47 protein-coding genes (2 of these 47 running past the window's edge) are annotated in these 57526 nt (G+C 72.6%); 20 read left to right on the top strand and 27 right to left on the bottom strand.

All coding sequences use genetic code 11. The features are described from left to right. Positions 1–355, bottom strand: the 5' portion of a protein-coding gene (locus tag ACIG3E_RS08765; protein WP_399613013.1) for a helix-turn-helix domain-containing protein. Its footprint begins 974 nt before the window's first position; the window shows 355 of its 1329 coding nt (coding positions 1–355); its start codon is at positions 353–355; its stop codon lies beyond the left edge, outside the window. 396 nt (positions 356–751) lie between these two features. Continuing rightward, positions 752–1063 (bottom strand): hypothetical protein, encoded by a 312-nt coding sequence (locus ACIG3E_RS08760; protein WP_399613519.1) that lies wholly within the window; start codon positions 1061–1063, stop codon positions 752–754. A gap of 644 nt (positions 1064–1707) precedes the next feature. On the opposite strand from ACIG3E_RS08760, the gene ACIG3E_RS08755 reads away from it, so the two are divergent. Next, positions 1708–2232, top strand: a complete 525-nt coding sequence (locus ACIG3E_RS08755; protein ID WP_030681921.1) for a universal stress protein — start codon at positions 1708–1710, stop codon at positions 2230–2232. 306 nt (positions 2233–2538) lie between these two features. Here the strand turns inward: ACIG3E_RS08755 and glmS are convergent, their stop codons facing one another. The 3 genes from glmS to ACIG3E_RS08740 all read right to left on the bottom strand — a co-directional run bounded on the left by glmS (position 2539) and on the right by ACIG3E_RS08740 (position 5742). Further along, positions 2539–4356 carry a glutamine--fructose-6-phosphate transaminase (isomerizing) gene (glmS, locus tag ACIG3E_RS08750; RefSeq protein WP_399613008.1) on the bottom strand — a complete coding sequence of 606 codons (1818 nt, stop codon included), beginning with the start codon at positions 4354–4356 and terminating at the stop codon, positions 2539–2541. A gap of 29 nt (positions 4357–4385) precedes the next feature. Then, a complete protein-coding gene (locus ACIG3E_RS08745) occupies positions 4386–4643 on the bottom strand; it encodes a hypothetical protein (protein ID WP_399613006.1) in 258 nt (85 codons plus the stop codon). 190 nt (positions 4644–4833) lie between these two features. Beyond that, the gene (locus ACIG3E_RS08740) at positions 4834–5742 is read right to left on the bottom strand and encodes a DUF4429 domain-containing protein (RefSeq protein WP_399613004.1); all 909 of its coding nucleotides are present in this window, start codon (positions 5740–5742) and stop codon (positions 4834–4836) included. 125 nt (positions 5743–5867) lie between these two features. Here ACIG3E_RS08740 and ACIG3E_RS08735 point away from each other — a divergent pair, with 125 nt between their 5' ends. Then, positions 5868–7499, top strand: coding sequence for a beta-N-acetylhexosaminidase (locus ACIG3E_RS08735; RefSeq protein ID WP_399613002.1), 1632 nt, complete (start codon positions 5868–5870; stop codon positions 7497–7499). Positions 7500–7506: 7 nt separating this feature from the next. Here the strand turns inward: ACIG3E_RS08735 and ACIG3E_RS08730 are convergent, their stop codons facing one another. From ACIG3E_RS08730 to ACIG3E_RS08700, 7 genes are all read right to left on the bottom strand, one after another. Beyond that, on the bottom strand, positions 7507–8100 hold the full coding sequence (locus ACIG3E_RS08730; protein WP_399613000.1) for a GNAT family N-acetyltransferase: 594 nt from the start codon (positions 8098–8100) through the stop codon (positions 7507–7509). A gap of 276 nt (positions 8101–8376) precedes the next feature. Further along, entirely contained in the window at positions 8377–9414 is a 1038-nt protein-coding gene (locus tag ACIG3E_RS08725; protein ID WP_399612998.1) for an ABC transporter substrate-binding protein, read from the bottom strand. A 194-nt stretch (positions 9415–9608) separates the two neighbouring features. Then, positions 9609–10049 carry a Scr1 family TA system antitoxin-like transcriptional regulator gene (locus tag ACIG3E_RS08720; RefSeq protein ID WP_399613517.1) on the bottom strand — a complete coding sequence of 147 codons (441 nt, stop codon included), beginning with the start codon at positions 10047–10049 and terminating at the stop codon, positions 9609–9611. A gap of 144 nt (positions 10050–10193) precedes the next feature. Further along, entirely contained in the window at positions 10194–11354 is a 1161-nt protein-coding gene (locus ACIG3E_RS08715) for an acyl-CoA dehydrogenase family protein (RefSeq protein WP_399612996.1), read from the bottom strand. Between the two features lie 5 nt (positions 11355–11359). Next, positions 11360–12319: a hydroxymethylglutaryl-CoA lyase gene (locus tag ACIG3E_RS08710; RefSeq protein WP_399612994.1), complete on the bottom strand. Its 960-nt coding sequence runs from the start codon at positions 12317–12319 to the stop codon at positions 11360–11362. Next, positions 12316–14268: an acetyl/propionyl/methylcrotonyl-CoA carboxylase subunit alpha gene (locus tag ACIG3E_RS08705; RefSeq protein WP_399612992.1), complete on the bottom strand. Its 1953-nt coding sequence runs from the start codon at positions 14266–14268 to the stop codon at positions 12316–12318. The genes ACIG3E_RS08710 and ACIG3E_RS08705 overlap by 4 nt, the downstream gene beginning before the upstream one ends. A 20-nt stretch (positions 14269–14288) precedes the next feature. Continuing rightward, a complete protein-coding gene (locus tag ACIG3E_RS08700) occupies positions 14289–15905 on the bottom strand; it encodes a carboxyl transferase domain-containing protein (RefSeq protein WP_399612990.1) in 1617 nt (538 codons plus the stop codon). 83 nt (positions 15906–15988) lie between these two features. Here ACIG3E_RS08700 and ACIG3E_RS08695 point away from each other — a divergent pair, with 83 nt between their 5' ends. From ACIG3E_RS08695 to ACIG3E_RS08685, 3 genes are all read left to right on the top strand, one after another. Beyond that, complete coding sequence (locus ACIG3E_RS08695; protein ID WP_399612988.1) at positions 15989–16597, top strand: TetR/AcrR family transcriptional regulator; 609 nt, start codon at positions 15989–15991, stop codon at positions 16595–16597. 153 nt (positions 16598–16750) lie between these two features. Then, positions 16751–17908, top strand: coding sequence for an acyl-CoA dehydrogenase family protein (locus tag ACIG3E_RS08690; RefSeq protein ID WP_399612986.1), 1158 nt, complete (start codon positions 16751–16753; stop codon positions 17906–17908). An 8-nt stretch (positions 17909–17916) separates the two neighbouring features. After that, positions 17917–18846, top strand: coding sequence for an acyl-CoA thioesterase (locus ACIG3E_RS08685; protein WP_399612984.1), 930 nt, complete (start codon positions 17917–17919; stop codon positions 18844–18846). 10 nt (positions 18847–18856) lie between these two features. On the opposite strand, the gene ACIG3E_RS08680 is transcribed toward ACIG3E_RS08685, so the two are convergent. Together ACIG3E_RS08680 and ACIG3E_RS08675 are read right to left on the bottom strand one after the other, a co-directional pair. After that, complete coding sequence (locus ACIG3E_RS08680; protein WP_399612982.1) at positions 18857–19642, bottom strand: phosphatase; 786 nt, start codon at positions 19640–19642, stop codon at positions 18857–18859. A 153-nt stretch (positions 19643–19795) separates the two neighbouring features. Then, on the bottom strand, positions 19796–21280 hold the full coding sequence (locus tag ACIG3E_RS08675) for a PucR family transcriptional regulator (RefSeq protein WP_399612980.1): 1485 nt from the start codon (positions 21278–21280) through the stop codon (positions 19796–19798). A gap of 134 nt (positions 21281–21414) precedes the next feature. Between ACIG3E_RS08675 and ACIG3E_RS08670 the strand changes: the two genes are divergently transcribed. The 5 genes from ACIG3E_RS08670 (at position 21415) to ACIG3E_RS08650 (ending at position 30766) form a co-directional block, all read left to right on the top strand. Then, positions 21415–22857: a sodium:solute symporter gene (locus ACIG3E_RS08670; protein ID WP_399612978.1), complete on the top strand. Its 1443-nt coding sequence runs from the start codon at positions 21415–21417 to the stop codon at positions 22855–22857. Between the two features lie 258 nt (positions 22858–23115). Continuing rightward, positions 23116–24090: an agmatinase gene (speB, locus tag ACIG3E_RS08665; RefSeq protein ID WP_399612975.1), complete on the top strand. Its 975-nt coding sequence runs from the start codon at positions 23116–23118 to the stop codon at positions 24088–24090. Continuing rightward, positions 24087–25772, top strand: coding sequence for a thiamine pyrophosphate-binding protein (locus ACIG3E_RS08660; RefSeq protein ID WP_399612973.1), 1686 nt, complete (start codon positions 24087–24089; stop codon positions 25770–25772). Before speB ends, ACIG3E_RS08660 begins: the two co-directional genes overlap by 4 nt. Positions 25773–25895: 123 nt before the next feature. Further along, on the top strand, positions 25896–26822 hold the full coding sequence (locus ACIG3E_RS08655; RefSeq protein WP_399612971.1) for a serine hydrolase: 927 nt from the start codon (positions 25896–25898) through the stop codon (positions 26820–26822). A gap of 188 nt (positions 26823–27010) precedes the next feature. Next, the gene (locus ACIG3E_RS08650; protein ID WP_399612968.1) at positions 27011–30766 is read left to right on the top strand and encodes an ABC transporter ATP-binding protein; all 3756 of its coding nucleotides are present in this window, start codon (positions 27011–27013) and stop codon (positions 30764–30766) included. Positions 30767–30769: 3 nt separating this feature from the next. Here ACIG3E_RS08650 and ACIG3E_RS08645 read toward each other — a convergent pair whose 3' ends face one another. Next, entirely contained in the window at positions 30770–31300 is a 531-nt protein-coding gene (locus tag ACIG3E_RS08645; protein WP_399612965.1) for a hypothetical protein, read from the bottom strand. Positions 31301–31469: 169 nt separating this feature from the next. On the opposite strand from ACIG3E_RS08645, the gene ACIG3E_RS08640 reads away from it, so the two are divergent. Together ACIG3E_RS08640 and ACIG3E_RS08635 are read left to right on the top strand one after the other, a co-directional pair. Beyond that, positions 31470–31862: a hypothetical protein gene (locus ACIG3E_RS08640; protein WP_399612962.1), complete on the top strand. Its 393-nt coding sequence runs from the start codon at positions 31470–31472 to the stop codon at positions 31860–31862. 182 nt (positions 31863–32044) lie between these two features. Next, positions 32045–33454 (top strand): S28 family serine protease, encoded by a 1410-nt coding sequence (locus ACIG3E_RS08635; protein ID WP_399612959.1) that lies wholly within the window; start codon positions 32045–32047, stop codon positions 33452–33454. A gap of 180 nt (positions 33455–33634) precedes the next feature. Here the strand turns inward: ACIG3E_RS08635 and ACIG3E_RS08630 are convergent, their stop codons facing one another. From ACIG3E_RS08630 to ACIG3E_RS08620, 3 genes are all read right to left on the bottom strand, one after another. Beyond that, complete coding sequence (locus ACIG3E_RS08630) at positions 33635–34255, bottom strand: hypothetical protein (protein ID WP_399612956.1); 621 nt, start codon at positions 34253–34255, stop codon at positions 33635–33637. 131 nt (positions 34256–34386) lie between these two features. Then, complete coding sequence (locus tag ACIG3E_RS08625; RefSeq protein WP_399612954.1) at positions 34387–36135, bottom strand: glycoside hydrolase family 3 protein; 1749 nt, start codon at positions 36133–36135, stop codon at positions 34387–34389. Positions 36136–36403: 268 nt separating this feature from the next. Continuing rightward, entirely contained in the window at positions 36404–37321 is a 918-nt protein-coding gene (locus ACIG3E_RS08620) for a LysR family transcriptional regulator (protein ID WP_399612952.1), read from the bottom strand. Positions 37322–37664: 343 nt separating this feature from the next. On the opposite strand from ACIG3E_RS08620, the gene ACIG3E_RS08615 reads away from it, so the two are divergent. Further along, positions 37665–38585: an EamA family transporter gene (locus ACIG3E_RS08615; protein WP_399612950.1), complete on the top strand. Its 921-nt coding sequence runs from the start codon at positions 37665–37667 to the stop codon at positions 38583–38585. Then, on the top strand, positions 38582–39310 hold the full coding sequence (locus tag ACIG3E_RS08610) for a MerR family transcriptional regulator (protein WP_399612948.1): 729 nt from the start codon (positions 38582–38584) through the stop codon (positions 39308–39310). The genes ACIG3E_RS08615 and ACIG3E_RS08610 overlap by 4 nt, the downstream gene beginning before the upstream one ends. Here ACIG3E_RS08610 and ACIG3E_RS08605 read toward each other — a convergent pair. Next, on the bottom strand, positions 39307–40095 hold the full coding sequence (locus ACIG3E_RS08605; RefSeq protein ID WP_399612945.1) for a sugar phosphate isomerase/epimerase family protein: 789 nt from the start codon (positions 40093–40095) through the stop codon (positions 39307–39309). The genes ACIG3E_RS08610 and ACIG3E_RS08605 overlap by 4 nt on opposite strands. Positions 40096–40237: 142 nt before the next feature. Here ACIG3E_RS08605 and ACIG3E_RS08600 point away from each other — a divergent pair, with 142 nt between their 5' ends. Next, entirely contained in the window at positions 40238–40420 is a 183-nt protein-coding gene (locus ACIG3E_RS08600) for a hypothetical protein (RefSeq protein ID WP_399612943.1), read from the top strand. A gap of 295 nt (positions 40421–40715) precedes the next feature. On the opposite strand, the gene ACIG3E_RS08595 is transcribed toward ACIG3E_RS08600, so the two are convergent. Beyond that, positions 40716–41768 (bottom strand): LacI family DNA-binding transcriptional regulator, encoded by a 1053-nt coding sequence (locus ACIG3E_RS08595; RefSeq protein ID WP_399612941.1) that lies wholly within the window; start codon positions 41766–41768, stop codon positions 40716–40718. A gap of 150 nt (positions 41769–41918) precedes the next feature. Here ACIG3E_RS08595 and ACIG3E_RS08590 point away from each other — a divergent pair, with 150 nt between their 5' ends. The 3 genes from ACIG3E_RS08590 to ACIG3E_RS08580 are packed head-to-tail and all read left to right on the top strand — an operon-like array spanning position 41919 to position 45162. After that, the gene (locus tag ACIG3E_RS08590; protein WP_399612939.1) at positions 41919–43070 is read left to right on the top strand and encodes a Gfo/Idh/MocA family protein; all 1152 of its coding nucleotides are present in this window, start codon (positions 41919–41921) and stop codon (positions 43068–43070) included. Beyond that, positions 43067–44314 (top strand): dihydrodipicolinate synthase family protein, encoded by a 1248-nt coding sequence (locus ACIG3E_RS08585; RefSeq protein ID WP_399612937.1) that lies wholly within the window; start codon positions 43067–43069, stop codon positions 44312–44314. The genes ACIG3E_RS08590 and ACIG3E_RS08585 overlap by 4 nt, the downstream gene beginning before the upstream one ends. Further along, a complete protein-coding gene (locus tag ACIG3E_RS08580; RefSeq protein WP_399612935.1) occupies positions 44311–45162 on the top strand; it encodes a sugar phosphate isomerase/epimerase family protein in 852 nt (283 codons plus the stop codon). The genes ACIG3E_RS08585 and ACIG3E_RS08580 overlap by 4 nt, the downstream gene beginning before the upstream one ends. Here the strand turns inward: ACIG3E_RS08580 and ACIG3E_RS08575 are convergent. The 6 genes from ACIG3E_RS08575 to ACIG3E_RS08550 all read right to left on the bottom strand — a co-directional run bounded on the left by ACIG3E_RS08575 (position 45122) and on the right by ACIG3E_RS08550 (position 51780). Next, a complete protein-coding gene (locus ACIG3E_RS08575; protein ID WP_399612932.1) occupies positions 45122–45535 on the bottom strand; it encodes a DUF937 domain-containing protein in 414 nt (137 codons plus the stop codon). The two genes, ACIG3E_RS08580 and ACIG3E_RS08575, sit on opposite strands and share 41 nt — an antisense overlap. Before the next feature lie 264 nt (positions 45536–45799). Then, positions 45800–46195 carry a D-ribose pyranase gene (gene rbsD, locus ACIG3E_RS08570; RefSeq protein ID WP_138959826.1) on the bottom strand — a complete coding sequence of 132 codons (396 nt, stop codon included), beginning with the start codon at positions 46193–46195 and terminating at the stop codon, positions 45800–45802. Continuing rightward, complete coding sequence (locus ACIG3E_RS08565; protein WP_399612929.1) at positions 46192–47121, bottom strand: ribokinase; 930 nt, start codon at positions 47119–47121, stop codon at positions 46192–46194. Before ACIG3E_RS08565 ends, rbsD begins: the two co-directional genes overlap by 4 nt. Before the next feature lie 60 nt (positions 47122–47181). Beyond that, on the bottom strand, positions 47182–49149 hold the full coding sequence (locus ACIG3E_RS08560; protein ID WP_399612927.1) for a substrate-binding domain-containing protein: 1968 nt from the start codon (positions 49147–49149) through the stop codon (positions 47182–47184). Next, entirely contained in the window at positions 49136–50725 is a 1590-nt protein-coding gene (locus tag ACIG3E_RS08555; RefSeq protein ID WP_399612925.1) for a sugar ABC transporter ATP-binding protein, read from the bottom strand. Before ACIG3E_RS08555 ends, ACIG3E_RS08560 begins: the two co-directional genes overlap by 14 nt. After that, positions 50722–51780 (bottom strand): LacI family DNA-binding transcriptional regulator, encoded by a 1059-nt coding sequence (locus ACIG3E_RS08550; protein WP_399612923.1) that lies wholly within the window; start codon positions 51778–51780, stop codon positions 50722–50724. Before ACIG3E_RS08550 ends, ACIG3E_RS08555 begins: the two co-directional genes overlap by 4 nt. A 181-nt stretch (positions 51781–51961) precedes the next feature. On the opposite strand from ACIG3E_RS08550, the gene ACIG3E_RS08545 reads away from it, so the two are divergent. Continuing rightward, positions 51962–54217, top strand: a complete 2256-nt coding sequence (locus tag ACIG3E_RS08545; protein WP_399612921.1) for an ATP-dependent RecD-like DNA helicase — start codon at positions 51962–51964, stop codon at positions 54215–54217. A 220-nt stretch (positions 54218–54437) separates the two neighbouring features. Continuing rightward, entirely contained in the window at positions 54438–55736 is a 1299-nt protein-coding gene (locus tag ACIG3E_RS08540; RefSeq protein ID WP_399612919.1) for a citrate synthase, read from the top strand. Positions 55737–56342: 606 nt separating this feature from the next. Here the strand turns inward: ACIG3E_RS08540 and ACIG3E_RS08535 are convergent. After that, positions 56343–57526, bottom strand: the 3' portion of a protein-coding gene (locus ACIG3E_RS08535) for a heavy metal translocating P-type ATPase (RefSeq protein WP_399612917.1). It continues 1075 nt past the right edge of the window; only the last 1184 of its 2259 coding nucleotides appear in the window; its start codon lies off the right edge, out of view; it ends in the stop codon at positions 56343–56345.

Genomic DNA, 57526 nt, shown 5'->3' with positions numbered 1-57526 from the left:
CTTCTTCGTGTGCCCGGCGCAGTGCGTCGAGCGCCTCCAGCGGTGGCGGCGACGTGATGGACCGCCAGGCCGGGACGACGACGGTGCCGGCGCGCGCGATGGCCTCCAGGCCATGCGGCGCGGTGAGTTCGAGCCCGCCCGTGGTGCGCAGCGGCCCCTCCTCACCGGCGCATACGAGCAGCCGGTACCGGGGCACTCCCGCGTCCTGCCGGTCAATGCCGAACACGGAGAGTGGTATGGAACTCTCGAAGATGGGACCACCGCTGAAGAGCAGCACCGCGACGATTTCCCGACGGCGCCGCCCGGAGAGTTTGCGCGCCGCAGCTTCCTGCACGGCAGTGGAGTCGTGGCTCATGGCGCTAAGCCCCCCTCGGTCGTCGCGGCTCCCTGTTCTTGACGTGCTTGCTGGACCTGTCGCTCCTGCACGTTTCCCCTCGGTCCTCCACCAGTCCCCCGCCGTACTACAGTCAAGATCGAATCTACTGCGTCGTGTGACGCTGCCGTGACCAGTTCAGCACTCGGCGCATTGTCGACATGGCAACTTGGCGTGAAGCATTCGATCACGAAGCGTCGCACTCACGGGCCGTGCAGGGAAGTGCGCCTCGTCTCAGTGGCCGGTCAACGTAGGGTGCGGATGCCTTCTACGCTCCTTTCACCCCTGGTGGGACGTGGGTTGACCCCCCGTTCGGCCAGGGAATGCCGACCAGCCGGAAGTTGGCTGAAAACGTATGGGGGAGTGCGCCGGAATCGGTCAGTCCACCGGCGCGTTCGGCCCCGCGTGCCGCCCGCCCCGGCGCGCCCCCGGAGCCGCTCCCGCCCGGTGCCCGGCGGTGGCGGGGCGCCGCTCGACGCGGGCCCGCTCGGCTCCCCGCTCGGACTGCCTGAGCAGCACCCGGCACACCCCCGTGACGGCCGCGAGCCCGAGGGCCGATCCGGCGGCCCCGGCCAGCGAGGTCCCGTACCCCACGAGCACGACCGGGACGAGGACACAGGAGAACGCGGCCCAGCGCACCACGTCGCTCGCCGACTCCTGCGGGAGTGTCCCCGGGGTCTCGGCGCCCAGGGGCCCGGCGGCCCTGGGGCCCCGGCGCTCGCGCGCCCCCTCGGGAGCGCGGCGGCGGGTGGTCGGTGCGGCGGCTGGGGCGGCGGTGATCGGTCCTGGCACGGCGTACTCCCTGCGGCGGTGGTTTCGCACGTGGTGTCTGTTCCTGGGGATGTCTCCGAAAGAGTGGTTTCACGGGTTCAACGCGTGGCCATGCGGCCGGTCACTGGCCGGAAGGGGCCAGTGCGCGCGAACCGGGCGCAAACCGCCTGTACGGGGCAGCTGCCATTGCCATCCGGGCCCCGCTCATGCATGCTCCGGTGAACGCCGCGAGGCCGTGCGGAGGCCGCATCGAGGCCTCGCGCGGGCGGTACCAGCCGCCGTCGCGGCCCGGGAGACCCCCGGCCGGGACCTGGGCAGGAGAGGAGTGTCGCCGTACCCTTGGGGGTAAGGGGTTGGGAAGATGATTCCCGGACACGCGTCCGGTGACGGTCCGCGTCCGCCGAAGGCCGCAGGGCCCGACCCGCACGGATCCGTGCTCGACCCGCTCCCCGTACTCCACCCGGGAATCCGCGCACGACCCGATCCACGGCGCCGCACCACGGGCGCCGCAGCACCTGGACAGAGCCGACCCTCCCACAGAGGACTCCTTCGCCGAGACACCGATGGCCGGTCACGAATTCTCCGAACCCGCGGACCGCAAGCGGCAGGTCGCCGACCCGACGACGACCCCCCAAGCGGCGGAAGAACCACGTCACTCCTGCGATCCGGCCTTCCGGCACGGCGTCGTCGTCGGCTTCGACGGCTCGACGTCCAGCGAGCGGGCCCTCGCCTACGCGATCGGCATGGCGCACCGCTCCGGCTCCGGCCTGATCATCGTCCACGTCGCCAACCGGCTGCCCACCACCGTCTGGGCGGGCTGTGAGCCACCGGTCTTCGTCGACGTCCCCGACCACCGCACCGAGGTCCTCGGTCTGGAACTGGCCTGCGCGGACTATCTGTCGGAAGTGCCCTGGATCCTCGTCGAGCGCGGTGGCGACATCTGCCACGAGCTTGAGGAGGTCGGCCGGGAGTACTCGGCGGACGCCATCGTCGTCGGCTCGACGCACGGCATCGTGGGGCGCATCTTCGGCTCCGTCGCGGGCCGTCTCGCGCGCCGTGCGCAACGGCCCGTCGTGGTCATTCCGTAACGTCCCTCCGTCCCAGGTGGGACGAGGGTGTCGCGGCGTCAACTTCCGTGCCGCGGCGCATAAATCTACTCGCGCGTAGAGGTGGTTCGTGCCCTGGTGAAGGGTACATACCGGTCGCCGGGGCGCAGCGGCACAGCGACTTCCCACCGCGGCCTCCCGCGGACCCCCGGCGTCCTGCCGGCCGGGGGGTGACGGCCACCGGCTGAGGCAGGCACGGGCCGGGGTAATGGGCGACCCCGGTTCCTGAAGGAGTGGCCCCCCGTGTGCTTGGTGGCACGCGCGGGGGGCCACTCACTCGTGCGGGGTCTACTCGACGGTGACGGACTTCGCCAGGTTGCGCGGCTTGTCGATGTCCCGGCCGAGCGCCAGGGCCGTGTGGTAGGCGAGGAGCTGGAGCGGGATGCCCATGAGGATCGGGTCCAGCTCGTCCTCGTTCTTCGGGACGACGATGGTGTGGTCGGCCTTCTCCTGCTCCTGGTGGGCGACCGCGAGGATCTTGCCGCTACGGGCCTTGATCTCCTCCAGGGCCGCCCGGTTCTTCTCCAGGAGGTCGTCGTCGGGCACGATCGCGACCGTCGGCAGGGCGGGCTCGATCAGGGCGAGCGGGCCGTGCTTCAGCTCGGAGGCGGGGTAGGCCTCGGCGTGGATGTAGGAGACCTCCTTGAGCTTGAGGGAGGCCTCGCGGGCCACCGGGTAGCCGCGCACCCGGCCGATGAACAGCATCGACTTGGCCTCGGCGAACTCCTGCGCCAGCTTCTGGATCTCGTCCTCGCGCGCCAGCATCTGCTCGATCTGCGCGGGCAGCTGCCGCAGGCCCGCGATGATCCGCTTGCCGTCGGCGACCGACAGGTCCCGGATGCGGCCCAGGTGCAGGGCGAGCAGCGCGAAGGCGACGGTGGTGTTGGTGAAGCACTTGGTGGAGACGACGCAGACCTCGGGGCCCGCGTGCACGTACACGCCCGCGTCCGCCTCGCGGGCGATCGCGGAGCCGACCACGTTGACGATGCCGAAGACGCGGGCGCCCTTGCGCTTGAGCTCCTGCACGGCCGCGAGCACGTCGTACGTCTCACCGGACTGGGAGACGGCCACGTACAGGGTGTCGGGGTCGACGACCGCGTTGCGGTAGCGGAACTCGGAGGCGGGCTCGGCGTCGGCGGGGATGCGGGCCAGCTCCTCGATCATCTGGGCGCCGATCATGCCCGCGTGGTACGAGGTGCCGCAGCCGAGGATCTTCACGCGCCGGACCTTGCGGGCGTCGTGGGCGTCCAGGTTCAGGCCGCCGAGGTGCACGGTGGAGAAGCGGTCGTCGATGCGGCCGCGAAGCACGCGGTCCACGGCGTCGGCCTGCTCGAAGATCTCCTTGTGCATGTACGTGTCGTGGCCGCCCATGTCGTACGACTCGGCCTCCCACTCCACGGTGGTCGGCGCGGCCTGGGTGGTGGAGCCCTCGGTGGTGTACGTGCGGTAGTCGTCGGCCTTGAGGGTGGCCATCTCGCCGTCGTCGAGGGTGACGACCTGGCGGGTGTGGGAGACGAGCGCGGCGACGTCCGAGGCGACGAACATCTCCTTCTCGCCGATGCCGAGGACGACGGGCGAGCCGTTGCGGGCGACGACGATGCGGTCGTTGAAGTCGGCGTGCAGGACGGCGATGCCGTAGGTGCCCTCGATGTGGCGCAGGGCCTCGCGGACCCGCTCCTCCAGGGTCTCGGCCTGCGAGCGGGCGATGAGGTGGGTGATCACCTCGGTGTCGGTCTCGGAGCGGAACTCCACGCCGTCGGCCGTCAGCTTGGCGCGCAGCTCGGTGGCGTTGTCGATGATGCCGTTGTGGACGACGGCGACCTTGCCCTCGGCGTCGAGGTGGGGGTGCGCGTTCTCGTCGGAGGGGGCGCCGTGCGTGGCCCAGCGGGTGTGGGCGATGCCGGTGGTGCCGGTGAAGCGCTTGGGGACACGGGCCTCCAGGTCACGCACGCGGCCCTTGGCCTTGACCATCTTCAGGCCGGTGGCCTTGGGGCCGGTGATGACGACGCCCGCGGAGTCGTAACCGCGGTACTCCAGGCGCTGGAGTCCCTCCAGGAGGAGCGGGGCGACGTCACGCTTGCCGATATATCCGACGATTCCGCACATAAGGGTCCCTTGGGTGTGGTGGGGATGGTCTAGCCGTAGACGATGCGGCGCAGCTGCCTGAGCGAGAGCTCGGGCGGGGCCACGGCGCGGTAGCGCAGGTCCGCCGCGATCCGCTCGAAGATCACCGCGTTCACCAGGCCCTGACCCTGGAGTTCGCGGTGGCGGCGGCGGACGTACGCCTCGGTCGTCTCGTCGAAGTACGCGAGCACGTCCTGGATCACCCGGAGCGCTTCGCCGCGCTGGAGCTGGGTGGAGCGCGTCAGGTGATCGACAAGGTCTTCGTGCACCCGTCGATCCTGGATTACGCAGGGACCTTGCGCAAGAATCCTGCCCGGAATCGGGCAGGATTCGCTCGATTGCTGGCGAAGGGCGGGGTGCGCCGCCGCTTCACCGGGGCGCGCCCGGGGTCACGTGCCGCCGCTTCACCGGGGCGTGCCCGGGGTCACGCGCCGCCGCTTCGCCGGGGCGCCCCTGGGGTCACATGCGCTTCAGGACCGCCTGCTTGGCCGCCGTGAACTCCTCGTCCGTGAGGACGCCGCTCCGGTGCAGCTCGCCCAGCTCGCGCAGCCGCCGCAGCAGCGCGTCGTGGTCGTCCTCGGCCGGGGGCGCCGGGGCGGGCGCGAGGGCGGGCGCGGTGGTCGGCGCGAGCTGCTCCGGGGCCGGAGCGGGGGCCGGGGCCGCGGGGCGTGCCGGGTGCGGGAGCCGGGCCTGGACGGCCGCCGCGACGAGCGCCATCAGCGGGTCCTTCTTGAAGCCCCACAGCTCCACCGAGTTCGGGTCGTACTTCGGCGGGGCCTTCGTGGGCGCGTTCCGCACAGTGAAGCGGAGGTAGCCGTTCTCCAGGCCTATCGCGGGCTGCCACTCGACGGCGGCGACATCGGCGAGCGCGATCGTACGGGTGCCCGCGGCGGCCTTGGCCTCCTCCGTCTTCCAGTTCCACTCCAGGCGGACCTGCTCCCCGTCGAAGCTCACGGTGGCGTCGCCCGCGGAGACCTGGAGCGGCACGGACGGCCCCGACAGCAGATAGGCGTCACAGCCCGCGGCCGGGACCTGTTCAAGCAGCAGGGCGTTGCGCAGCTCGTCGACCACGTACTCGGCGACGCCGTACCGGTCGGGCTCCACCGCGAGCTGGTACGGGTCCGAGGCGTCGGCGAGCTTGCCCGCGGTGGCCTGGAGCAGCGGGTCCGCGCCGGCGCGCAGCCGCAGCCGGAGCCGCCCGCTCTTCTTGCCCTGTTCGAAGGCGACGCCCGCCAAGGCCTGGAGGGGCAGCGTGAGTTCGCCCAGGGTCTTGCGCAGCAGCGAAACGCCCTTGTCGCGCCCCGGCACGAGCCGCAGCGTCACTCCGTCGAAGGTCCAGGTCCCGTCCCGCTGGATGATTTCCGCCATGGGGGGATTCTCGCACCGCGACCCTGGTCAGGTGGTCTACACCTTGACCCGATCTGGGGTGCGCGGTACGGATGGTGACGGTTCGACCGCATCACATCCGCGTTGCCTGTCGAAGGGACCCGCTGGTGAGAAAGGACCACCGACCGACACGTGTCATCGGCTCCCTGCTCCTCATCGCCGCCGCCGGACTGTCCACCGCGGCGGTCGCACCGGGCGGCGAACGCCGCCCCGCTCCCGCGCCCACCCCGCTCGGCCGGATCATCCCCGCGCCCCTGAAGGCCGAGGCGTACGGGCCCGGTTACGAGATCACCGCCGCGACCCGGATCCGGGTCGGCGGCCACCCCGAGGAGCGCCGCGTCGGCGAATACCTCGCCCGGCTGCTCCGCCCCGCCACCGGCTTCAGGCTGCCCGTCACCGACCGCGCGGGGCGCGACGGCATCCGGCTGCGCATCGGCGCCGAGCACGCGGACCTCGGCGACTTCGACGACAAGGCCCTCGGCCGCGAGGGCTACCGGCTGCTCTCCGAGCGCCGCTCCCTCACCCTCACCTCCTGGTCCGGCGCGGGCCTCTTCCACGGCGTCCAGACGCTGCGCCAGCAGTTGCCCGCCGCCGTCGAGAGGACCTCCCCGCAGCGCGGCCCCTGGCGGATCGCGGGCGGCACCATCGAGGACACCCCGCGCTACGCCTACCGCGGGGCCATGCTCGACGTGTCCCGCCACTTCTTCCCCGTGGACCAAGTCAAGCGGTACGTCGACCAGTTGGCCCTCTACAAGATGAACACGCTGCACCTGCACCTGAGCGACGACCAGGGCTGGCGCGTCGCCGTCGACTCCTGGCCGCGCCTGGCGGAGTACGGCGGCTCCACCCAGGTCGGCGGCGGCCCCGGCGGTCACTACACCAAGGAGCAGTACCGGGAGATCGTCTCGTACGCGGCCTCGCGGGGCCTCGAAGTGATCCCCGAGATCGACATGCCGAGCCACACCAACGCCGCGCTCGCCTCCTACGCCGAGCTGAACTGCGACGGCGTGGCACCGCCCCTGTACACGGGCACGGACGTCGGCTTCAGCTCGCTGTGCGTGCACAAGGACGTCACGTACGACTTCGTGGACGACGTGATCCGCGAGCTCGCCGCGCTCACCCCGGGCCGCTACCTCCACATCGGGGGCGACGAGGCGCACTCCACCAGCCACGAGGACTTCGTGACGTTCATGACCAGGGTGCAGCCGATCGTCGCCAAGTACGGCAAGACCGTGCTCGCCTGGCACCAGCTCACCGAGGCGACGCCCGCGCCGGGCGCCGTCGCGCAGTACTGGGGCTACGACCGCACCGGCCAGGCCGAGCGCGACCGGGTCGTGCGCGCGGCGCGCGGCGGCACCGGCCTGGTGCTCTCGCCCGCCGACCGCTCCTACCTCGACCACAAGTACGACAAGGACACCCCGCTCGGTCTGAAGTGGGCCGGATACGTGGACGTGCGGCGGGCCTACGACTGGGACCCGGGCAGCTACCTGCCGGGCGCTCCGGCCGACGCGATCCTCGGCGTCGAGGCGCCGCTGTGGACGGAGACCCTGTCGAGCACCGCGCACCTCGACTACATGGCGTTCCCGCGCCTGCCCGGCATCGCCGAGCTCGGCTGGTCGCCCGCCGCCAGCCACGGCTGGGAGCCGTACCGGGAGCGGCTCGCGGAGCAGGCGCCGCGCTGGGACGCCCTGGGCATCGGCTACTTCCGGTCGCCGCAGGTGCCGTGGCCCGGGCGCTGATCCGCGCTCACGCCCGTGCCCCCGCCGTCAGGGCGGGGCGGGCGGCCACGGCCCGGCGGACGGCGGCCGCCTCGAACCGCTCGCGGGTGCAGAGGCTGAGCAGGCTCCGCTGCTCCGGCCGCTCGGCCTCGTACGCGACCACGAAGCCCACGACCTCGTGGAGCTCCTGCGCCGCGTGGTCGGCGGTGTCGGCCTCGACGACGACCCGTACCGTCCGGGGGTCGGCGAAGAGGTGCTCCAGGACCGTGGTGAGCGCCGCCTGGCCGAAGCCGGGGTCGCGGTCCGCGTCCGGGGCGAGCAGGAAGCGCAGGCCGACGTCGCCGGGTTCGGGCTCGTAGGGGCTGACGGCTTCGGCGTGGCGCGGGTCGTGGCGCGGGTCGTGGCGCTCCACCAGGAACGCGGGCTCGCCGTCGCGCAGCCCGACGAACGCGTCGTGGTGCTTCTCGGCCGCGACGTGCATGTACGCCCGCTCCACCTCGTGGAGCCGCGCGCCCCACATCGGCCAGAAGACGGACCGGGGGTGCGTCACCCAGGGGTGGATGACCTGGGCGTCCGTGAAGGGGTCGAGCGGACGCAGGGTGAAGGTTCCGAAGGGGCTCATGCGGCGGCCATCCTCCAGGCGAGGGGTCTGGGGTCGCGCCCCGGGGCAGGGCACAGCGGGGAGGAATCCGGGACGCGACGTTGAACTTAGGTTAGCCTAACCTAATCTCAAATCAAGAGGTGGGAGGGATCCGAGGGGCCGCCGGTACGCCGGAGCCGCCCTCTCCGCGGGGGCGGAGGGGCGGCTCTGGGTGGGGGGTGCCGGGCCTGGGGCCGGGCGCGGGTGCGGGCCTGGCCCGAGGCCCGGTCCGGGTGCGGGCCCGGTCCGGGTGTCGGGTCAGGAGACCTTCTTGGCCTTCTCGATCGCCTCGGCGAGGTCCTCCAGGATCGGCGCGCACTTGGCGTAGGAGAAGATCGGCTCCGTCACGCGCGGGATGACCTGCCCGGCCTTCACCGCGGGCAGCTTGCCCCAGGTGGGCTTCTGGTCCGCGAGGCCCTCCGGCTGGAGGGCGGAGGTGCGGTTGTCCATCATGATGACGTCGGCCTTGTACGTGTCGACGTTCTCCCAGGACAGGTTCTCGAACCAGCCGCCGCTGGCCTTGAGGGCCTGCGCCGGAGGCTCGACGAAGTTCACGCCGAGGGCCTTGAAGTACTCCAGGTCGGCGGAGAGGTTCGTGCCGGAGACGTAGAAGACGTCCGCGCTCGCGGAGCCCACCAGGACCTTGATCTCCGGCCGGGACTTCGCGGCCTTGCGCAGCCGCTCGGACGCCGCCTCGAACCGCTTCTTCGCCTTGACGACCTTGTCGGCCTTCACGTCCGCGCCGAGCGACTCGGCGAGGGCGAGCAGCCGCTCCAGGGGCTTGGTCATCTGGCGGTCGTACACCGAGACGCCGACGCTCGGGGCGAGCTTGAGGATCTTGTCCTTGGACGCCTCGGGGACGTACCAGAGCGTTCCCTTGTCGTCGAACATGGTCGAGATCAGGACATCCGGCTGGAGTCCCACGTACTTCTCGATGTTGAACTGGTCCCACGCGTTGCCGAGGATCGTCAGCTTGCTGATGTCCATGTCACCGGCCTGGACGTCCGCCTTGCCGTCCTTGGTCTTGGTGGGGCCGAAGACGCCCTTCACCTCGATGCCGTAGTCGAACAGCGCGGCGGCGACGCCGGTGAACGCGACGATGTTCTTCGGCGTGGAGTCCTTCTTGGCCGCCTCGCCACGGTCATCCTTGAACGACCAGGGCCCGCCGTCCTTGCCTCCGCCGCCCTTGCTCTTGTCGGCCTTCTCGTCCCCGCACGCGGCGAGGGCGGCGGTGAGGCCGAGGGCACCGCCCGCGGCGAGGACACCGCGGCGGCTGAGGTGGGGGAGACGGGGCATGGGGGTCTCTGCTTTCGTGGGGAACCCCCTGACGGGGTCCTGGCCGGAAATCGTGCTTAGGTTAACCTAACCTTCCTTGCTGCCCGGCGGTGCCCCCCGGCCCGGCGCCGGGCCGGGGGGGGGCCGCGGCCCTCTCCGGCGAAATCAAGAGCGAGGGCGCGTTTCCCTGGACGCGCAGGCGCTGAGCACTGGCGTCAGGCGACGTTGAGGGACTGGCGCGCGGCCGTGATGATCCGGTGCGCGTCGCTGCCGTACACCGCCGACTCGCGCAGCGTGTGCCAGGTGCGGAGGTACGTGCTCACACTGGCGGCGTCCTCGATCCACAACTCCGAGTGCCAGGTCTCGACGATCACGCGGCTGTCGTCGTACACCCAGAAGGCCGTGGCGGGCGGGAGCTTGAGAGAGGCCGACAACGGAATGATGCCGAGCTCCACCGTGTCGAGACCGACGGCGCCGGACAGCCGGTCGAGCTGGGCGGCCAGCACCGACGGAGGGCAGACCAACGCGCGGAGGGCCGCCTCCCAGAGGATCAGGTGGAAGCGCTTCGCAGGGTCGTACAGCGCTTCCTGGCGCCTGATCCGGGAACGCACCGCCTCCTGGTGCTGCGCCTCATGGAGGCCGGGCACTCCGCACAGGCCGCAGACATCTGGGTGTGCGAGAACGTCCCCTCCTGGGCGGTCGCGCCCCACTCCTCTGTGATGGCCTTCCCGACGCGGGTGCGGCCGGGCCCGCCCCAGGCTGGGGAGGACAGGCCCGGCCTGGGGTGGGGGAGGCGGGGGTCAGGACGTGAGGCCCAGTTCTCGGGCGATCAGCATGCGTTGGACCTCGCTCGTGCCCTCGCCGATTTCGAGGATCTTGGAGTCCCGCCACATGCGGGCCACGGGGTACTCGTTCATGAAGCCGTAGCCGCCGTGGATCTGGGTGGCCTCGCGGGCGTTGTCGACGGCGATCGTCGAGGAGTACAGCTTGGCGAGGGCCGCCTCCTTCTTGAAGGGCTCCCCGGCGACGAGCCGGGACGCCGCGTCGCGCCAGGCGAGGCGGGAGGTGTGGGCCTTCATCTCCATGTCGGCGATCTTGAACTGGATGGCCTGGTTGGAGCCGATCGGCCGCCCGAAGGTGTGCCGCTCCTTGGCGTACTTCACGGACTGGTCCACACAGCCCTGCGCGAGCCCCGTCGCGAGCGCGGCGATGGCGACGCGGCCCTCGTCGAGGATGCGCAGGAACTGGGCGTAGCCGCGGCCCAGCTCGCCGAGGAGGTTGGCGCGCGGCACGCGCACGTCCGCGAAGGACAGCTCCCGGGTGTCCGACGCGTTCCAGCCGACCTTGGAGTACGGCGCCGCCACCGTGAAGCCCGGCGTGCCGGACGGCACGATGATGGAGGAGATCAGCGGCCTGCCGTCGTCGGTGCGGCCGGTGACGGCCGTGACCGTGACCAGGCCGGTGATGTCGGTGCCGGAGTTGGTGATGAAGCACTTCGTGCCGTTGATGACCCATTCCCCGGTGGCCTCGTCCAGGCGTGCCGTCGTCCGGGTGCCGCCCGCGTCCGAGCCCGCGCCGGGCTCGGTGAGCCCGAACGCGCCGAGCAGCTCGCCCGAGCACAGCCGCGGCAGCCAGGTGCGCTTCTGTTCGTCGGTGCCGAAGAGATGCAGCGGCATCGCGCCCAGCGACACGCCCGCCTCCAGGGTGATCGCGACGGAGGAGTCGACCCGCGCCAGCTCCTCCAGGGCGATGCCGAGCGCCAGGTAGTCGCCGCCCATGCCGCCGTACTCCTCCGGGAACGGCAGGCCGAACAGGCCCATGCGGCCCATCTCGCGCACGATCTCGTACGGGAACTCGTGCCGCTCGTAGTAGTCGCCGATCTTCGGGGCGACCACGTCGTTCGCGAACGCCTCGACGGTGCGCCGGAGTTCCTCGTGCTCTGGGGAGAGGTGGTGGTCCATGGAGATCACGGCTCCTTGTGGGAGAGGGCACGCACGGTGCGGGACGGGCTCGGTCGGCCCAACTGGGTGGCCATCCACACGCTGGTGTCGGTGAGGCGGCCGAGGTCGACCCCGGTCTCGATGCCGAGGCCGTGCAGCATCCACACGAGGTCTTCGGTGGCGAGGTTGCCGGTGGCGCTCTTGGCGTAGGGGCAGCCCCCGAGGCCGCCCGCCGAGGCGTCGACGGTGGTCACGCCGTGCTGGAGCGCGGCGAGGGTGTTGGCCAGGGCCTGGCCGTACGTGTCGTGGAAGTGCACGCCGACGCGGTCCGTCGGCACGCCCTGTTCGTTGAGCGCGGCGAGCAGCGCCAGGACGTGGCCCGGTGTGGCCACGCCGATGGTGTCGCCGAGGCTCAGCTCGTCGCAGCCCATGTCGAGCAGCGCCCGGCAGACCCGGACCACCTGGGCGATCGGCACGGCGCCCTCCCAGGGGTCGCCGAAGCACATGGAGAGGTAGCCGCGCACGTGGACGCGGTCGTGCGCGGCCTGTGCCGCCTTGGCGCGGGCCACCACCGGCTCGAACATCGCCAGGGCCTCGTCCACCGTGCGGTTCAGATTGGCCTTGGCGAAGGACTCGGTGGCGCTGGCGAACACGGCGACGCGGCGGGCGCCGAGCGCGAGCGCGCGGTCCAGGCCGCGCTCGTTGGGGACCAGCACGGGCAGGTGCACGCCCTCGATGTCGCCGAGCAGCGGGAAGAGCCGCTCGGCGTCCGCCAGTTGAGGCACCCACTTGGGGTGCACGAAGCTCGTCGCCTCGACGGTGGTCAGGCCCGCGGCGGCCAGGCGGTGCACGAACTCCGCCTTGACCTCGGTGGGGACCGTCGCCTTCTCGTTCTGCAGGCCGTCGCGGGCGCCGACCTCGTGGATGCGGACCCGGGCGGGCAGGCCCTGGGCGGGGACGGCCATGGGCAGGCCGGGGGCGGTCATGAGGCCTCCTCGACGGTCTCGTCGGGCACGACCACGGCCAGGACCTGGTCCATGGCGACCGTGGTGCCGGGGGTGACGTCGAGCTCGGTGACGGTGCCCGCGTGCGGCGCGGAGATGACGTGCTCCATCTTCATCGCCTCCACGACGAGCAGGCTCTGGCCCGCCGCCACGCGGTCGCCGGGGGCGACCTTGACGACGGTGACGGTGCCGGGCATCGGGGCGGTCAGCGCGTCCGCGCCCGCGTGGGACGAGCCGGTCAGCGCGGCCTCCACCGGGTCGTGGTCCCGGACCTCCCAGGCGTCGCCGTCCCGGCCGAGCCACGTTCCGGCGCGGTGGTAGCGGTGGGGCCCTGCCGCGGGCCCGCCGAGGTCCCCGAGGTCCACCTCGGTGCCGCCGTCGGCCGTGCGGCGGGTGCGGACGACCACCGGGTCGTGTCCCGGTACCCGGAGGTGGTGCACGGTCCACGCGGCTTCGCCGCCGAGGCGCCACCCGTTGGGTACGGAGAAGGGGTCCACCCAGGCCGCCTCGCCCCCCGTGGGGGGAGCCGTACGCGCCAGCGCCGCGGCCTCGTACACCTCGGCCGGGACGTCCGCCGCGACCAGCCCCTCGGCCTCCCGCTCGACCAGGCCGGTGTCCAACTCGCCCGCCACCACCGCCGGGTGGGCGAGGAGGCGGCGCAGGAAGCCCGTGTTCGTCGGCACGCCCAGGATCACCGTCTCCGCGAGGGCCGCGCGCAGCTTGCGCAGGGCCGTCGCCCGGTCGGGTCCGTACGCGATCACCTTCGACAGCATCGGGTCGTACAGGCTGCCGACCTCCGTGCCCTCGCTGAGGCCGGAGTCGGTGCGCACGCCGTCGCCGGAGGGCTCGCGCAGGAGCACGACCGTGCCGCCGGACGGCAGGAAGCCGCGGGACGGGTCCTCGGCGCAGATACGGGCCTCCACGGCGTGCCCGGTCAGGCGGACGCCGTCCTGGCCGAAGGGCAGTGGCTCGCCCGCCGCCACCCGCAGCTGCCACTCCACCAGGTCGAGGCCGGTGATCAGCTCGGTGACCGGGTGCTCCACCTGGAGGCGGGTGTTCATCTCCATGAAGTAGTACGAGGACGGGGCGCTGCCGGGGACGATGAACTCGACCGTGCCCGCGCCGACGTAACCGCAGGAGCGCGCGGCGTCGACGGCGGCGGCGCCCATCGCGGCGCGCGTCTCCTCGTCGAGCAGGACGCTGGGCGCCTCCTCGATGATCTTCTGGTGGCGGCGCTGGAGGGAGCACTCGCGCTCGCCGAGGTGGATGACGTTGCCGTGGGCGTCGGCGAGGACCTGGATCTCGATGTGCCGGGGGCGGTCGACCCAGCGCTCCACGAGCAGGGTGTCGTCGCCGAAGGAGGCGCGCGCCTCGCGCCGGGCGGCGGCGATCTCCTCGCCGAGCAGCGCGGCGTCGCGGACCAGGCGCATGCCCTTGCCGCCGCCGCCCGCGGACGGCTTGAGCAGGACCGGGGTGCCGATCTCCCGCGCGGCGGCGGTGAGCTGGGCGTCGGTGAGGCCGCTGCCCGAGGAGCCGGGCACCACGGGGACCCCGGCCGCGCGCACGGTCTCCTTGGCGCGGATCTTGTCGCCCATCAGGTCGATCGCGGCGGCGGGCGGCCCGATGAAGACGAGCCCGGCGTCCGCGCAGGCCCGCGCGAAGGCGGCGTTCTCCGCGAGGAAGCCGTAGCCGGGGTGGACCGCCTGGGCGCCGGACGCGGCGGCGGCCGCGAGGATGCGCTCCACTGAGAGGTAGCTCTCGCTCGCGGGCGCCGGGCCGAGGCGCACGGCCGTGTCGGCCTCGCGCACGTGCCGGGCGTCGGCGTCGGCGTCGGAGAAGACGGCCACCGAGCGGACGCCGAGGGAGCGCAGCGTGCGGATGACGCGGACGGCGATCTCGCCCCGGTTGGCCACGAGGACTGTCTCGAACATGCTCATTCCGTGTCTGCCCCTCACATCCGGAAGACGCCGAAGCCGCGTTCGCCCAGGGGCGCACCGGCACACGCGGTCAGGGCCAGGCCGAGCACCTGGCGGGTCTCCAGCGGGTCGATGACGCCGTCGTCCCACAGGCGTGCCGTGGCGTAGTAGGCGTTGCCCTGCTGGTCGTACTGCGCGCGGACGGGGGCCTTGAAGGCCTCCTCGTCCTCCTGCGACCACTCCTCGCCGTGCGCTTCGAGCTGGTCGCGCTTGACGGTGGCGAGCACGGAGGCGGCCTGCTCGCCGCCCATCACGGAGATCTTGGCGTTCGGCCACATCCACAGGAAGCGGGGCGAGTAGGCCCGGCCGCACATGGAGTAGTTGCCCGCTCCGTACGAACCGCCGACCACGACGGTCAGCTTGGGCACGCGGGCGCAGGCCACGGCGGTGACCATCTTGGCGCCGTGCTTGGCGATGCCGCCCGCCTCATAGTCCTTGCCGACCATGAAGCCGGAGATGTTCTGGAGGAAGACCAGCGGGATGCCGCGCTGGTCGCACAGCTCGATGAAGTGGGCGCCCTTCTGGGCGGACTCGGAGAACAGGATGCCGTTGTTGGCGACGATGCCCACCGGGTGGCCGTGGAGGTGCGCGAAGCCGGTGACCAGCGTCTGGCCGTACTCCGACTTGAACTCGGCGAAGCGGGAGCCGTCGACCACGCGCGCGATGACCTCGCGCACGTCGTACGGGGTGCGGGAGTCCACCGGCACCGCGCCGTACAGACCGAGGGGGTCGACCTTCGGCTCCTCGACGGGCCGCACCTCCCAGGGCAGCTGTCCGCGCGCGGGGAGCGTGGAGACGATCGTGCGCACGATCCGCAGGGCGTGCGGGTCGTCCTCCGCGAGGTGGTCGGTGACGCCGGAGACGCGGGAGTGGACCTCGCCGCCGCCCAGCTCCTCGGCCGTGACGACCTCGCCGGTGGCGGCCTTCACCAGGGGCGGGCCGCCCAGGAAGATCGTGCCCTGGTTGCGGACGATGACGGCCTCGTCGCTCATCGCCGGGACGTACGCCCCGCCCGCCGTGCAGGAGCCGAGGACCGCCGCGATCTGCGGGATGCCCGCGCCCGACATCCGCGCCTGGTTGTAGAAGATCCGCCCGAAGTGCTCGCGGTCGGGGAACACCTCGTCCTGCATGGGCAGGAAGGCGCCGCCGGAGTCCACCAGGTACAGACACGGCAGGCGGTTCTCCAGGGCGATCTCCTGGGCGCGCAGGTGCTTCTTGACCGTCATCGGGTAGTACGTGCCGCCCTTGACGGTGGCGTCGTTGGCGACGATCACGCAGTCGCGGCCGCTGACCCGGCCGATGCCCGCGATGACACCGGCCGCGGGGGCGTCGCCGCCGTACATCCCGTCGGCCGCGAGCGGGGCCAGCTCCAGGAAGGGCGAGCCCGCGTCGAGCAGGGCGTCGACGCGCTCGCGCGGCAGCAGCTTGCCACGCGCCACGTGCCGCTGCCGGGCGCGCTCGCCGCCGCCGAGCCGGGCGGCGGCGAGCTTGCCGCGCAGCTCGGCCACCAGTGCGGCGTGCGCCGACTCGTTCTCCCGCCAGGCGTCCGACGCGGGGTCCGCCGCGCTCGTGAGGACCGGTGCCTGTTGCATCCGCTGTGCTCCCCGGGTTAGTGAGCGTTAACGTCAGGACTTCAGGTTAACGACCGCTAACGGCCCTGTCTAGAATCGTTTCCATGGCCACCAGGACCGACGCCCCCACCCGCCGCGAGCAGATCCTCAAGGAAGCCGCCCGGCTCTTCGCCGAGCGGGGCTTCCACGGGGTCGGCGTGGACGAGATAGGAGCCGCCGTCGGGATCAGCGGCCCCGGTCTGTACCGCCACTTCCCGGGCAAGGACGCGATGCTCGCCGAGCTGCTCGTCGGCATCAGCGAGCGGCTGCTCACCGGGGGCAAGCGCCGCTTGGCGGAGGCCGCGGGCTCGCCCGGCGCCGCCCTGGACTCGCTCATCGAGGGCCACATCGACTTCGCCCTGGACGACCGCCCGCTCATCACTCTCCACGACCGCGAGCTGGACCGCCTCCGGGACAGCGACCGCAAGATGGTGCGCCAGCTCCAGCGCCAGTACGTGGAACTGTGGGTGGCCACCGTCCGCGAGGTGTATCCGGGCCTCGCCGAGGTGGAGGCACGCGCGTCGGTCCACGCGGTCTTCGGCCTCCTCAACTCGACCCCACACCTGGGCAGACCGGGCTCCCTGCCCGACCGCGAGGCGATGGCGGACCTGCTGCACAGGCTGGCCCGCGGGGCGCTGGCGGCGGCGGGGGTATCAAGCCCGTCCGGCGTTTGAGGACGAGGAAGGCCGAAGGCCGCGAGAACCCGCACCCCCTGCCGGTTACGGCTTTCGCTCTGGACGGTCACGGAAACCCACGGGTAACCTCGACCTGAGCAAGCGCTTAGCCAACGGGCGCTTGGCCGGATCCGTGACCCAGGGAGCTCAGCCGTGCGGCGTACCGTCTTCAACGAGGACCACGAGGCATTCCGGGAGACCGTGCGGGCCTTCATCGAGGCCGAGGTCGTGCCCGTGTACGACGAGTGGTACGCGGCGGGCCAGGCGCCCCGCGACTTCTACTACAAGCTCGCCGAGCTCGGGGTCTTCGGCATCCGCGTCGAGGAGGAGTTCGGCGGCGCGGGCATCGACTCGCACAAGTTCGAGGCCGTCATGTACGAGGAGACGGCCCGCGCGGGCGTCTCCTTCGGTGGCTCCGGCGTGCACGTGCTGCTCGGCCTGCCGTACATCCAGATGCTCGCCACCGACGAGCAGAAGAAGCGCTTCCTGCCCAAGTTCGTCTCCGGCGAGGAGATGTGGGCGCTCGCCATGACCGAGCCGGGCACCGGCTCCGACGTCGCGGGCATGAAGACCACGGCCAAGCTCTCCGCCGACGGCACGCACTACGTGCTCAACGGCGCCAAGACCTTCATCACCGGCGGCGTGCACGCCGACCGCGTCATCGTCTGCGCCCGCACCGCGGCGCCGCGCGAGGACGACCGCCGCTTCGGCATCTCGCTGTTCGCCGTCGACACCAAGACCGAGGGCTACTCCGTCGGACGCAAGCTCGACAAGCTCGGCCTGAAGGTCTCCGACACCGCCGAACTGGCCTTCGTCGACGTCAAGGTGCCCGTCGAGGACCTGCTCGGCGAGGAGAACAAGGGCTTCGCCTACCTCGGCCACAACCTGGCGTCCGAGCGCTGGGGCATCGCCTTCGGCGCCTACGCGCAGGCCAAGGCCGCCGTCCGGTTCGCCAAGGAGTACGTCCAGGAGCGCACGGTCTTCGGCAAGTCCGTCGCCTCCTTCCAGAACACCAAGTTCGAACTGGCCGCCTGCCAGGCCGAGGTGGACGCCGCCGAGGCCGTCGCCGACCGTGCCCTCGAAGCCCTGGACGCGGGCGAGCTGACCCCGGCCGAGGCCGCGTCCGCGAAGCTCTTCTGCACCGAGGTCGCGCACCGCGTCATCGACCGCTGCCTCCAGCTGCACGGCGGCTACGGCTTCATGAACGAGTACCCGATCGCCCGTCTGTACGCTGACAACCGCGTCAACCGCATCTACGGCGGCACCAGCGAGGTCATGAAGATGATCATCGCGAAGTCGATGGGCCTGTAAGTCCGCCCATGAGCGAGGAACACGGGGCTCACGGCGCTCTCGACGACCTGCTCGCCCTGCTCGACCTGGAGCGGGTCGAGCAGGACATCTTCCGCGGGGTGAGCCGCTCGTCCCTGGTGCCGCGCGTCTTCGGCGGCCAGGTCGCGGCCCAGGCTCTGGTCGCGGCGGGCCGCACCGTACCGGACGATAGTTCCCCAAGCTCTCGGCTTCGCTCGAGCAGGGGAGGCCCCACTGCCCACTCCCTGCACGCCTACTTCCTGCGCCCCGGCGACCCCGGCGCGCCCATCGTCTACACCGTCGACCGCATCCGCGACGGGCGTTCCTTCACCACCCGCCGCGTCGTCGCCGTGCAGCACGGCCAGCCGATCTTCCATCTGTCGGCGTCGTTCCAGGCGTACGAGGAGGGGCTCGAACACCAGGTGGGGATGCCCGCGGCGCCCGACCCGGAGACGCTGCCCACGGCCGCGGAGGCCCTGCCGCTGCACCTGCCGCCGGACGTCGCCCAGCGGCTGATCGAGGCGCGCGCCGCCGTCGACCTGCGGTACGCGGACCTGCCGCCGTGGGGCACGGTGGGACGGCCCAGGGAGCCGCGCTCCCAGGTCTGGTTCCGTACCAACGGCAAGCTCGAAGGGGAGCATGCGGGCTCGCTGCTCCACCTGTGCCTGGCCACCTACGTGTCCGACATGACGCTGCTCGACTCGGTGCTGCTCGCGCACGGGCGCGGCGGCTGGGCCGTGGGGGACGTGGTGGGCGCGTCCCTGGACCACGCGATGTGGTTCCACCGGCCCTTCCGGGCGGACGACTGGCTCCTGTACGACCAGGAGTCCCCGTCGGCGGGCGGCGGCCGTGGCCTCGGCCAGGGCCGCATCTGGACCCGGGACGGCAAGCTCGCCGTCACCGTCATCCAGGAGGGCGTCGTCCGGGTGCCGAGGGGCTGACGGGCCCGGCTCAGGCCTGCGGCAGGCCCGCCGCGTCGAGCAGGTAGGCCGTCATCGGGTCGTAGAAGCGCGGGCTCGTCACGTGGTCGTCCAGGGGGACCGTCACCTGGAGCGTGCCCTCGGCCTCCCCGATGAACAGGGCCGGGTCGTTGCAGTCCGCGTAGCCGACGGCGTCGATGCCGCGCTGGCCCGCGCGGCCCGCCCAGCCGTGGTCGGCGACGACCAGGTCGGGCAGCGGGCGCTCGGCGCGCAGGAGGCCGTCCAGGACCGCGTTCATCGGCTCCGGCGAGTGCGTGTGCCACAGCGTCGCGCCGCGCTCCAGGACCGCCACGTCCGCGAACTGGAAGAGGAAGCCCTCGTCCGCCGTCAGGCCGTCCGGGATGACGACGATCTCGCAGCCCGCCGCCCGCAGCGCGGCCGCCGTCGCCCGGTGCACGTCGAGCAGGCCGCCGGGGTGGCCGGTCGCGAACAGGACGCGCTCCTTGGCGCTCGCGGCCTTGCGCAGCCGCCCCGCCATCCGCTCCAGGGCGTCGACGGTCAGCTCCGGGTCGATGGTGTCCTGGCCCTGGCGGTGCAGCGGGTCGTCGATCACGCCGCAGCGCTCGGCCATCACCGCGAGCACGTCCTGCTCGTCGCTCCAGCGGTCGTCGAGCTCCAGGCCGAGCCAGTAGTGACGGTCGCCGTTCGCGAGCTTGCGGTAGTGGTCGAGGTTGTTCTCGCGGGGTGTCGCCACGTGTCCCGCTATGCGGGTGCGGACTAGGTGGTCTACGAGCGCGGCGCGGGTGGGTGTCGGCATGGGGTCCATTGTGCCGTTGGCCCTGCGGGGCGGGCGGGGTGCGGGTCGTCTGCCGGGTGCGGCTTCCGTCGTGGTTGCTCGCGCCCACGCGGCGGAGCCGCAGAGTGATACAGCCCCGCGCCCCTTCGGGGCGCTGCCCGTTCCGGCCGTCGCTCAGCTGGGGCGGTTCAGCGCGAACCACAGTTCCATGCGTACGTCCGGGTCGTCCAGGTCGGCGTCCAGGAGGGCGGCGCAGCGGGTGACGCGCTGGCGGACGGTGTTGCGGTGCACGGACAGGGCGGCGGCCGTGCGGTCCCAACTGCCGTGCAGGGAGAGCCAGGTGCGCAGGGTCTCGGTGAGGGCCGCGCTGCCGCCGAGCGGAGCGAGCAGCACGCGCGCGTGGGCGTCGGCCTCGGCGGGCGCGACCAGGGCGGACAGGCCCGTCTCGCGGTGCCGCACCAGCGGGACGCGGGTGGCCTCGGCCCGGCGCACGGCCCGCGCGGCCTGCGCGTCGGCGGCGGCGAGGGCCTCGGGGGCGGCGGGCGCGGACACCCCGAGGGTCCAGCCGCCCTGCGCGGTGACCTCGCGGTCGGCGGGCAGCAGCAGCGTGGTGGCCTCGGGCCCGGGGTCCACGAGGGTGCTGCCGAGCGCCGTGGCCAGGGACGCGGGGGTGGGCGGCGGCGCGCCGGAGCCGCGCTGCACGCGCGCGTGGACCACGGTCCAGCGGTCGGCGCCGAGCAGGGGCGCCACCTCGTCCGGGCCCGCGCCGAGCAGCAGCCGGACGAGGGCCGCGGAGCGCGCGGACTCGGTGGCGCCCTGGTGGGGCGCGGTGAGCAGGGCGAGCAGGACGGCGGCGACCTGGGCGACGGTGTGGTCGCCCGGCTCGCGGCGCTGGGTCGCGACGCCGAGGGCCAGGCCCTGCGGCCCGGCGAGTGCGTACGCGGCGAGGTGCGTGGCGTCGACGGTGTCCGTGCCGGAGGCGGGGGCGGGGCGGGGCTCGGCCGGGTGCAGCACGACCCCGGCGAGCCGGTCGAGGGCGGCGAGGGCCGCCTCGCCGGGCGGGGTGCCCGCGCTCTGGGCGGGCGTTCCGTCGGCGGTGTGCAAGGCGGCGTACCCGTCGAGGCGCGTGGCCAGCTGCCGCAGCAGCGCGGGCACCGGGTCGGGCCGCGCGGCGGCCGCGGCCAGGCCCTGCTGGGCCTGGGCGACGCGGCGCAGCTCGGTGTGCCTGGCCTCCGCCATCAGCTGCCACACGGCCCGCGCGACCCCGCTGAACGTCGTCTGCGGCGGCACTTCGAGCAGCGGGAGGCCGTGGCGGTCGCAGGCCTCCACCAGCGCGCGCGGCACGGCGCTGTGCACGGGGGCGACGCCGAAGCCGAGGGCCGCGCCGCCCGCTGCCACGATGCGGGACACGTACGCGTTCAGGTGCGGCTCCGCGCCCGTCGCGTCCGGCACGTGCACCCCGGCCGTCAGGAGCAGCTCGCCGCCCAGGAGGTACGGGTAGGGGTCGGCCATCTCCGAGGTGTGCACCCAGTGGATGTCGGCGGCCGCCGCGTCCGGGCCCGCGATCTGCCGCAGGCCGAGGCCCTCGTGCGCGAGCAGGGAGGCCAGCGGGACGGGCGGGGTGGGCGGCGCCGAGGGCGGTGGGGCGGACTCCGCCATGGTGGATGATCCCTCCGTCTGGACCGGGAAAAGTAGAGGAAACGTACACTTCAGCGATGCTTTCCGGCCACCTAGGGTCGTGTCGACCGTCACACCGAGGTCGTCCCCCTCAGGCGCGTGAAGGAGAGGTACCCATGGCTGTCGACTATGCGGTGATCGTCGTCTATCTCGCGGGGATGCTGGCCATGGGCTGGTGGGGCATGCGCCGCGCCAAGTCCAAGAGCGAATTCCTGGTCGCGGGCCGCCGCCTGGGGCCGTGGATGTACTCCGGCACGATGGCCGCGATCGTCCTCGGCGGCGCCTCCACCATCGGCGGCGTCGGCCTCGGCTACACGCACGGCCTGTCCGGCGCCTGGATGGTCTTCACCATCGGCCTTGGTCTGCTCGCCCTCTCCGTCTTCTTCTCCGCCCGCATCGCCCGGCTGAAGGTCTACACCGTCTCCGAGATGCTCGACCTGCGCTACGGCGGCCGCGCGGGCGTCCTGTCCGGCGTGGTCATGTGGGGCTACACGCTGATGCTCGCGGTGACCTCCACCATCGCGTACGCCACGATCTTCGACGTCCTGTTCGACGTGAACCGCACGCTCGCCATCGTCATCGGCGGCTCCATCGTCGTCGCGTACTCCACGCTCGGCGGCATGTGGTCGATCACGCTCACGGACATGGTGCAGTTCGTGGTCAAGACGATCGGCGTGCTGCTCCTGCTGCTGCCCATCGCGGTCGTCAAGGCGGGCGGCTTCGGCGAGATGAGGGCGAAGCTGCCCGACGCGTACTTCGAGCCGTTCGGCGTCGGCGGCGAGACGATCTTCACGTACGTACTGATCTACACCTTCGGCATGCTCATCGGGCAGGACATCTGGCAGCGCGTGTTCACCGCGCGCAGCGACAAGGTCGCCCGCTGGGGCGGCACGGTCGCCGGTACGTACTGCCTCGTCTACGCGCTCGCGGGCGCCGTCATCGGCACCGCCGCGAAGGTCATGTACCCGAAGCTGCCCAGCGCCGACGCCGCCTTCGCCACCATCGTCAAGGACGAACTGCCCATGGGCGTGCGGGGCCTGGTGCTCGCCGCCGCGCTCGCCGCCGTGATGTCCACCTCGTCCGGCGCGCTCATCGCCTGCGCGACCGTGGCCAACAACGACATCTGGTCGCGGCTGCGGGGCGCGTCCGCGCAGGGGGACCCGCACGACGAGGTGACGGGCAACCGCGCCTTCATCCTCGTCATGGGCGTCGGCGTCATCGGCGTCTCCATCGCCCTCAACGACGTCGTCCAGGCGCTGACCGTCGCGTACAACCTGCTCGTCGGCGGGCTCCTCGTGCCGATCCTCGGCGGGCTGCTGTGGCGGCGGGGGACCGGGGCCGGTGCGCTCGCCGCGGTCGTCGCGGGCGGGCTCTCCGTGATCGGCCTCATGTGGCACTACGGGATCCTCGCGAACGAGCCCATCTACTACGGGCTGCTGACCTCGCTGGTGGTGTACGTGGTGGGGTCGTTGGTGACCCGGCCCACCGATGCGGGGACGCTCGCGGCTTGGCGTGAACGGGTCGCTGGCCGCGAGCCGGAGGTGCCCGTGACGGCCTGATTTCCTCCCCCACCCCGCCCCTTCCCGATTCCTGGGGGCTCCGCCCCCAGACCCCCGCTCCTCAAACGCCGGAGGGGCTAAAAGACTGCCGCAACCGGCGACAGTTCCAGCCCGTCCGGCGTTTGAGGACGAGGCGCGGAGCGCCGAAAAGCGGGGGCACGGGGGCGCAGCCCCCGGATCGGGAAGGGGCGGGCCTGGGGCGCACCCGCGAGGGTTCACACTGTTTACGCACGTTCGTTCCATCAGGAGACACCGACCATGACCACCCCCGAGCACACCACCCCCCGCGGCCCCGTGGACTCCTCGCGGATCCCGCGCTACGCGGGCCCCGCGACCTACGCCCGCCTCCCCCGCCTCGACGAGGTCGGCACCGCGGACGTGGCGGTCGTCGGCGTCCCCTTCGACACGGGCGTGTCGTACCGCCCGGGCGCCCGCTTCGGCGGCAACGCGATCCGCGAGGCGTCCCGCCTGCTTCGCCCGTACAACCCGGCCCAGGACGCGTCGCCGTTCGCGCTCGCCCAGGTCGCCGACGCCGGTGACATCGCGGCGAACCCGTTCAACATCAACGAGGCCGTGGAGACCATCGAGGCCGCCGCCGACGACCTCCTCGGCACCGGCGCCCGCATGATGACGCTCGGCGGCGACCACACCATCGCGCTGCCCCTGCTGCGCTCGGTGGCGAAGAAGCACGGCCCGGTGGCGCTGCTGCACTTCGACGCGCACCTCGACACCTGGGACACGTACTTCGGCGCCGAGTACACGCACGGCACCCCGTTCCGCCGGGCCGTGGAGGAGGGCATCCTCGACACCGAGGCCCTCAGCCACGTCGGCACCCGCGGCCCGCTGTACGGCAAGAAGGACCTCACCGACGACGAGAAGATGGGCTTCGGCATCGTCACCTCGTCGGACATCTACCGGCGCGGTGCCGACGAGGTCGCCGACCAGCTGCGCCAGCGCATCGGCGACCGGCCCCTCTACATCTCCATCGACATCGACTGCCTCGACCCGGCCCACGCCCCGGGCACCGGCACGCCGGAGGCGGGCGGCATGACCTCCCGCGAGCTCCTGGAGATCCTGCGCGGCCTGGCCTCCTGCAACCTGGTCTCCGCCGACGTCGTCGAGGTCGCCCCGGCCTACGACCACGCCGAGATCACCGCCGTGGCCGCGTCCCACACCGCGTACGAACTGACGACGATCATGTCCCGGCAGATCGCGGAGGCCCGCGCCAAGTGACCCACGACCACGACCTGGAACTGAGGCCGACGGCCGCGCAGACCGAGGCCGCCCTGAATCCTCCCGCCGGGCGCAACGGCGGCGACCTCGTCGTCGAGACCCTGCGCGGGCTCGGCGCGGCCACCGTGTTCGGCCTGCCGGGGCAGCACGCCCTCGGCATGTTCGACGCGCTGCGCCGCTCCGACCTGGCCTACGTCGGCCTGCGCGTGGAGAACAACGCCGGGTTCGCGGCGGACGCGTACGGCCGGGTCACCGGCGAGGTCGCGCCGCTGCTCCTGTCGACGGGGCCCGGCGCGCTCACCTCGCTCGCCGCGCTCCAGGAGGCCGCCGCCGCGAGCGCGCCGGTGCTCGCCATCGGCAGCCAGGTCCCCGTCGCCGGGCTCGGCGGCGGGCGCCACGGCTATCTGCACGAACTGCGCGACCAGCAGGCCTCGTTCCGGGACGTGGTCAAGTCCGTCCACACCGTCCGCACCCAGTCCCAGATCCCGTCCGCGATCGCGGCGGCCTGGGAGTCGGCCCTCACCGCGCCGCACGGCCCGGTGTGGGTGGAGATCCCGCAGGACGTGCTCCTCGCGGAGACGACCCTTCCGCAGGTCACCGCGGTCGACGCCACCCCGCGCGACCTGGTGCCGCGCCCGGAGCTGACGGCCGTGGCCGCCGATCTGCTGACGCGCGCCGAGCGCCCGGTGATCATCGCGGGTGGCGGGGTCGTCCGCGCCGACGCCTCCGGCAAGCTCCGCGCGCTCGCCGAGAAGCTGAACGCACCGGTCGTCACCACCTTCGGCGGCAAGGGCGCCTTCCCCTGGGAGCACCCGCTGTCCCTCCAGTCCTGGCTGGAGGACCGGCACACCACCGACTTCCTGGAGGACGCCGACGTCCTGCTCGTAGTCGGCTCCGGCCTCGGCGAACTCTCCTCCAACTACCACACCTTCAGACCCCGCGGCCGGGTGATCCAGATCGACGCCGACCCCGGCAAGCTGGAGTCCAACCACCCCGCGCTCGGCATCCACGCCGACGCGCGGCTCGCCCTGACCGCGCTCCTGGAGACGGTGGGGGAGCGGCCCGACCCGGCGGCGCCCGAGCGGGTCGCGGCGGTCCTGGCGAAGGTCCGCGAGCGGATCGCCGCCCAGGACCTGACCCTGGAGCAGGACGTCCTCGCCTCCGTGCGGGCGGCCCTCCCCGACGGCTCCCCGTCCTTCTGGGACATGACGATCCTCGCGTACTGGGCGTGGTCCGCCTTCGACGCGCGGCACCCCAACACCATGCACTCGGCGCAGGGCGCGGGCGGCCTCGGCTACGGCTTCCCGGCCGCCCTGGGGGCAGCGGCCGCCGACCCCACCCGCCCCGTCCTCGCGGTCTCCGGCGACGGCGGCGCGATGTACTCGATCGCCGAGCTGGCCACCGCCCGGCAGTACGGCCTGAACGTGACCTGGCTGATCGTCGACGACGGCGGCTACGGCATCCTGCGCGAGTACATGTCCGACGCCTTCGGCGAGGCCACCGCCACGGAGCTGACCCGCCCCGACTTCGTCGCCCTCGCCGAGTCCTTCGGCGTACCGGGCGTACGGACCTCGCCGGAGCGCCTGCGCGACGACCTCACGAAGGCGCTCGCCACACCGGGCCCGAGCGTGGTCGTCCTCCCGGCGCTCCTACGGATGTTCGCGCCGACGCACCTCGGCTGAGGGCGAGCGGTCGGTTTCGTCACAGTACTGTTCCGCGTACAACCATTCACTCGTGTGGGTGAGTCATGGGATGCGCGTGCGGCAGGAGCGCACGCGCGTACCGAACTACCGGGGGGAACCTCCATGACTCACCGCATATCCCGGCGTGCCCGCGTGCTGAGCGCAGGCGTTGCCGCCGCTGTCCTCGTGCCGGTCGCGGGGGCGGCCGTCGCCACCCCGGCCGCCGCCGCGACCGCCCAGGTCAAGTGCACCTCGTCCCAGCCGGACCTGGCGAAGAAGCTCACCAAGGACATCACCGCCGCGCTGAAGAACCGCAAGGGCACCATCGCCGTCGGCCTCCACGACAAGGCCACCAAGACGACGTGCACCCTGCGCGGCACCACCGCGTTCGATTCGGCCAGCGTCGTCAAGGTGACCGTGCTCGCCACGCTGCTGTGGGACGCGAAGAAGAACGACCGGTATCTGACGGACCGCGAGTCCAGCCTCGCCAAGGCCATGATCACCAAGTCGGACAACAACGCCACCAGCGCGCTGTGGCGCCAGCTCGGCGCGGGCAAGGTCAAGAAGTTCCTCGCCGCCGCGAAGATGACCAAGACCGTGCCCGGATCGGGCGGCTACTGGGGTCTGACCCGGATCAACGTCCAGGACGAGCAGAAGCTGCTCGCCCTCGTCACCGCCCCGAACTCCGTGCTCAGCGACAACGCCCGCGCGTACATCCTGAAGCTGATGAACCAGGTCGTCCGCGACCAGCGCTGGGGCACCCCGGCGGGCGCCCCCACCGGCGTCAAGACCCACGTCAAGAACGGCTGGCTGCCCCGGGCCACGCACGGCTGGCGCGTGCACAGCATCGGCGCCTTCAAGGGTCGCGGCCACGACTACACGATCTCCGTGCTCACGCACGGCAACGGCTCCATGAACTACGGCGTCGACACCATCCAGCGGGTCTCCAAGGCGATCCACAAGGACCTGACGCCCCTCACCCAGGCCCCGCAGCGCTACGCGCCGACGGACACCCCGAAGGAAGCGTCGGTCCCGGTCCCGCAGTCGTGACCGATCCCCGCCCGCCCGCCCCTCAACGGCGGGTGGGCGGGGAATCGAGCCCGTCCGGCGTTTGAGGACGAGCCGCGGAGCGGCGATGGGCCCGGGCGGCGCAGAGCCCATCGTTTTGTTGCGGCGGGATGAAATCCGGCCCCCGCCGTGTTGGGCCTCTCGGCAGGTCAGACGGTGGGAGGAACGCGGTGACGGAGCGGCCGGAGCGGCAGGGCTGGGCGAGACGGCTGTGGGGGTACGCCTGGCGCTACCCCAAGGACGTGGTGCTCGCGCTCGGCTCGTCCCTCGGGGGCATGGCCGTCATGGCCGTCGTCCCGCTGCTCACCAAGGTCGTCATCGACGACGTGATCGGCGACCACAGCCGCGCCATGGCCCCCTGGGCGGGCGCCCTGCTCGGCGCCGCCGTCCTCGTCTACGTCATGACGTACGTCCGCCGCTACTACGGCGGCCGCCTTGCCCTCGACGTGCAGCACGACCTGCGCACGGAGATGTACGACACCATCACCGCGCTCGACGGGCGGCGGCAGGACGAGCTGTCCACCGGGCAGGTCGTCGGCCGGGCCACCAGTGACCTCCAGCTGATCCAGGGCCTGCTGTTCATGCTGCCCATGACCATCGGGAACGTCCTGCTGTTCGCGATGTCCCTCGCGATCATGGCCTGGCTCTCGCTGCCGCTCACCCTCGTCGCCCTGGCCGTCGCGCCCGCCCTGTGGTGGATCGCCCGCCGCAGCCGCAGCAGGCTGCACCCGGCGACCTGGTACGCGCAGGCGCAGGCCGCCGCCGTCGCGGGCGTCGTGGACGGGGCCGTCAGCGGCGTGCGCGTGGTGAAGGGCTTCGGGCAGGAGGAGCAGGAGACCGGGAAGCTGCGCGAGGTCGGCCGCAGGCTGTTCGCGGGGCGGCTGCGTACCATCCGGCTCAACTCCCGCTACACGCCCGCCCTCCAGGCCGTGCCCACCCTCGGACAGGTCGCGATGCTGGCGCTCGGCGGCTGGCTCGCGGTCGAGGGGGAGATCACGCTCGGCACCTTCGTGGCGTTCTCGACCTACCTCGCGCAGCTCGTCGGCCCGGTGCGGATGCTCGCCATGGTCCTGACCGTCGGCCAGCAGGCCCGCGCGGGCGCCGAGCGCGTCCTGGAGCTCATCGACACCCGGCCCGCCATCGCGGACGGCACCAAGGAGCTGCCCGCCGACGCCCCGGCGACCGTCGAGTTCGACGACGTGGCGTTCTCGTACGGCTCCGACGGCGACGGGCGCCCCGTCCTCGACGGGCTCAGCTTCGAGATCCGCTCCGGCGAGACCCTCGCCGTGGTCGGCTCCTCCGGCAGTGGCAAGTCCACGGTCTCGCTGCTGCTTCCCCGCTTCTACGACGTGTCGCGCGGCGCCGTCCTCATCGGCGGCCACGACGTGCGCGAGCTGACGCAGGAGTCCCTGCGCGCCGCGATCGGGCTCGTGCCCGAGGACTCCTTCCTCTTCTCCGACACCGTGCGCGCCAACATCGCGTACGGCCATCCCCAGGCGACGGACGAGGAGATCGAGCGGGCCGCCCGCGCCGCCCAGGCGGACCGTTTCATCAGCGAGCTGCCCGACGGCTACGACACCAAGGTCGGCGAGCACGGGCTCACCCTCTCCGGCGGCCAGCGCCAGCGCGTCGCGCTCGCCCGCGCCATCCTCACCGACCCGCGCCTGCTGGTGCTCGACGACGCCACCTCGGCGGTGGACGCCCGGGTGGAGCACGAGATCCACGAGGCGCTCAGGCAGGTCATGGAGGGCCGCACCACCCTGCTCATCGCGCACCGGCGCTCCACCCTGGGCCTCGCCGACCGCATCGCCGTCCTCGACGGCGGCAGGCTCGCCGCCATCGGCACGCACGCCGAGCTGGAGCGCACCTCGCCGCTGTACCGGCGCCTGCTCACCGACCCCGACGAGCTCGGCGGCGTCTCGCCAGGACACACCGCGCCGCCCCGCGCGGCCGAGGCCGTCGAGGACACCTCCGTACGCGAGGAGCTGGACGCCGAGTTCGACGCCGAGCGCGGCATCACCCCGCGCCTGTGGACGGGCGACCGCGAGCCCAAGGACGCCGCGCTCGCCGGGGCCCCGGCCACGCCCGAGCTGCTCGCGCAGGTCGACGCGCTGCCGCCCGCCACCGACACGCCCGACATCGACGAGGCACGGGCCGTCGCCCCCGAGGAGGCGTACGGCCTGCGCAGACTGCTGCGCGGCTTCGGCCTCCCGCTGCTCCTGAGCCTGCTGCTCGTCGCCGTGGACGCGGGGATGGGCCTTCTCCTGCCCGTCCTCATCCGGCACGGCATCGACGAGGGCGTCTCGCAGGCCGCGCTCGGCGCGGTGTGGGCGGCGTCGGGCCTGGCGCTCGCCGCCGTGGCCGTGCAGTGGCTGGCCCAGACCGCCGAGACCCGGATGACGGGCCGCACCGGCGAACGCGTCCTGTACGCGCTGCGCCTGAAGATCTTCGCGCAGCTCCAGCGCCTCGGGCTCGACTACTACGAGCGGGAGCTGACCGGGCGGATCATGACCCGGATGACGACGGACGTGGACGCCCTGTCCACGTTCCTCCAGACGGGCCTGGTCACCGCGTTCGTCTCCGTCGTCACCTTCTTCGGCATCATGGCCGCCCTGCTCGTGATCGACCTCCAGCTCGCCCTCGTCGTCTTCGCGACGCTCCCGCCGCTCGTCATCGGCACGTACTTCTTCCGCAGGTCGAGCGTGAAGGCGTACGAGCTGGCCCGCGAGCGCGTGTCCGTGGTCAACGCCGACCTCCAGGAGACGGTGTCCGGGCTGCGGATCGTGCAGGCCTTCCGGCGCGAGCACACGGGCGGCGCGCGGTTCGCGGCCCGCAGCCAGGACTACCGCCAGGCGCGGGTGCGCGGCCAGTGGCTGATCTCGGTGTACTTCCCGTTCGTGCAGCTGCTGTCCTCGGTCGCGGTGGTCGCCGTCCTGATCGTGGGCGCGCACCGCGTGGACGCGGGCACCCTGACGACCGGCGCCCTGGTCGCCTACCTCCTCTACATCGACCTGTTCTTCGCCCCCGTGCAGCAGCTCTCCCAGGTCTTCGACGGCTACCAGCAGGCCACCGTGTCGCTCGGCCGCATCCAGGAGCTGCTGCGCGAGCCGACCTCGACGAAGGCCCCGGACGAACCCCTCGACGTGCTCTCCCTGCGCGGCGAGATCGCCTTCGAGGGCGTGGAGTTCGCGTACGCGGGTGCCGCCGAAGAGCCCGCGGCCGGGGAGGCGGCGGAGACCGCGCTCAGCGGCATCGACCTGCGCATCCCCGCAGGGCAGACCGTCGCCTTCGTCGGCGAGACCGGCGCGGGCAAGTCCACCCTGGTCAAGCTCGTCGCCCGGTTCTACGACCCGACGGGCGGCCGCGTCACCGTCGACGGCACCGACCTGCGGTCCCTCGACCTGACCTCGTACCGGCACCGGCTCGGCGTCGTGCCGCAGGAGGCCTATCTGTTCGCGGGCACCGTGCGCGACGCCATCGCCTACGGCCGCCCCGACGCCACCGACGCGGCGGTCGAGGCGGCGGCCCGCGCGGTCGGCGCGCACGACATGATCGCCACGCTCGACGGCGGCTATCTGCACGAGGTGGCCGAGCGCGGCCGCAACCTCTCGGCCGGGCAGCGCCAGCTGATCGCCCTGGCCCGCGCGGAGCTCGTCGACCCCGACATCCTGCTCCTGGACGAGGCCACCGCGGCCCTGGACCTCGCCACCGAGGCCCAGGTCAACCAGGCCACCGACCGCATCGCGGGCAAGCGCACCACGCTGGTGGTCGCCCACCGCCTGACCACCGCGGCCCGCGCGGACCGGGTGATCGTGATGGACCACGGCCGGGTCGCCGAGGACGGCACCCACGACGAACTGCTCGCCCGCGACGGCCGGTACGCGCGCCTGTGGCGCACGTTCGTCGGGGAGCCGGTGGAGGCCTGAGGCTCAGTACGTCGACTGGATGTCGGTGATCCTGCGGGTCGCCAGGTCGGACTGGACCGAGAGGTAGGTGTACCTGGTCTGCTCACCGGTGCCCCAGGTCAGACGCACCGTCGAGGTCGTCTTGCCCATGCCGCTGTCGCCCGCGGTCACGCGCCACGCGCTCGGCACGTTCTGCGCGCGCAGCACGCCGTCGGCGTCGTGGCGCCGCTCCCAGTCGAGCAGCCGCTTGCGCAGGTCGGGGGTCAGATAGAAGGTGCGCAGGGCGGCGGCGGCCTGGTTGGAGCCGGGGTCGTTCGCCACGTCGATGTAAGCGCCGTAGAAGTGGGCGACGCGGTCGTAGGCGGGGCCGGGGCTGCCGCTGCGGGCGGGCGCGTGGCCCGGCTCGGCGGTGGGCGCGGCGGCCGGTGCGCCGGTCTCGGGCGTGGCGGAGGCCGCGGACGGCACGGCGGCCACGGCGGCGAGGAGGGCGAGGGCGAGGATCGGCCGGGCGCCGCGAAGCCCGGAGCCGCGGCGTAAGGGACGTATCGGAGTCATCGGAGTCATCGGATGTCCTGCCTTTCACGTTCTGCTCCCTTCGACCACGGGTGGCTTCGGGAAGTTGCGTCAAACCTGCAAAATGGCAGGCACCATTCCGCAACCGTCGGATGCCTGTCCGGCGTCCGTACGTCCGTACGCTGATGCCGGGGTGGCGGGAGGGGTCATCGTGGAGAGTGGTCGGATACGGCGCCGCGTGGCGGGAGGCGCCGCCGCGGTCACCGCTGCCCTCTTGTTCACGCTGGTGGGCCCCGGCGCGGGCGCGGCCGATGCCGCCCCGATCTGCCCCGGCCAGAAGATCCGCACCCTCGCCTTCGCCACCGGCAAGGTCGTCCTCTACAAGAAGCGCGGCTTCGTCTGCGCCGTGACGTACGCCAAGAACACCCGCAACCGCAAGCCCATGTCCGTCAGCGTGCGGGCGCGCGGCAGCCGCCCGGTGCGGGACCACGGCCGCTTCCTGCGCCTCGCGGGCCCGGTGAAGGTGCACGCGGGCCACCGCTGCGTGTGGATCAAGGGCGAGGTGAGCGGCCGCGGGGTCAGCTCCGGCTGGATCCTCTGCTGAGTGCCCGGCATGGGTCCCGGCACGGGCCGCGCGTCCGCTGGGCGGACCCGGCTGTCCCCTAAGTGAATTTCCCCCCCGCCCGAGATGGCGGTGAAGCGCCCCTTTGTCGCCAATGCGGCCTGGTGTGCGGCCAGTTGCTCCGTTAGGTTCCGGGGAATTGCCGCGCCGACAGGGGAGGACGCATGCGCAAGGCGCTCAGATGGGTGCTGTCACTCGTGGTGCTCATAGGCACCATAGGCTTCACCGGAGCCACGGCGGCCACCGCCGCCACGCCCGGGGCACCCGCAGCCAAGACCGACATCAAGGACCGGCTCCTCGCCATCAAGGGCATGAGCCTCATCGAGGAGAAGCCGTACGACGGCTACCGCTTCTTCGTCCTGAACTACCGCCAGCCGGTGGACCACCGGCACCCCGCCAAGGGCACCTTCCAGCAGCGCATCACCGTGCTGCACAAGGACACCGCCCGGCCCACCGTCTTCCACACCTCGGGCTACGGCCTGAACGTGAACCCGGGCCGCTCCGAGCCCACCCGCATCATCGACGGCAACCAGGTCTCCATGGAGTACCGCTTCTTCACGCCGTCCCGCCCGGCCCCGGCCGACTGGAAGAAGCTCGACATCTGGCAGGCCGCCAGCGACCAGCACCGCATCTTCAAGGCCCTCAAGCCGATCTACACGAAGAAGTGGCTGTCCACCGGCGCCTCCAAGGGCGGCATGACCGCCACCTACTTCGAGCGCTTCTACCCGCGCGACATGGACGGCGTCGTCGCGTACGTCGCGCCCAACGACGTGAACAACAAGGAAGACTCCGCCTACGACCGCTTCCTCGCGACCGTCGGCACCAAGGAGTGCCGCACGAAGATCGAGGCAGTGCAGCGCGAGGCCCTGGTGCGCCGGGAGCCCCTGGAGAAGCTGTACGCCGCCTACGCGGCCGCCAACGGCTACACCTTCAAGACCATCGGCAACCTCGACAAGGCCTTCGAAGCCGTCGTCCTCGACGTGGACTGGGGCTTCTGGCAGTACCAGCAGTCGGCGACCGCCTGCGCCAAGGTGCCGACCGCCGCGACGGCCTCCGACCAGGTCCTGTTCGACTGGATCGAGGACGTGGGCGGCTGGTCCTCCTACGCCGACCAGGGCCTTGAGTACTACACCCCGTACTACTACCAGGCCGGTACGCAGCTCGGCTCGCCCGACATCAAGCAGCCCTGGCTCGCCGACCTGAGCCGCTACGGCTACCAGCCGCCGCGGAACTTCGTGCCGCGCGACATCCCGATGACCTTCCAGAAGAACGCCATGAAGGACGTCGACCGCTGGGTCCGCCACCACTCCCACCGGATGATGTTCGTGTACGGGGAGAACGACCCGTGGGGCGCGGAGCCGTTCCGCCCCGCGCGCGGGGCCAAGCACGACTCCCACGTCTTCACGGCGCCGGGCGGCAACCACGGGGCGAACGTCGCCGGGCTCACGCCCGCCGACAAGGCCAAGGCCACGGAGCGCGTCCTCGCCTGGGCCGGAGTGCCCACGGCGAAGCCTGCCCCTTACGACGCGAAGCTCGACCGCGAACGCCTGCGCGAGCAGCAGCTGCGGCCGTAATCGGCGCTCCGCGCCTCGTCCTCAAACGCCGGACGGGCTAGAACTGTCGCCGGTTGCGGCAACATCTCAGCCCCTCCGGCGTTTGAGGAGCGGGGGTCTGGGGCGGAGCCCCCAGTTTCGGGAAGGGGCGCCCGCGCGCGGAGCGCGCTAATGGGTGCAGCGGGGAGGCCCCCGGCAGGGTCACACCCGGACCGCGCAGCCCACCGGCCGGGCTCCGCCCAAGGAGACGTACAGGGCGGTGCCGGGGGCGCAGGAGGGCCGCGTGGCCACGGCCGCCACGACGCGGTACTCCGGGCCCCGGCGGCCCGAGCCGTCGCAGGGGGTCTCACGGACCTCACCCCGCCCGGCCCCGTACACACAGTCACCCACGACGGTCCGGGGCCCACCCCCACCCCCGGGATCCCCGGGATGCGGCGGCTCCAGATTCCGCATGCAGGCGTACCCGCGCGAGACCTCCCCGTCGCCGTCCTCGTCGACGGCGGGCCGACGCTCGCTGACGTGCAGGACGTAGTCGCTGCGGCCGGGACACAGGGGCCCGTCGCCGACGGGCCCGTCGTGGCGGGCGATGACGCGCGCGGCGGCCCGCTCGCTGCCGCAGGACACTTCCGTGACGCGCTCGCGCCCCCGCGACGCGCAGTCATCGACGCCCAGGAAGACGGCCCCGTGCCCGCCGGGCGCCCCGGTGAGCGAGGGCCGCTCCGAGGCGGCGTCGGAGCCCCCGGACTTCTGACATCCCGCCAGGACCAGGGCGGCGGCGAGCAGCGCGCCCCCGCACGCCGCTTCCGCCCTGGTAGCCCACATGGCAGCCCCCCGCCCCCTGGCCATGTGTACCCAGCGTGACCCCGCCACGCGCGGGCACGCCAGGCGCTCGGGAGGCTTTGCGCTCGTTGGCGACGGGGCGGGACGCGCGCTGCGTACGGCCGGTACGCCCGTCAGTCGGACGCGGCGTACGGCTCGTACGAAAGGCCGTGCCCGATGGGGTACAGCACCTGCCCGGGGTCGTCCGGGCGCGGCACGGGCACCGGCAGGCGGCCCACGGGCCGGGTGCGCCCCGCGATGACGCGGGCGGCGGCGCGCAGTTCGACGTCGGTCCAGGAGTAGGTGGCGAGGGCGGCGGCGCCGGGCAGGTCCTGCGGGGTGCGGACCGCGAGGGTGACGACGGGCACGCCGGTGGCGGTCAGCGCGGTGAGGAGGCCGTGCTGCGCGTCGCCCGCCACGACGTCGTAGGCGGTAACGAGCACGGCGGCACGCCCCGCCGCGGCGGCCACGGCGCCGTCGACGGCTTCCTCGGAAGGCGCACCCCCCGTGCTCAACACGGTGACATCAAACCCGAGTTCGGTGAGGGCGGCGGCGAGGACGGAGGTCGGCGGTCCGGTCGTGCCGGACGGGGACACCGGGTCGGCGCCGACGACGAGCAGGTCGCGATGGGTGTCGGGGGACAGCGGGAGCAGGCCGTCGTCGTTGCGCAGGAGCGTGGTCGTGCGGTCGGCGATGCGGTCGGCGGCGGCGCGGTGGGCGCTGCTGCCGACGGTCTCGTCGACGCCGTCGAGGCAGACGTAGGGATCGGCGAAGAGGCCGAGCTTCGCCTTGAGTTCGAGGACGCGCAGCACGGAGGCGTCGATGCGCTCCTCGCTCAGCTCGCCCTCGCGCACGGCGCGCAGGACCGCGTTCCAGGCGAGCTCCGGCTGCGGCGGGTCCAGGAGCTGGTCGACGCCCGCCTTCAGGGCGAGCACGGCCACGCGGTCGTCGCCGTACTTGGTGCGTACGCCCCGCATGGACAGCGAGTCGGTCACCACCAGGCCCTGGTGGCCGAGCTGTTCGCGCAGTACGCCGGTGACGATCGGGTACGAGAGGGTGGCCGGGTCGAGCGCCGGGTCGAGGGCGGGCACGACGAGGTGCGCGGTCATCACGGCGTCGACCCCGGCGGCGAGCGCGGCGCGGAACGGCGGGGCGTCGAGCTCCTCCCACTCCGCGCGGCTGTGGTGGATGTGCGGAAGCGCGGTGTGGCTGTCGGTCTCGGTGTCGCCGTGGCCGGGGAAGTGCTTGGCGGCGGTGGCGATCCCGGCGCTCTGGTAGCCCTCGATCTGGGCGGTCACGAAGCCGGAGACGGCGTCGGGGCCCGCGCCGAAGGAGCGTACGCCGATGACGGGGTTGGCCGGGTTCACGTTGACGTCGGCGGAGGGCGCGTAGTTCTGGAAGACGCCGAGCGCGCGCAGTTCGGCGCCGGCGATGCGGGCCGCCTCGCGCACGTCGTCGTGGGAGCCGCCCGCGCCGAGCGCCATCGCGCCGGGAAGGAGCGTGGCGGGCGCGCCGACGCGGGCGACGACGCCGTGCTCCTGGTCGATGGTGAGCAGCAGCGGCACGCCGGGCGACTGCTCCAGGGCGACGCGCTGCACGTCGTTGGAGAGGGTGGCGAGCTGGCGCGGGTCGCGGGTGTTGTGGGCCCAGCCGAAGTAGATGAGCCCGCCGGGCCGGAACTTGGCGACGGCCTCGGCGGCGGTGCGGACCCCGAGCTCGCGCTCGTTGACCTCCATGTCGGCGGGGTCGGGCTCGGTGGCGTGGTGTCCGTACACGTGCAGGACGAAGAGCTGGCCGACCTTTTCTTCGAGCGTCATGCGGGCCAGGAGGGCACGCGGGTCGTCCACGGTGACAGGGGCGGCGTCAAGGGAGTCGTGAGGCACCTGCCACGGATATCCCGTGCCGTGCGGCGGGTCAAGGCTCCGGAAGCCGGGAGGGTGCCGCCACCGGCGCAATGGAGGGGGCGCACCGGTGGCGGCTCGCTGTCGGCCGCGGGCGGCGGAGAGGGAGGTCAGCGTTCGCAGCCAGCAGCGATGCCGACACCGCTCGCGGGACTCTCCGGCAGCGTGTCCGTTGGACGAGCGGGCCGCCCTCCGGGTTCCCCGCGGGGCGAAGTCGGTGCGCGCGGTGACGGTGGGACGCAGGAGCCGCTCAACGGGCCCGCGCCGGGCCCGGTTCGGGCCACGCCTCCTGGAGCACCCGTACGGTCTCGGCGATCGCGGGCCGCCGGGCGGCGCCGGTCCGCCACACCGCGTACAGGCGGCGCATCGGCAGCGGGTCGAGGCGCACCGCGACCACACCGGGCGGCAGCGGACCGCGCCCGAGGCGGGGGAGCAGCGCGATGCCGAGCCCGGCGGCGACGAGCGCGATCAGCGTGGGGTTCTCCTCGGCCTGGTGGACGATGTCCATCTCGCACCCGGCGGCCCGCATCGTCCGCACCAGCCAGTCGTGACAGATCTGCCCCGGCGGCTGAGAGACCCAGCGCTCGCCCTTCAGATCGGTGCGCCGCACGGCGTCCCGCCCGGCGAGCGGATGCCCCTCCGGTACGAGCAGGTCGCACAGGTCGTCGCCGATCACCGCCTGGTCGACGCCGGGCGGCGTGGCCAGCGGAGTGATGTCCCAGTCGTGCACGACCGCGAGGTCCACCACGCCCTTGGCGACGAGGTCGACCGACAGATGCGGCTCGACCTCGGAGAGCCGGGCGTCCAGGGCCGGATGGCGCCGCGCGAGCTCGGCGAGGACACCGGGCAGCAGCCCGCGCGCCGCGGAGGCGAACGCCATAACGGTCAGCCGCCCCGCGGGCACGCCGCGCCGCTCCTCCAGCTCCGTCTCGGCACGCTCCATGATGGCCAGCAACTCCCGCGTGGTAGCGGCGAGATGCAGCGCCTCCTCGGTGAGCGCGACGCCGCGCCCCCGGCGTTCGAGCAGGGTGGTGCGGGTCTCCCGCTCCAGCTTGGCGATCTGCTGGGAGACGGCGGAGGGCGTATAACCGAGGGCGGCGGCGGCCGCGCCCACGGTCCCGTGCACGGACACGGCGTGCAGCGCCTTGAGCCGGGCCAGATCGAGCAAGGGGACTCCTTGGGGTCACGGGGGCGGGCGGGGGCGCAGGGTGATCGGAGGCCCTCACCGCCACTGGCGTACGGGACCCGTCACCACGACGGGACCACTGAAGCGGCGGCGCACCGGAACAGGTAGAGCCACCGGCGCCCTTCACCGGCCCGGCTCCGGCACCGATACCGGCACAGGCAGACCGGCACGGGCACCGATATCGGCTACCGGCACGGGCACCGATATCGACACCCGGCACGGATAGAGCCACCGGCACCAGCAGCCAATCACTAAGCGCAGCTAAATCCAATCATGAAGAAATCCGTGCTGGTGCTACACGCTCCCGGCGAGTGATCCTCAACGCATGCGTCCCTCCCACATCGCCCTGGCCGTGCTCGTCACCGCCATCTGGGGCGTCAACTTCGTCGTGATCGAGATCGGCCTCGACCACTTCCCGCCGCTGCTGTTCTCGGCCCTGCGCTTCCTGGTCGCGGCGCTGCCCGCCGTGTTCCTCGTAGGCCGACCCAAGGTCGCGTGGAAGTGGCTGATCGGCGTGGGCCTGGCCCTGGGCGTGGCGAAGTTCGGCCTGCTGTTCATCGGCATGGACGCGGGCATGCCCGCGGGCCTGTCCTCGCTGGTCCTCCAGGTCCAGTCGGTGTTCACGGCGCTCATCGCCTTCGCGGTGCTCGGCGAGGTGCCCTCACGCATACGCGTGGCGGGCATGGCCGTGGCGCTAGCGGGCATCGGCGTGGCGGCGGTCGACGAGGGCGCCTCGGGCCCGCTGACCGCCTTCGGCCTGACGATCGCGGCCGCCGCCTGCTGGGGCGTGTCCAACGTCCTCACCCGCAAGGCGGCACCTCCCGACGCCCTGAACTTCATGGTGTGGGTGAGCACGGTCCCGATCCTGCCCCTGCTCGCCCTCTCGCTGCTGTTCGAGGGCCCGTCCCGCGACCTGGACGCGCTGCGCTCGCTCGACTGGCAGGGAGCGGGGGTCGTCGTCTGGGTGGCCTGGGTCGCGACGGTCTTCGGCTTCGGCGCCTGGGGGTGGCTGCTGCGCCGCCACCCCGCGTCGACGGTGGCGCCCTTCACGCTCCTGGTCCCGGTGTTCGGCATGTCGTCGTCGGCGCTGTTCCTCGACGAGTCGGTGAGCGGACTCCAGTGGTGCGCGGCGGCCCTCCTGGTCGGCGGGGTGGCGCTGACCTCCTTCGCCCGTACGCCGAAGCCTCCGGCGTACGCTGCGCCCATGTCTCCCGCAGCCACGAAGGAAACCGCGACACCGGTGTGACCGGCGAGCGAGCCCTGCGCCCCGTCGACCTGGCCCGGCTCGCGGGCGTGTCCACCCAGCTGGTCCGCGACTACGCCGACGCAGGCGTCCTGCCGCCGGTCGAGCGGACCCCGTCCGGCTACCGCCGCTTCCACCCGGTGCACGCCCGGGCGCTCCTGACGTACCGCGCGCTGGCGAGGGGCTTCGGCCCGGAGACGGCACGGGAGATCATGCGCGCGGTGCACGCGGGCGACGTCCCCGAGGCGCTGGCCCTGGTGGACGCCGCGCACGCGGAACTGCACGCCCGGCGCGAGGCGTTGCGGGCGACGGCCGAGGCGCTCCAAGCGGTCGCGGGCGAGGCCTCGGCGGACGAGCCCGGGCTCCGCCCCCGCGTCCCGCTCACCGTGTCGGAGGCGGCGGCCCGGGTGGGGGTACGGCCCTCGGCGCTGCGGGTGTGGGAGGCGGCGGGCCTGCTCGCACCCGCCCGGGAGCGCGGCACCCACTACCGCCGCTACGGCGCGGCGGACCTCCGCGACGCCCGCATGATCAGCCTGCTCCGCCAGGCGGGCCACCCCCTGGCCCAGATCCGCCCGGTCCTTGAGGACCTGCGGGAGACGGGCGGCAGCGAGGCCCTGCGCGCGGCCCTGGACCGCAGGACGCGGGACCTCACCCACAAGTCCAGGGCGACCTTGGAGGGAACGAGCCGCTTGCACGCATACGTAACGGAAGCGGAGACGAAGCACTAAGCACTACGGGGTGTTGCCAACCGAGCAAGCAACTCCCGCCCCCCACCCAACAATTCATCAAACGGAGCGGCATCCTCATACCACCGCTTCTCGTACTCCCAGCACAGCCAGCCGTCCCAGCCCCGCCGACCGAGGAGCTGGACGCACTCGGCGACCGGGAGCACTCCGGCCCCCAGGGCGAGGGGGGTGGTGTCATCGGCGCTGGCGATGTCCTTCACCTGGACGTAGCCGAGATAGGGCCCGAGCGCGGCGAGGGTCTCGGTGACGTCCTCGCCGCCCAGCCAGGTGTGCATGAGGTCCCACAGGGCACCGGCGTGCAGATGCCCGACGGCGCCGAGGACGCGGGCGGCGTCGGCGCCGGTGCGGTGCGAGTCGTGGGTCTCCATCAGCACCCGCACTCCGGCGTCGGCGGCGAACTCGGCGGCGACCCCGAGCCGCCGGGCGGCGACGGCGTCGGCGCCCTCCCGGCCCCCGGGAAAGACGCGGACGAACGGGGCCCCCAGGTCCCGGGCGAGCCCGACAAGGCCCCGCACCTCGTCGAGGACGGCCTCGTCGGTTTCGTCCGAGGCGAGCCGCGCGTACCCGGCGACCCCCAGCACGGAAACCCCGGCGTCCTTGAAGGCGGCGGCCACATCGGCCCGTTCGGCGGCACCGAGCCCCGGATGGACGGGTTCCTCGGGATGTGCGCGCAGCTCGACGCCGTGGTAGCCGTGCGTGGTGGCGAGGCGGAGCACGTCCGCGACGGGCAGTCCGGGCACGCCGAGCGTGGAGAAGGCGAGTTTCATGGCCGGGACCCTATCCAGAAGGCCCCGCGTCATTCGCCCCGAGCGGAAGCCGCCAGTCCAGCCCGTCCACACCACTTGAGACTTACACCAGCATTCCACGACCCAAGAACAGAAAACTCTCAAGAGCAATATCAATGAAACGATGGAAGCCATGAGATTCCACCTGGAAGTCGAATGCGACGAGACGGCGGCGCACCACGAACTGCCCCGGATCCTGCGCTACTGGGCGGGCAACCTCCGGCACTGCGAGCTGACCCCCGGCACGACACAGAAGATCTACGACTCCGAGTACAACGAAGTGGGCAGTTGGACGATCGGCCACTGAGCACGGTCAGTCGCCGACGAAACAGAAGGGGACACGGCGGTATGTCCGCCCGCAGCACAGCAACGGCACTGCCCCGGGCGGAAACCCACCCCGCGCACATGACGGCGAGGACGGACATACCGCCGGGGCCCCGCCCCTACGGCACGGCAGGCGTGAAGCACGGCGGGAAAGAGGAAAGCGAACCGGTACCGGCCGCAAGGCACGGCGGCAAGGAGGGAAGCGAACCGGCACCGGCCGCAAGGCGCGGCAGCAAGGAGGGAAGCGAACCGGCACCACAACGGACCGGCGCCCAGCGCTAGCCCCCGGCAGGAGCCCCCGTAGACCCCCGCACCATCAACTCCCCATGCACCGTGGCGATCCCCCCAGGCGGCTCCTCCTCCCGCCCCATGGCGATCCGCCCGGCCCGAGCCCCGGCCTCGTACAGCGGCAACCGCACGGTGGTGAGCGCGGGCACCGCGTCCACGCTGAACGGCAGGTCGTCGAACCCGGCCACGGACACGTCCCCGGGAATCGAGAGCCCCCGGTCCCGCAGGGCGGCGCACGCCCCCAGGGCGACGGTGTCGTTCGCGGCGACGACGGCGGTCAACGAGGGCTCGCGCCGCAGGAGTTCGAGCGTGGCGTCGTATCCGGAGCGCCGGTCGTAGGGCCCGTGCAACGTCAGCCGGGGATCATCGGGGAGCCCGGCCGCCGCGAGGGCTTCCTGGTGCCCTTCGAGCCGGTGCCGCGTGGTGGTCCGGTCCACGGGCCCCGCGATGTACCCCACGCGCCGATGCCCGAGCCCGAGCACATGCTCGGTGAGCCGCCGCCCGCCACCCCGGTTGTCGAAGGTGAGGGCGACGGAGTCCGGAGCCCCCTCGGCAGGAGGGCGCCCGCACAGCACCACCCGGGACCCGGCGTCCCCGAGCCGCCGCAGCTTGGCCCCGATGGCCACCGCGTGCTCGGGATCCTCGCTGGTACCCCCGGTGAGCACGACGGCGGCGGCCCGCTGCCGCTGGAGGAGCGTCAGATAGGTCAGCTCGCGCTCGGGGGAGCCACCCGTGTTGCAGACGACGGCCATGCGCTCGCCCCCGGCGCGCCCGCCGGGCCCGCCGATCTCGGACTGGACGGCGCTCGCGATGATGCCGAAGAAGGGGTCGGCTATGTCGTTGACGAGGATGCCGACGAGGTCGGAGGTCGCGGCGGCGAGCGAACTAGCGGGCCCGTTGAGGACGTAGTCGAGCTCGTCGACGGCGCGCAGGACGCGCTCGCGGGTGGCGGCGGCGACGGGGTAGTTGCCGTTCAGTACGCGGGAGACGGTGGCGGGGGACACCTGGGCGCGGGCCGCCACGTCCGCCAGGGTCACGGTCATCTAGTGGTCCTCCGGTCCTCCGGTCTTGTACGAACGTTGTCCGCAGGCTAGCTTCTCCCCCGTAGAAAGCGCTTGCTACGCCTCGAAGGGCAGGTGGATCGACGCGAACCCGCCCCAAGAGCCACCCCCGGGCCCCAGGGAGGAACTCACGTGACAGGCAGGACGGTCCGCATCGCCATGAACGGCGTGACCGGACGGATGGGTCACCACCAGCACCTGGTCCGCTCCTTGCTCGCGCTGCGCGAGGAGGGCGGCCTCGACCTGGGCGACGGCACCCGGCTGTGGCCGGAGCCGGTCCTGGTGGGCCGCAGGGAGGGCGCGCTGCGCGAGCTAGCGGACCGCTACGGCCTGACGCACTGGTCGACGGACCTGGCGGAGGTCCTGGCGGACCCGGCCGTGGAGGTCTACTTCGACGCGCAGGTGACGGCGGCGCGGGAGGCGGCGCTGCGGCAGGCGATCGCGGCGGGCAAGCACGTCTACACGGAGAAGCCGACGGCGACCACCCTGGAGGGGGCCCTGGACCTGGCCCGGCGGGCGCACGCGGCGGGGGTGCGGCACGGGGTGGTCCAGGACAAGCTGTTCCTGCCGGGCCTGCGGAAGCTCAAGCGCCTCGTGGACGGCGGGTTCTTCGGCCGGGTCCTGTCGGTGCGGGGGGAGTTCGGCTACTGGGTGTTCGAGGGCGACTGGCAGGCGGCGCAGCGCCCGTCGTGGAACTACCGGGCGGAGGACGGCGGGGGCATCGTCGTGGACATGTTCCCGCACTGGGAGTACGTGCTGCACGAGCTGTTCGGCCGGGTCAGAAGCGTCCAGGCGCTGACGGCGACGCACGTGCCGCAGCGTTGGGACGAGCGGGGGAAGCCGTACGACGCGACGGCGGACGACGCGGCGTACGGGATCTTCGAGCTGGAGGGTGGAGTGGTCGCGCAGATCAACTCGTCCTGGGCGGTGCGGGTGCACCGGGACGAGCTGGTCGAGTTCCAGGTCGACGGCACCGAGGGCTCGGCGGTGGCGGGCCTGCGCGGCTGCCGCGTCCAGCACCGCGCGGCGACGCCGAAGCCGGTGTGGAACCCGGACCTGCCGTCGCCGCACGCCTTCCGCGAGCAGTGGCAGGAGGTGCCGGACAACGGGGAGTTCACCAACGGCTTCAAGGCGCAGTGGGAGCTGTTCCTCAGGCACGTGTACGCGGACGCGCCGTACCACTGGGACCTGCTGGCGGGGGCCCGAGGGGTGCAGCTGGCGGAGCTGGGCCTGAGGTCGGCGGCGGAGGGCCACAGGATCGACGTACCGGAGATCGCACTGTGAGGGAAACCGAAGAGACGGCCGACAACGCGGCAGCCCACAACGCGGCAGCCCACAACGCGACGGCCGACAACGCGGCAGCCCACAACGCGACGGCCGACAACGCGGCAGCCCACAGAACACAGGCAGCCAACAAAGCACCCCAGCCCCAACAAGAACAAAGCACCCCCACGCAAGCCGAACCCCGCACAGTCTTCGCCGCGGCCCACATCGTCGCGGACCCCCAGGCGGACATCCCCCCGGAGGGCCCCGCCGCAGTCGACTGGGAGGCCACCCTGGCCTTCCGCCGCCACCTGTGGGCGCACGGCCTGGGCGTGGCCGAGGCGATGGACACCGCGCAGCGCGGCATGGGCCTGGACTGGCCGGGCGCGGCGGAGCTGATCCGGCGCTCGGCGGCGGAGGCGAAGGCGGTGGGCGGCCGCGTGGCGTGCGGGGCGGGCACCGACCAGCTCACCGGGGCCGCGGCCGCCTTGGCCGAGGTGCGTGACGCCTACGAGGAGCAGCTGGCCCTGGTGGAGGAGGCGGGAGCGCAGGCGATCCTCATGGCGTCCAGGGCCCTGGCGGCGACGGCGAGGGGCCCCGACGACTACCTCGCCCTGTACGGCGGGCTGCTGGACCAGGTCAGGGAGCCGGTGATCCTGCACTGGCTGGGCCCGATGTTCGACCCGGCCCTGGAGGGCTACTGGGGGACGCGCGACCTGGACGCGGCCACGGAGACGTTCCTCCAGGTGGTCGCCGCCCGCCCGGGGAAGGTGGACGGCGTGAAGATCTCGCTCCTGGACGCGGACAGGGAGAAGGCGCTGCGCCGCCGCCTGCCGCCAGGCGTCCGCTGCTACACGGGTGACGACTTCCACTACCCGGAGCTGATCGCGGGCGACGAGCACGGCTTCAGCGACGCGCTGCTCGGGGTCTTCGATCCGCTGGCCCCCCTGGTGGCGAAGGCGATGCGGGCGCTCGACGCGGAGGGCCCGGCCGGGTTCCGCGCGGTGCTCGACCCCACGGTGGCGCTGGCCCGCCACCTCTTCGAGCCCCCCACGCGCTACTACAAGACGGGCGTGGTGTTCCTCGCCTGGCTGGCGGGCCACCAGGAGCACTTCACCATGGTCGGCGGGCTCCAGTCGGCGCGCTCGCTGCCCCACCTCGTGACGGCGTACGAACGGGCCGCGGGCCTTGGCCTGTTCCCCGACCCGGGCCTGGCGGAGCACCGCATGGGCCTGCTCCGCGAGGTCCACGGGGTGAGGCGATGACGGGCACGGCGGCACCCGCGGAGTTCAGCGTCAACCAGATGACGGTCAAGCAGCTCCCCCTGCCCGAACTGGTCGCGGCCTGCGTGGACTTCGGCGTCCGGGGCGTCGGCCTGTGGCGGGAGCCGGTCCGGGCGTACGGGGTGGAGGCGGCGGCGAAGCTCGTGCGGGACGCGGGCCTGGCCGTCACCACGCTGTGCCGGGGCGGCTTCCTCACCGCGGCGGAACCGGCGGAGCGGGCCCGGGCCCTGGCCGACAACCGCGCGGCCGTGGACGAGGCGGCGGCGCTGGGCACCGACACGCTGGTCCTGGTCACCGGCGGCCTCCCACCCGGCGACCGCGACCTGCCCGCGGCACGCGCCCGCGTGGCCGCGGCGCTGGTGGAACTCGCCCCCTACGCGGCGGCCCGCGAGGTCCGCCTGGCCGTCGAACCGCTGCACCCCATGTACGCGGCGGACCGCAGCGTCGTGTCCACGCTCGCGCAGGCGCTGGCCCTCGTGGAGCCCTTCCCGGCCGAGCGGGTGGGCGTGTGTGTGGACACGTACCACCTGTGGTGGGACGACACCGTGCCCGACCTGGTCGTCCGGGCGGGCGCGGCGGGCCGTCTGCACGCGTTCCAGCTGGCGGACTGGACGACGCCGCTGCCGCACGGCGCGCTCACCGGCCGGGGCCCGCTCGGCGACGGGGCGGTCGACTTCGCCCACTGGCGCCGCCTGATGGCCGGGGCGGGCTACGCGGGGCCGGTCGAGGTGGAGCTGTTCAACGAGGAGCTGTGGGCGCGGGACGGCCGCGAGGTCCTCGCGGAGACCGTCAGGAGGTACGCGGAGGTGTGCGGCCCGCGCGCTTGCTGAGCACGGCGAGGACCACGGGGATCAGCAGTTCGATCACCCGGGTGACCGTGGCCACGGGCAGGCCCGTCTTCTTCGAGACCGCCGTCGCCACGGGCTTGGCGACCTTGGCGAGGGCGCCCGCCATCATGCCGCCGCCGAGCAGCCCGCCGAGGCCGCCGCCCAGTGTGGCGACGCCCTGGAGGGGTGGTTCTGCCGCGAGGGCGGGTGCCTGTGCGGCCGCCTCCTCCTGGAGGGGCGGGGACAGGGTGGAGGCCGTGGTGCCCACCACGCTGCGCGCCCCCTCCGCGTCCGTGCCGAGCAGGGTGGCGATCTCCTGGAGCTTGTCGTCACCCAGCTCGTTCATCACGTCGTCTTCGAATGAGGTGTCGCTCATGTACGGAAAGCTACGTCCGGGTGGGTTTGTCGGCACGCTGAAATCTTCCGGAGGAACTTTCCGAAGCCGTGCAACCGTACCCGGGGGTTACGGGTCGTAGTGGGTGTCATGCGCTCCGGGGGGCGGATCTGGGGGGATCCGATGGGGCGCTGACAAGGGAGGGGAAACCGAAGGGGCCCGGTCGACGGACCGGGCCCCTTCGAAAGCGCCGGGCGCGGGGCGCCGAACACCACACCACCGCCAGCGCTCAGCCCACAGCACATCTCAGAAGAAGACCCCGCAGGTCAGCAGCACATTCGCATAAGGCCGAGCCTCCCCGGTGCGCACCACGAGCCGCGCGCCCGCCGACCGCTCCTTCACCTCGTCGTGCGGGACGAGATCCAGCGCGGCCCCCGGGAAGCGCTCCGCCAGGAGCCCGGCCGCCGCCGGATTCGCCGCCCGCACCTCGACGGCCGCCACCGCGCCCTCCACCACGAGCTCCGCGAGCAACCCGTCGAGGACCTGCGCGAACGACGGCACCCCGGCCGTGAACGCCAGATCCACCACCCGGGGCCCCACCGGAATCGGCATGCCCGCGTCGCACACGAGCACCCGGTCCCCGTGGCCGAGCTCCGCGAGCGCGCCCGCGAGATGGCGGTTGAGTATGCCCGCCCGCTTCACCGCGCCGCGCCCGCCCCACCGAGCTCCGCCACCTCGGCGGCCGTCGGGTACGAGGCCTGCGCCCCCGCCCGCGTCACCGCGAGGGCCCCGACCCGCACCGCGTACCGCGCCGCCGTCACCAGGTCCTCGCCCACACCGAGCCGCCACGCGAGAGCCGCCGTGAACGCGTCCCCGGCACCCGTGGTGTCCACCGCGTCGACCTTCACCGACGGCACCCGCTCGCAGCCCTCGGCCGTGGCCACGAGCGCGCCCTCGGCGCCCAGCGTCACCACCACCGAGCGCGGGCCGAGCGCGAGCAGCCGCCCCGCCCACTCCTCCGGCGACTCCGGCACCTCCGCGCCCGCGCCCTCCAGGATCACCCGCGCCTCGTGCTCGTTCACGATCAGCGGATCGCAGGCCCCGAGGACCTCCGGCGGCAGCGGGGCGGGCGGCGACGGATTCAGCACGAGGCGGGCCCCGGGCGCCAGGCCCCGGGCCGCCTCCGCGACCGTCTCCAGCGGGATCTCCAGCTGGAGGGAGACCACCCGCGCCGCCGCGAACAGACCCCGCGCCGCCCGTACGTCGGCGGGCGTGAGCCGCGCGTTCGCGCCCGGCGCCACCACGATGCTGTTGTCGCCCGACGGGTCCACCGTGATCAGCGCGACCCCGGTCGGCGCGCCGCCCACCAGGACGCCCGCCGTGTCGACGCCCGCCGACTCCTGCGCGTCCAGGAGCAGCCGCCCGTGCGCGTCGTCGCCGACCCGCGCGAGCAGCGCCGTGCGCGCCCCGAGCCGGGCCGCCGCCACCGCCTGGTTGGCGCCCTTGCCGCCCGGGTGGACGGCCAGGTCGGAGCCGAGGACCGTCTCGCCCGCACCCGGCCGCCGCGCCACGGCCGTCACCAGGTCGGCGTTGGCCGACCCCACGACCAACAGGTCGTACTCATCCATTCCCGTACTGCCTTTCGCGCTGTTCACGCCGCCTGAAGTGGCCGCCCTGCCACCGTACGGTCACTGGAAGGCCTTCACGTTCTTAGCCGTGACCACCTTCACCGGCACCTTCACCAGGGACGGCACCTTCTTGTCGTCGGCCACGGCCACCGCGTTGCGCACCGCGATCCGGCCCAGCTCCTTGGGCTGCTGCGCCACCGACGCGTACAGCGTGCCGTCCGCGACCGCCGTCAGGCCGTCCGGCGTGCCGTCGAAGCCGACCACCGACACCGACGTGCCCGCCTTGCCGCCGAGCGCCTTCACCGCGCCGAGCGCCATCTCGTCGTTCTCGGCGAACACGCCGTCGACGCCCCCGTGCGACTGGAGCAGGTTCGTCATCACGTCCAGGCCCTTGGTGCGGTCGAAGTCCGCGGGCTGCTTGGCCACCACCTTGATGCCGGGGAAGGCCTTGATGCCCTCGGCGAAGCCCCGGCCCCGCTCACGGCTCGCGGACGTGCCCGCCGTGCCCTGGAGGACCACCACCTCGCCCTTGCCGCCGAGCTTGTCGGCGAGGGCCTTCGCGGCCTGCCTGCCGCCCGCCACGTTGTCGGAGGCGACGAGCGTGGCGACGTCCGCCTTGTTCACGCCCCGGTCCGCGGCCACCACCGGGATCCCGGCCTTGTTCGCCGCGCGCGCCGCCGGGCCCACCGCGTCGGAGTCGACCGGGTTGACGATGACGGCCTTCATGTTGCCGCTGGTGAAGTTCTGCAGCTGGTTGGCCTGCTGGGAGGCGTCGTTCTGCGCGTCCGTGACCGTCAGGTCCACACCCGCCTTCGCCGCCTCGGCCTGCGCGCCCTGCTTCATCTGGACGAAGAAGGGGTTGTTCAGGGTCGACAGGGACAGGCCGACCTTCGTGGACGTACCCGAAGAGCCGTGGTTCCACAGGGACGCCGCCGCGATGACGGCCGCCGCGAGAACCGCCGCCAGCGTGTACTTCACCGCCTGCGGGCCCTTGCGCCCGGCCCCCGACGACGTACTGCCCGCGGGCGTGCCCGCCGTCGCCGACGTCCGCCTGCGCAGCGAGTCCAGGAGCACGGCGAGCGCGATCACGACGCCGATGACGACCTGCTGCCAGAACGCCGACACCGAAAGGAGGTTGAGGCCGTTGCGCAGCACCGCGAGGATCAGCGCGCCGATCAGCGTGCCCGACGCCTTGCCGACGCCGCCCGCGAGGCTCGCCCCGCCGATGACGACCGCGGCGATCGCGTCCAGCTCGTAGCCCTGCGCGGCCTGCGGCTGCGCGGACACCAGACGGGACGCGAGCACGATGCCCGCGACGGCCGCGAACAGACCGGAGAGCGCGTAGATCGCGATCTTCTGCCGCTTGACCCGCAGGCCCGAGAGGCGCGCCGCCTCCTCGTTGCCGCCGATCGCGTACATGGAGCGGCCCAGATACGTACGCGCCAGGATCACCGCGGTGATCAGGCCCATCGCGACCATCACGAGCACCGGCACCGGCAGCCAGCCGCCGAGCGTGTCACCGACCTTGGACACGGACTCCGGGAACGCGATCGGGCTGCCCTGCGAGATCACCAGGGACAGGCCGCGGCCGATCGACAGCATCGCGAGCGTCGCGATAAACGGCGGCAGCTTCCCGTACGAGACGAGCAGGCCGTTGACGACACCGCAGGCCAGGCCCGTGGCGACCGCCAGGATCAGGGCGATCCAGACCGGCACGCCCTCCTTCGTCGCCGACCAGGCGAGGACCGTCGCCGAGAGCGCCGCCACCGAGCCGACCGACAGGTCGATGCCCGCCGCGACGATGACGAACGTGACGCCGAACGCGAGGATCGCCGTCACGGCCGCCTGCACGCCGACGTTGAGCAGGTTCTGCGTGGTGAGGAAGTCGCCGGAGAGCAGCGACATCGCCACCACCAGGACCACCAGGGCGCTCAGCGCGCCGTTGTCGAGCAGCACGCGGCGCAGGTCGAGGCCGCCGCCCGCGCCGGATGCGCCGGGCTTGCCCGGACGCAGGTCAGTGGTCGCCACGGGAGGCTCCCTTCTCGTCGTTGTCGTCCCCCGCGGGGGCGCTGTCGTGCCGCTCGGCGGCGGCCCGGTCAAGGGCGGTGGCGGTGCTGACGGCCAGGGCCATCACGGCGTCCTGCGTCGCTTCCCCTGCGGCCAGTTCGCCCGCCAGGCGGCCCTGGGCCATCACCAGGACCCGGTCGCTCATGCCGAGCACCTCCGGCAGGTCGCTGGAGATCATCAGGACGGCGTGCCCGGCCGCCGTGAGCTCGTTGATCAGCTGGTAGATCTCGACCTTCGCGCCGACGTCGATGCCGCGCGTCGGCTCGTCGAGGATCAGCACCCGCGCCTTGGCGAGCAGCCACTTGCCGATGACGACCTTCTGCTGGTTGCCGCCGGACAGGGTGCGCACGTGCTGGTGCAGGCCCGCCATGCGCACGCCGAGCTGCTCGGCGATCCGCTCGGCCGCCGCCCGCTGCCCGGCGCGGTCCACGAGCCCGGCCCTGGTCGCCGAACGCAGCGTCACCAGGCCGAGGTTGTCCGCCACCGAGGCGTCGAGGACGAGGCCCTGGCCCTTGCGGTCCTCGGGCACCAGGCCGATGCCCGCGGTCATCGCCGCGTACACGTCGTGCCGGGGGACCGGGCGGCCCGCGACCTCCACCGAGCCCGCGTCGTACGGATCGGCGCCGAAGACGGCCCGCGCGACCTCCGTGCGGCCCGCGCCGACCAGGCCCGCGACGCCCACGACCTCGCCCGCGCGCACCTCGAAGTCCACGCCGTGGAAGACACCGCCGCGGGTCAGCCCGCGCACCCGCAGCAACGGCGCCTCCTCCGTGGCGACCTCGGGGCGCTCCCTGGGGTACTGCTGCTCGATGGAGCGGCCCACCATCAGGCGCACCAGCTCGTCCTCGGGGGTGCTCGCGGGCACCTGGCCGACGCTGCGGCCGTCGCGGATGACGCTCACGCGGTCCCCGAGCGCGGCGATCTCCTCCAGGTGGTGCGTGATGAAGACGACGCCGACGCCGTCCGCGCGCAGCGCCCGTACGAGGGAGAAGAGCGTGTCGACCTCTCCGGAGGTGAGCACGGCGGTCGGCTCGTCCATGATGAGCACGCGCGCGTTCAGGCTGAGCGCCTTGGCGATCTCCACCATCTGCAGCCGGGCGATGCCCAGTTCGCGGCAGCGGGCGCGCGGGGACACGTCGACGCCCACGCGCGCGAGGAGCCCGGCCGCGTCGGCCTCCATCCTCTTGCGGTCGATCAGGCCGTAGCGGCGCGGCTGGCGGCCCAGGAAGATGTTCTCGGCCACCGTCAGATCGGGGACGAGGTTGAACTCCTGGTAGATGGTGGCGATCCCGAGGCGCTCGGCGTCCTGCGCGCCGTGCACGCGGACCTCCTCGCCGCCCACCAGGATGCGCCCGGCGTCGGGCTGGTGGGCACCGGACAGCATCTTGATCAGCGTGCTCTTGCCCGCGCCGTTCTCGCCGAGCAGCACGTGCACCTCGCCCGCGCGCAGGTCGAAGTCGACGCCGTCGAGCGCCACGACGCCGGGGAAGGCCTTGCGGATGCCCTCGACGCGCAGCAGCTCACCGTCGTGGCTCACGGGGTGCTCCTTCCAGCAGGGGATTCCTCGGTGGGGGCTTCGGGGGCTTCGGCGGCGGCGGGCTCGCCGCACGAGCGCCGGACGACCAGGCGCGCGGGCAGCGTCACCGACTGCGGCACGCGTCCCTCGATGCGGTCGGCGAGCGCCCGTACGGCGGCCCGGCCCAGCTCGCCCGTCGGCTGCGCGATCGCGGTGATCGGCGGGTCGGTGTGCACGAACCACGGGATGTCGTCGAACGCGGCGAGCGCGATGTCGTGCGGCACGCGCAGGCCCCGCGCGCGGACGGCGTCGAGCGCGCCGAGCGCCATCAGGTTGTCCGCGGCGAAGACCACGTCGGGAGGCGTCGGCAGGTCCAGGAACCGCTCGGTGGCGCGCCGCCCGCTCGCCGCCTGGAAGTCGCCCTGGCCGACGTAGGCGGCGGGCAGGTCGAGGCCGTACTCCGCGAGCGCCTCGCGGAAGGCCTCGACGCGCTCGCTGCCGGTGGTCGTGGCGGCGGGGCCCGCGATGATAGCGAGCCTGCGGTGGCCGAGCGCGTACAGATGGGCCACCAGGTCGCGCACCGCGGCCCGCCCGTCCGCGCGGACGACGGGCACGTCCGCGCCCGCGATCCACCGGTCCACGAACACCATCGGGGTGCCCGCGCGCGCGGCGTCGAGGACCAGCGGGGAGCCGCCGTCGGCGGGGGAGACGAGCAGGCCGTCGATGCGGCGGTCCAGGAGGGTGCGGACGTGGTGGTCCTGGACCTCGGGCCGCTCGTCGGCGTTGCCGAAGATGATGCTGTAGCCGAGCGCCCGGGCCTCCTCCTCGACGGAGCGGGCCAGCTCGGTGAAGTACGGGTTCAGGACATCGCTGATGACGAGCCCGAGCGTGCGCGTCTGGTCGGTGCGCAGGGACCGGGCCAGGGTGTTGGGCCGGTAGCCGAGTGCCGCCACGGCGTCGAGCACGCGGGTGCGGGCGGCCGGGCTGACGGACGCGTGCCCGTTCAGGACCCGGGACACCGTCGCCACGGAGACTCCCGCACGGGCCGCGACGTCTTTGATGCCGACGCTTGCCACTGCCGATGCCACCTCCTCGTGGAATCGATTACACGAGGGAGTGAAAACGATTACACGAGGGCTGACAACCCCTTGGCGGCTGGCCGAAACCAGATCGTGACCCAGGCCACGTCCGCCCCTCGCGCTCCTGTACGCGGGGATCGCCGGACGCGTTGTCGGTGCCCGGCGGTAGCGTCGGATCATGTCGACTGCTGCCCGGCAGGGTTCGCCCGGTGTCCCCGCGCCCCGCATGGCCGTCCTGGAGGGCGTCCTGGAGCGGATCACGTTCGCCAGCGAGGAGACGGGGTACACGGTCGCGCGCGTGGACACCGGCCGCGGCGCCGGGGACCTGCTCACGGTCGTCGGCTCGCTGCTCGGCGCGCAGGTCGGCGAGTCGCTGCGGATGGAGGGCCGCTGGGGCTCCCACCCGCAGTACGGCAAGCAGTTCACCGTGGAGAACTACACGACGGTGCTGCCCGCCACCATCCAGGGCATCCGCCGCTATCTCGGCTCCGGCCTCATCAAGGGCATCGGCCCCGTCATGGCCGACCGGATCACGACCCACTTCGGCGTGGACACCCTGGACGTCATCGAGCACGAGCCCAAGCGGCTCATCGAGGTGCCCGGCCTCGGCCCCAAGCGCACCAAGAAGATCGCCGAGGCCTGGGAGGAGCAGAAGGCCATCAAGGAGGTCATGGTCTTCCTCCAGGGCGTCGGCGTCTCCACCTCCATCGCCGTACGGATCTACAAGAAGTACGGCGACGCCTCCATCTCCGTGGTCAAGAACCAGCCCTACCGCCTGGCCGCCGACGTCTGGGGCATCGGCTTCCTCACCGCCGACCGCATCGCCCAGGCCGTCGGCATCCCGCACGACAGCCCCGACCGCGTCAAGGCGGGCCTCCAATACGCCCTGTCGCAATCCACCGACCAGGGCAACTGCTTCCTGCCCGAGGAGCGCCTCATCGCCGACGCGGTCAAGCTCCTCCAGGTCGACACGGGCCTGGTCATCGACTGCCTCGCCGAGCTCGCGGGCGAGGAGGAGGGCGTGGTGCGCGAGTCCGTGCCGGGCCCCGACGGCGGCCCCGACGTCACCGCCGTCTATCTCGTGCCCTTCCACCGCGCCGAACTGTCCCTGTCCGCCCAGCTGTTGCGCCTCCTGCGCGCCGACGACGACCGGATGCCCGGCTTCCAGGACGTGGCCTGGGACAAGGCGCTCGGCTGGCTGGCGGGGCGCACCGGCGCCGAGCTCGCCCCCGAGCAGGAGGCGGCCGTCCGGCTCGCGCTGACCCGCAAGGTCGCCGTCCTCACCGGCGGGCCCGGCTGCGGCAAGTCCTTCACCGTGCGCTCCATCGTGGAGCTGGCCCGCGCCAAGAAGGCCAAGGTGCTGCTCGCCGCGCCCACGGGCCGCGCCGCCAAGCGCCTGTCCGAGCTCACCGGGGCCGAGGCCTCCACGGTCCACCGCCTGCTCGAACTGAAGCCGGGCGGCGACGCCGCGTACGACCGGGACCGGCCCCTGGACGCCGACCTGGTGGTCGTGGACGAGGCCTCCATGCTGGACCTGCTCCTCGCCAACAAGCTGGTGAAGGCCGTCCCGCCCGGCGCGCACCTGCTGTTCGTCGGCGACGTCGACCAGCTGCCGAGCGTCGGCGCGGGCGAGGTCCTGCGGGACCTCCTGAGCGACGGCGGCCCGATCCCCGCCGTGCGCCTGACCCGCGTCTTCCGGCAGGCGCAGGAGTCTGGCGTGGTCACCAACGCCCACCGGATCAACTCCGGGCAGCCGCCCCTGACCCAGGGCCTCGCGGACTTCTTCCTCTTCGTGGAGGAGGACACGGAGGAGGCCGGGCGCCTCACCGTCGACGTCGCGGCCCGCCGCGTCCCGGCGAAGTTCGGGCTCGACCCGCGCAGGGACGTCCAGGTCCTGGCCCCCATGCACCGCGGCCCCGCGGGCGCCGGCACGCTGAACGGCCTGCTCCAGCAGGCCATCACCCCCGCCCGCCCCGGCCTGGCCGAGAAGCGCTTCGGCGGCCGCGTCTTCCGCGTGGGGGACAAGGTCACCCAGATCAGGAACAACTACGAAAAGGGGAGCAACGGCGTCTTCAACGGCACGGTCGGCGTCGTCACCGCCCTGGACCAGGACGAGCAGCACCTGACGGTCCTGACCGACGAGGACGAGGAGATCTCCTACGACTTCGACGAACTCGACGAGCTCGCCCACGCGTACGCGGTGACGATCCACCGCTCCCAGGGAAGCGAGTATCCGGCGGTGGTGATCCCGGTCACCACCGGCGCCTGGATGATGCTTCAGCGGAATCTGCTCTATACGGCCGTGACACGCGCCAAGAAGCTGGTCGTACTCGTCGGTTCGCGCAAGGCTCTGGGGCAGGCCGTGCGCACGGTCTCCGCGGGCAGGCGCTGCACGGCCCTGGACCACCGGCTCGCGGGCCGCCACACGGCTTGACGTCAACGCCCCCACGCGGTTGATCGATCATTTGAGTCGTAAAGGTCACACACCACTTTCGGAACGGGGACGAAGGGGGCAGGATGACCAGGTTGGCGGCACTGAGTGCCGCTAGTAGGCCCAATGGTCGACCCCGAGTGCACTCTCCAGGGCCAAATGGGGGATGGTAGAGACAGTCAGGGCACCTCGAAGAAGAGGCACAACGTCGGTGAGGGATGACGTGAGCGAGAACGCTAACAACGCTGTAGTACTGCGGTACGGCGACGACGAGTACACCTACCCGGTGATCGAGTCCACTGTCGGCGACAAGGGCTTCGATATCGGCAAGCTCCGCGCCCAGACCGGTCTGGTGACCCTGGACAGCGGCTACGGCAACACCGCCGCCTATAAGTCCGCCGTCACCTACCTCGACGGCGAGCAGGGCATCCTGCGCTACCGCGGCTACCCGATCGAGCAGCTGGCCGAGCGCTCCACCTTCCTCGAGGTGGCGTACCTGCTGATCAACGGCGAGCTGCCGAAGGTCGACGAGCTGGCCACGTTCAAGAACGAGATCACCCAGCACACCCTGCTGCACGAGGACGTCAAGCGCTTCTTCGACGGCTTCCCGCGCGACGCCCACCCGATGGCCATGCTGTCCTCCGTGGTCAGCGCGCTGTCCACGTTCTACCAGGACAGCCACAACCCGTTCGACGAGAAGCAGCGCCACCTCTCCACGATCCGGCTGCTCGCCAAGCTGCCGACGATCGCGGCGTACGCGTACAAGAAGTCGATCGGCCACCCCTTCGTCTACCCGCGCAACGACCTCGGGTACGTCGAGAACTTCCTGCGCATGACCTTCTCGGTCCCCGCCCAGGAGTACGAGCTCGACCCGGTCGTCGTCTCGGCCCTCGACAAGCTGCTCATCCTGCACGCGGACCACGAGCAGAACTGTTCGACGTCGACGGTCCGCCTGGTCGGCTCGTCGCAGGCGAACATGTTCGCCTCGATCTCCGCGGGCATCTCCGCGCTGTGGGGCCCGCTGCACGGTGGCGCCAACCAGTCGGTCCTGGAGATGCTGGAGGGCATCCAGGCCAACGGCGGCGACGTCGACTCCTTCATCAACAAGGTGAAGAACAAGGAGGACGGCGTCCGCCTGATGGGCTTCGGCCACCGGGTGTACAAGTCCTTCGACCCGCGCGCCAAGATCATCAAGGCGGCGGCGCACGATGTCCTCTCGGCCCTCGGCAAGTCCGACGAGCTGCTCGACATCGCGCTCAAGCTGGAGGAGCACGCGCTCTCCGACGACTACTTCGTCTCGCGCAACCTCTACCCGAACGTGGACTTCTACACCGGTCTCATCTACCGGGCCATGGGCTTCCCGACCGAGATGTTCACGGTTCTGTTCGCGCTCGGTCGCCTTCCGGGGTGGATCGCGCAGTGGCACGAGATGATCAAGGAGCCCGGGTCGCGGATCGGGCGTCCGCGCCAGATCTACACCGGCGAGGTCATCCGCGACTTCGTCCCGGTGGAGTCCCGCTAGCACCGGCCCGCCCAGCCCCTCCGGCGTTTGAGGACGAGCGCGTCAGCGCGGTGCTTTGAGCCGGGGGAGCGAGACCGATAAAGCCCGTCCGGCGATTGAGGACAAGCGCGCAAGCGCGGGCTTTTGAACCGGTTCAGGGCGCCCACGCCAGCGAAAAGCGCCCCGCCGTCGATCCCCCCACGGGTCGACGGTCGGGGCGCTTTCCTTTGCCCCGGTGCGGATTCCCCCCACGGGATCCGGCCGGGAGTCTGAGGTGCTGCCCGAGTCTGGGTGCGGTACTGCGATCTGCCGGGACGCGTACGGAGTCGGGAGGGCCGCTCAAAGCTCCCCGGTGCACGTGCCCCGGCCAACGCTCCCCCGAGCTCTCAAGGAGCTGGGGGTACCCCCTTCGGCGACATCCCCCAAGATGTCCCCGTAACACCCGAGAGATCCCCCAAGATCCCTCTGGTGTCGCCCTCTTAGACTCACGACCCCCCTCGATGGTTACGTTCAGAACGTTGTGATCTGCGTCTCTTGCATATGTCCTGTGTGCACACAAGAGGACCCATATGTGGATTCCCCTGCCCACGTGAGGGTCCCGCGAAGACAGTGTGAAGGATCGCGAGTCTATGTGAAAGACCGCAAGCGGAGGCTGTTCGTCACTACGAAGACCGATGAGCAGGCCATGGCCGCTCCGGCGATCATCGGATTGAGCAGCCCGGCGGCGGCGAGGGGGAGCGCGGCGACGTTGTAGCCGAAGGCCCAGAAGAGGTTGGACTTGATGGTGGCGAGGGTCCTGCGGGACAGCCGGATGGCGTCCGCCGCAGCCCTCAAGTCGCCGCGTACGAGAGTGAGATCACTCGCCTCGATCGCGGCGTCCGTGCCGGTGCCCATGGCCAGGCCCAGGTCCGCCGTGGCGAGCGCGGCGGCGTCGTTCACGCCGTCGCCGACCATGGCGACGACCCGCCCCTCGGCGCGCAGCCGCCGTACGACGTCCGCCTTGTCCTCGGGCAGTACGTCCGCGTACACGGTGTCGATGTCCACGGCCCGCGCGACCGAGTCCGCCACGGCCTGGTGGTCGCCGGTCAACAGGACCGGGGTGAGCCCGAGTTGCCGCAGCTCGCGCACCGCTTCGGCGCTGGTGTCCTTGACGGTGTCGGCGACCGCGAGCAGCCCGCGCGCGACGCCGTCCCAGGCGACGAGCACCACGGTGCGCCCCGCCGCCTCGGCCCGCGCCCGGGCGTCGGTCAGCGCGTCCAGGCCCGTGACCCCGGCCCCGGTGAGCAGCCGCGCGCTGCCGACGAGGACCGCGTGCCCGTCCACGGTGCCGCGCACCCCGGCCCCGGGCACGTTCTCGAACCGCTCGGGCACCGGCAGGCCCGCCGCGTCGAGCCCCGACTGCCGTGCGGCGCCCGCCGCCACGGCCCGGGCCACGGGGTGTTCGGAGGCGTGCTCCAGGGCGCCCGCGAGCCGCAGCAGTTCCTTCTCGCCGGTGCCCTCGGCCGCGTACACCTCCTGGAGGGTCATCTTGCCGGTGGTGACGGTGCCGGTCTTGTCCAGGACGATCGTGTCGACGCGGCGGGTGGACTCCAGGACTTCGGGGCCCTTGATGAGGATGCCGAGCTGGGCGCCGCGCCCGGTGCCGACCATCAGGGCCGTGGGTGTGGCGAGCCCGAGGGCGCACGGGCAGGCGATGATCAGTACGGCCACGGCGGCGGTGAACGCGGCGGACGCGCCGACGCCGTTGCCGAGCCAGAAGCCCAGCGTGGCTACCGCGAGGGCGAGGACGACGGGCACGAAGACCGCGGAGA

The sequence above is a fragment of the Streptomyces sp. NPDC053474 genome (genome assembly GCF_044544845.1).
Lineage (GTDB): Bacteria > Actinomycetota > Actinomycetes > Streptomycetales > Streptomycetaceae > Streptomyces.
The sequence above is the reverse complement of the archived record's forward strand: the minus strand, read 5'-3'. Positions and strand labels throughout refer to the sequence as shown.

Bases quoted from the DNA above. Each gene is read 5' to 3' on its own strand.
- ACIG3E_RS08600 (WP_399612943.1), top strand. From the start codon at position 40,238: ATGGAAGCCATGAGATTCCACCTGGAAGTCGAATGCGACGAGACGGCG.
- ACIG3E_RS08615 (WP_399612950.1), top strand. From the start codon at position 37,665: ATGCGTCCCTCCCACATCGCCCTGGCCGTGCTCGTCACCGCCATCTGG.
- ACIG3E_RS08545 (WP_399612921.1), top strand. From the start codon at position 51,962: ATGTCGACTGCTGCCCGGCAGGGTTCGCCCGGTGTCCCCGCGCCCCGC.
- ACIG3E_RS08715 (WP_399612996.1), bottom strand. From the start codon at position 11,354: ATGGACCACCACCTCTCCCCAGAGCACGAGGAACTCCGGCGCACCGTC.
- glmS (WP_399613008.1), bottom strand. From the start codon at position 4,356: ATGTGCGGAATCGTCGGATATATCGGCAAGCGTGACGTCGCCCCGCTC.
- ACIG3E_RS08635 (WP_399612959.1), top strand. From the start codon at position 32,045: ATGCGCAAGGCGCTCAGATGGGTGCTGTCACTCGTGGTGCTCATAGGC.
- ACIG3E_RS08670 (WP_399612978.1), top strand. From the start codon at position 21,415: ATGGCTGTCGACTATGCGGTGATCGTCGTCTATCTCGCGGGGATGCTG.
- ACIG3E_RS08595 (WP_399612941.1), bottom strand. From the start codon at position 41,768: ATGACCGTGACCCTGGCGGACGTGGCGGCCCGCGCCCAGGTGTCCCCC.
- ACIG3E_RS08705 (WP_399612992.1), bottom strand. From the start codon at position 14,268: ATGTTCGAGACAGTCCTCGTGGCCAACCGGGGCGAGATCGCCGTCCGC.
- ACIG3E_RS08580 (WP_399612935.1), top strand. From the start codon at position 44,311: ATGACGGGCACGGCGGCACCCGCGGAGTTCAGCGTCAACCAGATGACG.
- ACIG3E_RS08695 (WP_399612988.1), top strand. From the start codon at position 15,989: ATGGCCACCAGGACCGACGCCCCCACCCGCCGCGAGCAGATCCTCAAG.
- ACIG3E_RS08730 (WP_399613000.1), bottom strand. From the start codon at position 8,100: ATGAGCCCCTTCGGAACCTTCACCCTGCGTCCGCTCGACCCCTTCACG.
- ACIG3E_RS08565 (WP_399612929.1), bottom strand. From the start codon at position 47,121: ATGGATGAGTACGACCTGTTGGTCGTGGGGTCGGCCAACGCCGACCTG.
- ACIG3E_RS08700 (WP_399612990.1), bottom strand. From the start codon at position 15,905: ATGCAACAGGCACCGGTCCTCACGAGCGCGGCGGACCCCGCGTCGGAC.
- ACIG3E_RS08575 (WP_399612932.1), bottom strand. From the start codon at position 45,535: ATGAGCGACACCTCATTCGAAGACGACGTGATGAACGAGCTGGGTGAC.
- ACIG3E_RS08605 (WP_399612945.1), bottom strand. From the start codon at position 40,095: ATGAAACTCGCCTTCTCCACGCTCGGCGTGCCCGGACTGCCCGTCGCG.
- ACIG3E_RS08655 (WP_399612971.1), top strand. From the start codon at position 25,896: ATGACTCACCGCATATCCCGGCGTGCCCGCGTGCTGAGCGCAGGCGTT.
- ACIG3E_RS08725 (WP_399612998.1), bottom strand. From the start codon at position 9,414: ATGCCCCGTCTCCCCCACCTCAGCCGCCGCGGTGTCCTCGCCGCGGGC.
- ACIG3E_RS08710 (WP_399612994.1), bottom strand. From the start codon at position 12,319: ATGACCGCCCCCGGCCTGCCCATGGCCGTCCCCGCCCAGGGCCTGCCC.
- ACIG3E_RS08645 (WP_399612965.1), bottom strand. From the start codon at position 31,300: ATGACTCCGATACGTCCCTTACGCCGCGGCTCCGGGCTTCGCGGCGCC.
- ACIG3E_RS08755 (WP_030681921.1), top strand. From the start codon at position 1,708: ATGGCCGGTCACGAATTCTCCGAACCCGCGGACCGCAAGCGGCAGGTC.
- ACIG3E_RS08630 (WP_399612956.1), bottom strand. From the start codon at position 34,255: ATGTGGGCTACCAGGGCGGAAGCGGCGTGCGGGGGCGCGCTGCTCGCC.
- speB (WP_399612975.1), top strand. From the start codon at position 23,116: ATGACCACCCCCGAGCACACCACCCCCCGCGGCCCCGTGGACTCCTCG.
- ACIG3E_RS08675 (WP_399612980.1), bottom strand. From the start codon at position 21,280: ATGGCGGAGTCCGCCCCACCGCCCTCGGCGCCGCCCACCCCGCCCGTC.
- ACIG3E_RS08680 (WP_399612982.1), bottom strand. From the start codon at position 19,642: ATGCCGACACCCACCCGCGCCGCGCTCGTAGACCACCTAGTCCGCACC.
- ACIG3E_RS08685 (WP_399612984.1), top strand. From the start codon at position 17,917: ATGAGCGAGGAACACGGGGCTCACGGCGCTCTCGACGACCTGCTCGCC.
- ACIG3E_RS08740 (WP_399613004.1), bottom strand. From the start codon at position 5,742: ATGGCGGAAATCATCCAGCGGGACGGGACCTGGACCTTCGACGGAGTG.